Origin of the sequence: Saccharothrix coeruleofusca (assembly GCF_017876325.1) — a bacterium.
Lineage (GTDB): Bacteria > Actinomycetota > Actinomycetes > Mycobacteriales > Pseudonocardiaceae > Actinosynnema > Actinosynnema coeruleofuscum.
Genome location: NZ_JAGINV010000001.1, coordinates 4,967,620 through 5,023,326, shown reverse-complemented (window position 1 = coordinate 5,023,326; position 55,707 = coordinate 4,967,620). Strand labels below are relative to the sequence as shown.

The following is a 55,707-nucleotide window of genomic DNA, read 5'->3' as shown; positions in this document are numbered from 1 at the left end:
AGCGCCGCGGAGTACAGCTCGCGCAGCGCCGAGATGGTGAACTGCGGCGGGGCCAGCGCGAAGCCGAGGTTGGTGTAGGACAGCTTGGACGCCAGCCTGCCGCGGGCTTTGTGGATGATCGCCTGGTGGTCGAAGGCGGTGGCGGGCAGCGCGTCCACCGGGTGCCACGCGGTGTCCGAGGGCACCACCGGGTCGATGTCGGAGGGCACCAGGCCGAGGAAGGCGGTTGCCACCACGCGCATCCCCGGAACCCGGCCGGGCGCGCTGAACACCGCCAGCTGCTCCACGTGGGACAGCTGGCGCACGTCGACCTTCTCGGCCAGCTGGCGGCGGATCGACGCCTCCACGTCCTCTTCGGCCCCCAGCCCGCCGCCGGGCAGTGACCAGCGGTGAGCGTGCGGTTCCCGGGCGCGCTGCCACAGCATGACCTGGAGTGATCCCGCCCTCACCTGAAGCACTGCGGCCAACACCTCATGTCCCGCGAGGCCCATTGGCTGATACTATCGGCCACGTTTTCGACCCTTAGGCGAAAACTGGTGAGGACCTGAGGAGGACCACTGATGGTCGCTACCGCCTACCTGGAGCGAGCCTCGGACGGCGCGTACGACGGCATCGCGCCGGACGCGGACTGGCGCGACGAGGTGCTGGACCTGGCGCGGAAGCGGGACGCGGTGATCCTCGCGCACAACTACCAGTTGCCCGAGATCCAGGACATCGCGCACCACACCGGGGACTCGTTGGCGTTGAGCCGCATCGCGGCGGCCAGTGACGCCTCGACGATCGTGTTCTGCGGTGTGCACTTCATGGCCGAGACGGCGAAGATCCTGGCGCCGCACAAGACGGTGCTGATCCCGGACGAGCGCGCGGGGTGCTCGTTGGCCGATTCGATCACGGCCGCGCAGCTGCGCGAGTGGAAGGCCGAGCACCCCGGCGCGGTGGTGGTGTCCTACGTGAACACCACGGCGGAGGTGAAGGCGGAGACCGACATCTGCTGCACCTCGTCCAACGCGGTGGACGTGGTGGCCTCGATCCCGGCCGACCGGGAGGTGCTGTTCTGCCCGGACCAGTTCCTGGGCGCGCACGTCAAGCGCGAGACCGGGCGGGAGAACCTGCACATCTGGGCGGGGGAGTGCCACGTGCACGCGGGCATCAACGGCCCCGAGCTGGCGGAGCGCGCGGCGGCCGACCCGGAGGCGGACCTGTTCATCCACCCCGAGTGCGGGTGCGCGACCTCGGCGCTGTACCTGGCGGGCGAGGGCACCGTCCCGGCGGAGAAGGTCAAGATCCTGTCCACCGGTGACATGGTCGCGCAGGCCAGGGCGACCAAGGCGAAGTCGGTGCTGGTGGCCACCGAGGTCGGGATGCTGCACCAGCTGCGCAAGGCCGCGCCGGGCATCGACTTCCGCGCGGTCAACGACCGGGCGTCCTGCCGCTACATGAAGATGATCACCCCGGCCGCCCTGCTGCGCTGCCTGCGCGAGGGCAAGGACGAGGTGCACGTGGACCTGGAGACCGCCACGCGGGCGCAGGGCGCGGTGCAGCGCATGATCGAGATCGGCCAGCCCGGCGGCGGCGAGTGAGCACGCCCCTGTGGGAGGCCCGCGCCGACCTGGTGGTGGTCGGCACGGGCGTGGCGGGGCTGACGGCGGCGCTGCGCGCGCGGGAACTGGGCCTGCGGGTCCTGGTGGTGACCAAGGCCGCGATCGGCGACGGCAACACCCGGTGGGCGCAGGGCGGCGTCGCGGTGGTGCTGCCCGGCGAGCACGACGCGGGCGACTCGGTGGAGGCGCACGTCCGGGACACCCTCGTCGCGGGCGCGGGCCTGTGCGACGAGGACGCCGTGGCGGCGATCATCGCGGGTGGACCGGAGGCGGTGCGCAGGCTGCGCGAACGCGGCGCGGTGTTCGACCCGGCCCCCGGCGGTGGCCTGGCGCGCACCCGCGAAGGCGGGCACAGCGCGTTCCGCGTGGTGCACGCGGGCGGTGACGCGACCGGCGCCGAGGTCGAGCGGGCGCTGGTCACGGCCGCTTCGGACAGCCGCGTCCCGGTGCTGGAGGGGCACATCGCGGTCGACGCGGTGCGCACCCCGCTGGGCGCGGTGTGCGGCCTGCTGGTGCTGGACGGCAACGGCGTGCCGGGGGTGCTCGGCGCGTCCGCGGTGCTGCTGGCCAGCGGTGGCCTCGGGCAGCTCTACCAGGCCACGTCCAACCCGGAGGTGGCCACCGGCGACGGGCTGGCGCTGGCGCTGCGGGCGGGCGCGGCGGCGGCGGACGTGGAGTTCGTCCAGTTTCACCCCACCGTGCTCTACACCGGGCGCGGCGCGCGCGGCCGGTGCCCGCTGGTCACCGAGGCGGTGCGCGGCGAGGGCGCCGTGCTGGTCGACGCGACCGGCGCGCGGGTGATGCGCGGCGTGCACCCGCTGGAGGACCTGGCTCCTCGCGACGTGGTGTCGGCGGCCATCACCCGGCACCTGGCGGATGCCCCCGGCGGTGTCGACGACCACGTCTTCCTCGACGCCACCGGCATCCCCGACCTCGCCACGCGGTTCCCGACCGTGCACGCGGCCTGCCTCGCGGCGGGCGTTGACCCGTCGGCGCAGCCGATCCCGGTCGCCCCGGCGGCGCACTTCGCCTGCGGCGGCGTGGTGTCCGATGTGGACGGTCGTACCGGGGTGACCGGCCTGTACGCGGCGGGCGAGGTGGCCCGGACCGGGCTGCACGGCGCGAACCGGTTGGCGTCCAACAGCTTGCTCGAAGGGCTGGTGGTCGGCACCCGCACCGCCGAGGCGGTCGCGGCCGACCTGGCGATGGGCGTGCTGGCGCGCGGCGGCGGCTGCGCCTCCGCGGCGCTGCCGGTGGCCCCGGTGGCCGACCGCGACTCGCTGCAGCGGGTGATGAGCCGGTACGCGGCGATCGGCCGCGACGCCGAGGGCTTGGCCGTGGTCGGCTCGGTGCTCGACCTGTCCACCGCGGACCGCGTGCTGGACACCAGGCAGCTGGTGGAGGACGCGGCGCTCACGGTGGCCGCGCGGGCGCTGATCGCGGCGGCGGCCGAGCGCACCGAGTCGCGCGGCTGCCACGTGCGCACCGACTTCACCGAGCGGGACGACGCGAACTGGCGGCGCAGCCAGGTCGTCCGGCTCACCCCGACCGGCCAGCCGGTGCTGGCCGACCCGATCGCGGCGAGGGGAGCGGCATGAGCGGGCTGGACCTGGACGACGTGCGGCGGGTGGTCGCCACCGCGCTGGAGGAGGACCTGCGCTACGGGCCGGACGCGACCACCGAGGCGACCGTGCCCGCCGACGCGGTGGCCGTGGCGGAGCTGACACCCCGCGCGGCGGGCGTGCTGGCGGGCGTCCCGGTGGCGCTGGCGGTGTTCGAGGCGGTGCTGGACGAGTTCGAGGTGCTCGCCCGCCGCGAGGACGGCGACAAGGCGGTGCCCGGCGAACCCGCGCTGGTGCTGCGCGGGCCGGTGCGCGGCCTGCTCACCGCCGAGCGGACCGCGTTGAACCTGCTGTGCCACCTGTCCGGCGTGGCCACCACCACGGCGGCCTGGGTCGCCGAGGTGGCGGGCACCGGCGCGGCGGTGCGGGACTCCCGCAAGACCCTGCCCGGGCTGCGGCTGCTGGAGAAGTACGCGGTGCGCTGCGGCGGCGGCGTCAACCACCGGCTCGGTCTGGGCGACGCGGTGCTCATCAAGGACAACCACGTCCAGGCGGCGGGCTCGGTCCGCGCGGCCATGGCTGCGGTCCGGGCGCACGCGCCGCACCTGCCGTGCGAGGTCGAGGTGGACTCGCTGGAGCAGCTCGACGAGGCCGTCGCCGAGGGCGCGGAGCTGGTGCTGCTGGACAACTTCACCGTCGAGCAGTGCGCCGAGGCCGTGCGGCGGGCCGGTGGCGTGCGGCTGGAGGCATCCGGCGGGCTGCGGCTGGAGGTGGCGCGGGCCTACGCCGAGACCGGCGTGGACTACCTGGCCGTCGGCGGGCTGACCCACTCGTCCCCGGCCCTCGACCTGGGCATGGACCTGCGCTGAACCCGGCCCGGCGCGCGCGGGGTCAGAGACGGCGGTTGGCCAGGACGGGGAGGGCGCGGCGGACCTCGGCCACCGAGGCGGGGTCGAAGTCGACGTTCAGCACGCCCGGCTCGGCCCCGAGCCGGGCGTGCACCTCGCCCAGCGGCGTCACCACGGCGCTGCGGCCGATGCCCGTCGGCGCGCTGCCCAGGTCCTCGCCGGGGTCGGCCTGCGCGCACGCCAGCACCCACGAGGTGCTGTCCAGCGCCCGCGCCCGCACCAGCAGCTCCCACTGCTCCCGCTTGCCCGGCCCGGCGCCCCACGACGCGGCCAGCACCACGGCCGCCGCACCCCGGTCCGCCAGCGCCCGGAACAGCTCCGGGAACCGCACGTCGTAGCAGGTCGCCAGGCCCAGCGACACCCCGTCCACCTCGACCACCACGAGCTCGGCCCCCGGCGCGACGGTCCGCGACTCGGCGAAGCCGAAGGCGTCGAACAGGTGGATCTTGTCGTAGCCCACGTGCGTCCCGCCGCCGGTGACCAGCAGCGTGTTCGCCACCCGACCGTCCGGTGACGGCGTGAACATCCCCGCGACCACCACCACGCCGTGCTCGTCGGCCACCGCGCGCACCCCGGCCGCCCACGGCCCGTCCAGCGGCTCGGCGACCGGTTTCAGCGGCACCCCGAACCGGCACATCGTCGCCTCGGGGAACACCACCAGGCGCGCACCGCCCGCCGCCGCGGCGGCCACGTGCGAGCGCACCAGGTCGAGGTTGGCCGCCGGGTCGGTGGTCGAGCTGATCTGGCAGAGCGCGACACGCATGCGCACACTCTAGGTAGTGTCGGGTCCCGTGCGCTCCCTCCTGCCCCCGTTCGCCCTGGCCGCCCTGCTCGTCGCGGCGGGGTGCACCGGGTCGCCGCCCCCCAACGCCGAGGGCAACGCGGACGGCAGCTCGATCGTGCTGGCCGACGCCGAGGAACCGCGCACGCTGAACCCGCTGCTGGGCTACGGCCGCGACGGCTTCTCCAAGATCTACGACGGCCTGGTCGAGCACCGCGCGGACCGCTCACTGCAGCCCCGGCTGGCCACCGAGCTGCCCGAGCCCGCCCCGGACGGGCTGTCCTGGACCGTGCGGCTGCGCGACGACGTGAAGTTCACCGACGGCAGCGCCTTCGGCCCCGAGGACGTGGTGGCCACCTACCGGGCCCTGCTCGACCCGGCCAAGGGGGCCACCGAGCGCGCCGCCTTCGCCGGGCTGACCGGCGTGGAGCAGCTGGACACCCGCACCGTCCGCTTCACCCTGGACAAGCCGTGGGCGGCCTTCCCGCACCTGCTCGTGCTGGGCGTGCTGCCCAGCGAGGTGCTGGGCGCGTCGCTGGCCGAGGTGCCGCCGATCGGCACCGGCCCGTACAAGCTGCAGGACTGGCGCAAGGGCGAGCGGATGGTGCTGGAGGCCAACCCGGCCCACTTCGGCGGCGAGCCGAAGATCCGCAAGCTGACCGTGGTGTTCGTGCCCGACGACAACACCCGCGCGCAGCGGATGCAGGCGGGCGACTTCGACGGCGCGGTGCTGCCGCCCCGGCTGGCGCAGTCCTTCGCGGGCGCGGGCGGGATGCGCGTGATCACCCACCGCAGCGCCGACCTGCGCGCGGTCACCATGCCCGCGTCCGGCCAGGTGACCGGCGACCCGGCGATCCGGCTCGCGCTCAACCACGCGCTGGACCGCGCGGGCCTGGTGGAGAACCTGCTGGGCGGCAAGGGCAGCCCGGCCGGCACGCCGATCCCGGACGCGATGCCCGAGTTCGTCGACCCCGAGGCGTCGCTGCGCCACGACGAGGCGCACGCCGAGCACGTGCTGGAGCAGGCGGGCTGGACCCGAGGCGCGGACGGGACGCGCTCGCGCGACGGCGTGCCCGCCCGGTTCACCCTGATGTACCCGACCGGCGACGTGGTGCGCACCGACCTGGCCACCGCGTTCGTCGCCGAGGCCAAGGCGGTCGGGATCGACGTGCAACTGGCGGGGCTGAGCTGGGAGGCCATCGAGCCCAGGCTGGGCCAGGACGCGCTGCTGCACGGCGGCGGCACCCCGGTCGACCCGGACCTGAGCGCCTACCGGGCGCTGCACTCGGGCAACCCGTGGGGCTACTCCGACGCGGCCGTGGACGCGGCGCTGGACGCGGGCCGCACCCTGCTGGACCCGGCCCAGCGGGCGGCGGCGTACAAGCAGTTCCAGCGCGCCTACGCGGCCAACCCCGGCATGGTCGTGCTGGCCGCGGTGCAGCACACCTACGTGGTGCGGGACAACTGGAACGGCTACCAGGAGGTCGTCGACCCGCACGGGCACGGCGCCCTGTCGTGGGGGCCGTGGTGGAACCTGGAGAAGTGGACGCCGAAGTAGTGGAGGCGCGTTGATCGACCTGGACAAGGTGCGGGCGGACACCCCGGCGGCGGCTAGCGGCGTGTTCCTGGACTCGGCGGGCTCCTCGCTGCCGCCGAGGCAGGTGCTCGACGAGGTCGTCGGCCACCTGCGGCGCGAGGCCGAGATCGGCGGCTACCTCGCCGCCCGCGAGCGGGCCGAGGACCTGGAAGCCGGTTACGGCGTGTTCGCCGAGCTGCTGGGCGCCGAGCCGGACGAGATCGCGTTCACCGACAGCGCCACTCGCTCCTGGCTGGCCGCGTTCGACGCGGTGCCGCTGGGGCGCGGCGACCGCGTCCTGATCACCGAGGTCGAGTACGCGGGCAACGCGGTGCCCATCCTGCACCGCGCCCGTGAGGTCGGCGCGTCGGTGGAGGTCGTGCCGTCCGACGCGGCCGGGCAGGTGGACGTGGCCGCGCTGCGCGAGCTGCTCGACGAGCGGGTGCGGCTGGTCTCGCTGGTGCACGTGCCGACCAACAGCGGCCTGGTCAACCCGGTCCGAGAGGTGGTCGACGCCGCGCACGAGGCGGGCGCGCTGGTGCTGCTGGACGCCTGCCAGTCGATGGGCCAGCTGCCGGTGCGGGCCGACGAGCTGGGCGCGGACCTGATCTCCGGGACCGGCCGCAAGTGGCTGCGCGGTCCCCGAGGCACGGGGGTGCTGGTGGTGCGCCGGTCGGTGGCGCACCGGCTGCGCCCTCGGCTGGTGGACCTGCACAGCGGCTCGTGGGTGGGGCCGAACGAGATCGAGCTGCGCGAGGACGCGCGCGTGTTCGAGCTGTGGGAGACCAGCATCGCCGACCGGCTGGGGCTGATCGCCGCCGCCCGGTACGCGCTGGAGTTGGGCGTGGCGGCCATCGCCGCCGAGGTCGCCGACCGCGCCCGGCGGCTGCGCGAGGGGCTGTCGGCGCTGCCCGGCGTCACCGTCCGCGACATCGGCGAGCGGCAGTCGGGCATCGTCACCTTCACCGTCGACGGGCTGCCCGCCGACCTGGTGCGCGACCGGCTGGCCGCCGAGGGCGTCACGGTCACGTCCACCTACGCCTCGTCCGCCGTGCTGGACATGGCCCGGCGCGGGCTCGACGAGGTGGTGCGGGCCTCGCCGCACTACTTCATCGAGCCCGCGCAGGTGGAGCGGGCCGTGGAGGTCGTCAGCAGGTGCGGCCGATGATCCTGGGCGGGCAGTCGGAGTAGTTCAGGAACAGGTCGACCGCGGAGTCGTTGCGCGAGGTCTGCGCCGCGATGACGCTGTCACGCGGGTAGAAGCCGCTGGTGCCGCTGGCCGAGGCCGGGTACATCTCGAAGGTGTAGCTCCAGATCTTGTGCTGGCCCCACATCCAGTCGTCCACCGACCCGTCGGTGATGTAGAGGTCGCTGGCCTGCTGCGGGGTGTAGCCGTTGAGCGCGGCCATCTGCCTGCCCAGCGTGGAGAACACCTGCGCCTGCGTGGCGTCCAGACCCGGCGCGGTGTCGTTGTAGGTGTAGCCGTACGGCCACAGGATCAGCTCGGAGAAGGTGTGCCAGTCGATGTGCGTCTTGATCTGCTGGACGCCGCCGACCACGCGGGTGTTGACGAAGTCGCGCACCCTGGCGGTCTCCGGCGCGGAGAACGCCGCCGTGCCGCGGTAGGTCTCGCTGGACCCGCTGGAGCTGGAGCCGCCGCAGCAGCCCCACTGCCAGCCCCAGTTGCGGTTGGGGTCGGTGCCGGTGGAGGTGGAGTTGGGCTGCCGGTTCTTGCGCCACGCCCGGAACGAGCCGGTGGCGATGTCGTACTCCGAGCCGTCGGGGTTGACGCTGGGGATGATCCAGATCTCCCTGGAGTCGACCAGGTTCCTGATCGAGGAGTTGGTGGCGTAGCCGTCGGTGAACCGCTTGACGATGTGCAGGCACATCTCCACGGTCAGGTGCTCCCGCGCGTGCTGGTTGCAGGTGAACAGCACCTCGGGCTCGGCCTCGTCGGCGCCGGGGTTGTCGCTGACCTTGATCATCCACAGGTCGCGGTTCTGGTAGGACTTGCCGATGCTGGACAGCCGGACCAGGTTCGAGTGGTCGGTGACGGTCTGGTTGAGCTCGGCGACCATCTCCGCGTAGTTGTGGTAGCCGGTGTAGCCGGAGGGGAAGTCCTGCGCGCCGACCTCGGGGTCGGTGAAGTCGACCTCGCCCAGCGCGGCGAGCTGGGCGTCCGCGTCGCCCAGTGACCTCATCGGCAGCCCGGTGGCCCGCAGGGACCACTGCTGGCGCCGCTCGGCGATGACGGTGAGCTTGTCACCGGTCTGCCCGAGCACGTCGACGCCGGTCGCGGCCACCCTGGTCCGCTCGTGCGGGGTGGGCGCGGTGATCTCGAAGACCACCCGATCGGGAGCTGACTGGGGGTCCGGCCGCGCCGAACCGGTGTGCAGGGGGAGTGCCAGGGTCAGGCAGGCGCCGAGCGCGACGGCCACGAGGCCGCGTCGCTTGGTGGGCATGGTGCCTCCATCATCAGCAGGGTTTGCGACGGAGCGTTGCCTACGCAGCGTGGCCCGACGATCACCGATCGGGGTAGCCCCTTTGGTCGGCTTCCCGGATCGCGGGGTGGGCTGACAGTTGACGGAATTGCCGACGACCTATCCTTGAGCCATGCTCAACCGCGTCGACCTGCGAGGTCGAGTCCCGTCACCGGCCGAACTGCGCGCCGTGCTGCCGCGCGCCGAAGTCGACGTGGACGCGGTGCTGCATCACGTGCGCCCGATCGTGGAAGCCGTGCGGGAGCGCGGCGTGGCGGCCGCGTTCGAGGCCACCGAGCGGTTCGACGGCGTGCGCCCGGAGCGGGTCCGCGTGCCCGCGGCCGAGCTGGACCGGGCGCTGGCCGAGCTGGACCCGGCGGTCCGCGCGGCGCTGGAGGAGTCCATCGCCCGCGCCCGCAGGGTGCACGCCGACCAGCGGCGCTCCGACGTCACCACCCAGGTCGTGCCGGGCGGCACGGTGACCGAGCGGTGGGTGCCGGTGGCGCGGGTCGGCCTGTACGCGCCGGGCGGGCTGGCGGTCTACCCGTCCAGCGTGGTGATGAACGTGGTCCCGGCGCAGACCGCCGGGGTCGAGTCGCTGGTGGTGTGCTCGCCGCCGCAGGCGGAGTTCGGCGGACTGCCGCACCCGACGATCCTGGCCGCCGCGGCGCTGCTGGGCGTCACCGAGGTGTGGGCGGTCGGCGGCGCGCAGGCGGTCGCGCTGCTGGCCTACGGCGCGGTGGACACCGACGGCTCGGAGCTGGTCCCGGTCGACATGGTGACCGGGCCGGGCAACATCTACCTGACCGCGGCCAAGCGGCTGCTGCGCGGGCTGATCGGCATCGACTCGGAGGCCGGGCCGACCGAGATCGCGGTGCTGGCCGACCACACCGCCGACCCGGTGCACGTGGCCGCCGACCTGATCAGCCAGGCCGAGCACGACACGCTGGCGGCCAGCGTCCTGGTCACCACCTCCGAGGAGCTGGCCGACGCGGTGGACGCCGAGCTGGAGCGCCAGGTGGGCGCGACCAAGCACACCGAGCGCATCCGCACCGCGTTGGGCGGCAAGCAGTCCGGCGCCGTCCTGGTGTCCACTGTGGACGAAGGTCTGCGGGTGGTCGACGCGTACGCGGCCGAGCACCTGGAGATCCAGACCGAGCGCGCCCGCGAGGTCGCGGCGCGGGTCCGGGCCGCGGGCGCGGTCTTCGTCGGCGCGCACTCGCCGGTGTCGCTGGGCGACTACTGCGCGGGCTCCAACCACGTGCTGCCCACCGGCGGCTGCGCGCGGCACTCCTCGGGCCTGTCGGTGCAGACGTTCCTGCGCGGCATCCACGTGGTGGACTACAGCGAGGACGCCCTGCGCGAGGTGGCGGACCAGGTGGTGGCGCTGGCCAACGCCGAGGACCTGCCCGCGCACGGCCAGGCCGTGACGGCGAGGTTCCGCCGGTGAGGCCGCTGGGCGACCGGGTGGAGCTGGCCGACCTCCCGCTGCGCGAGGACCTGCGCGGGCGCACCCCCTACGGTGCCCCGCAGCTGGACGTGCCGGTCCGGCTCAACACCAACGAGAACCCGTACCCGCCCACCCCCGCGCTGGTCGCCGAGGTGGCGCGCGAGGTGGCGCTGGCGGCGGAGCAGTTGCACCGCTACCCCGACCGCGACGCGGTGGCGCTGCGCGAGGACCTGGCCGCCTACCTGGCCGACGCCACCGAGGTGCCGCTGACCGGGCGGAACCTGTGGGCCGCCAACGGGTCCAACGAGATCCTCCAGCAGGTGCTCCAGGCGTTCGGCGGTCCGGGCCGCACGGCGCTGGGCTTCGAGCCGTCGTACTCCATGCACCCGATCATCGCGGCGGGCACCCGCACCGAGTGGGCGCCCGCGCCCCGGCGCGCGGACTTCTCGCTGGACACCGGGCGCGCGGCGGCGGTGGTCGCCCAGCGGCGGCCCGACGTGGTGTTCGTGACCAGCCCGAACAACCCCACCGGGCAGAGCGTGCCGACCGAGGACCTGCGCCCGCTGATCGAGGCCGCGCCCGGCGTGGTGGTGGTGGACGAGGCGTACGCCGAGTTCTCCTCCCGCCCCAGCGCGGTCGGGCTGATCGGCGACTACCCGGAGAAGCTGATCGTCAGCCGCACCATGAGCAAGGCGTTCGCCTTCGCGGGCGGCAGGCTGGGCTACCTGGCCGCGGCGCCCGCCGTGGTGGACGCGCTGCTGCTGGTCCGGCTGCCCTACCACCTGTCGGTGCTCACCCAGGCCGCCGCGCGGGCCGCGCTGCGGCACGCCGACGAGACGCTGGCCTCGGTGGCGAAGCTGGCCGCCGAGCGCGACCGGGTGATGGCGGAGTTGGCGGGCCTCGGCTTCGACGTGGTGCCCAGCGACGCGAACTTCGTGCTGTTCGGCTGGTTCGAGGACGCGCGCGCGGCGTGGCGTTCGTACCTGGAGCGCGGGGTGCTGATCCGGGACGTCGGCATCACCGGGCACCTGCGGGTGACCATCGGGACGCCGGAGGAGAACGACGCGTTCCTCGCGGCGAGCAAGGAGGTAGGCCGGTGAGCCGGGTCGGCAGGGTGGAGCGGACCACCAAGGAGTCCTCGGTGCTGGTCGAGGTGGACCTCGACGGCACGGGCAAGGTCGAGATCGACACGGGGGTGCCGTTCTACAACCACATGCTCACCGCGTTCGGCGTGCACGGCTCGCTGGACCTGGTGGTGCGCGCGACCGGCGACGTCGACATCGACGCCCACCACACCGTGGAGGACGTGGCCATCGTGCTCGGCCAGGCGCTGCGGCAGGCGCTGGGCGACAAGGCGGGCATCCGCCGGTTCGGCGACTGCTGGATCCCCATGGACGAGACGCTGGCGCACGCGGCGGTCGACGTGTCCGGCAGGCCGTACTGCGTGCACGTGGGCGAGCCCGCCGAGTTCAACACCTTCACCATCGGCGGCAACTACCCGTTCGTGCTCAACCGGCACGTGTTCGACTCGCTGGCCTTCCACGCCGCCATCGCGCTGCACGTGCGGGTGGAGTACGGCCGCGACCCGCACCACATCGCCGAGGCCCAGTACAAGGCGATCGGGCGAGCGCTGCGCGCGGCGGTGGAGCCGGACCCGAGGGTCGGCGGCGTCCCGTCGACCAAGGGCGTCCTCTGATGCCCAAGGAGTACGTGGTCATCGGGCTGCTCGCGCTCGCGGGCTTCCTGATCGGCGGGGTCTACAGCACGTGGAGGACGGCCAGGGGGCTCTCGGTCGTCCTCGGCGTGCTGACCCTGCTGGCCATCGGCGGCGCGATCGCCTGGTTGCAGTAGTCCCAGCGCAGTAGACCCCTGCGTATCGTTGGGGCATGACGACCCGTGAACGCGCGGACGCGGCGCGCAACCGGGCGAAGGTGCTCGCCGCCGCGGAGGTGTTGTTCGCCAGGGGCAATGCGCTGGCGGTCACCATGGAGGACATCGCGCGGGAGGCGGGCGTGGGCCGGGCCACGCTCTACCGCCGCTACCCCGACACCACCTCCGTGGCGCAGGCGTTGCTGGACACCCACGAGGGCGAGCTGAAGGAGCGCATCCTGCGCGGCGCCCCGCCGCTGGGGCCCGGCGCCCCGCCGCCGGACCGGCTGGCGGCGTTCTACCGGGCGATGGTGGAGCTGCTGGAGCGGCACCTGCACCTGGTGCTGGGCGCGGAGACCGGGCGGACCCGGTTCCGCGCGGGCGGTTACGCCTTCTGGCGCAGGCACGTGGAGGTGCTGCTGGAGGCTTCGGGGGTGGCCGCGCCCTCGGCGGTGGTGGACCCGCTGATCGCGCCGCTGGCCCCGGAGGTCTACGAGTACCAGCGCAAGGTGCGCGGCCTGGCGGCGGAGGAGGTGGCGGGCGCCCTCACCTGGCTGGCGCACCGGGTCCTGGGCTGAGGGGCTTCACGTCCCCCCTTCGACGGCGGGTTTGAGCTTGGGCGCGCCGGGCCCGTCGGCGGCCTGCTGGTCGTCGAGGTTGTGCAGCAGGCAGCTGCGCAGCGACAGGCAGCCGCAGCCGATGCAGGAGGTGAGCCGGTCCCGCAACCTGTGCAGCGCGTCGATGCGCGCGTCCAGCTCGGCCTGCCAGCTCTGCGAGAGCCTGCTCCAGTCCGCCTTGGTGGGCGTGCGGTTGTCCGGCAGGGTGGCCAGCGCGGCGTGCACGTCCTCCAGGCTCAGGCCGACCCGCTGCGCGGTGCGGATGAACGCCAGCCTGCGCAGCACGTGCCGGGGGTAGCGGCGCTGGTTGCCCGCGGTCCGCTCGGAGGCGATGAGCCCGCGCTCCTCGTAGAACCGCAGGGCGGTGTGCGGCACCCCGCTGCGCTCGGCGACCTGTCCGATGGTCAACATCTCCGGCAGCTTGCTCACCCGGCCGAGCCTAGCGCTTGACCTCCAGTTAAGTCGAGGTTGTTTCGTGGTGCCATGGCGGTGAAGAGCGAACTGGGGTACGCGGACCTCCCCGCGCTGTTCCGGCGGATGGCCGGGGACGAGAAGCACGAGTGGGCGGCCGCGTCGACCCTGCAGGTGCTGTGGGTGCTCTACGACCGGGTGCTGGACGTGTCGCCGGACCGGGTGAGCGACCCGGACCGGGACCGGTTCCTGCTGTCCAAGGGGCACGGGCCGATGGCCTACTACGCGGTGCTGGCGGCGAAGGGGTTCTTCCCGCCGTCCACTTTGGACGGCTGGACGGGCTGGGACTCGCCCCTGGGGTGGCACCCGGACCGGGTGCTGGTGCCCGGTGTCGAGATCGGCAGCGGCTCGCTGGGGCACGGGATGCCGATCGGTGTCGGCGTGGCGATGGGGTTGCGCCTGCAGGGGCGCCACAAGCCCCGCGTGGTGGTGCTGGTGGGCGACGCGGAGCTGGACGAGGGCAGCAACCACGAGGCCATCGCGCTGGCGGGCAGGTTCGGGCTGGACAACTTCACGGTCGTGGTGGTGGACAACGAGTCCGGCACGCACGGCTGGCCCGGCGGCGTGGCGTCCCGCTTCGCCGTCGAGGGCTGGCAGACGTCCACAGTGGACGGACGGGATCAAGCGGCGCTGTACGAGGCGTTCACGACGCCGCATCCCGGCAAGCCGATGGCGGTGGTGGCGAAGGTGGTGGACCGATGACGATGCGGCAGGTGTTCGCGGACACCGTGCAGGACGTGATGCGGACGGACCCGCGGGTCGCGGTGGTGCTGGCGGAGATCTCCAGGGACGCCTTCGCCCCGTCCGACCGCGTGATCAACGTGGGCATCCGGGAGCAGGCGATGGTCGGCGTGGGCAGCGGCCTGGCGCTGAGCGGTCTGCGACCGGTGCTGCACACCTACGCGCCGTTCCTGGTGGAGCGGCCGTTCGAGCAGATCAAGCTCGACTTCGGCCACCAGGACGTGGGCGGCGTGCTGGTCAGCGTCGGCGCCTCCTACGACGACCCGGCGCTGGGCAGGACGCACCAGGCGCCCGGCGACGTGGCGCTGCTGGACACCCTGCCCGGATGGGTGGTCCACGTGCCGGGGCACCGCGACGAGGTCGGGCCGATCGTGCGCGCGGCGCTGGCCAGGCGGGACCGGACCTACATCCGGCTCTCGCTGCGCGAGAACGCCGGACCGCACCCGGTGGTCGAGGGGTTCACCGAGGTGCGGTCCGGCAGGCGCGGCGTCGTGCTGGCGGTCGGCCCGGTGCTGACCGCGGTGCTGGAGGCGACCGCCGGGATGGACCTGCGGGTGCTGTACGCGACCACGATCCGCCCGTTCGACGCGCGCGGCCTGCGGGCGGGCCTGGGCGACACCGGTGACGTGCTGCTGGTCGAGCCGTACCTGGAGGGCACCTCCAGCCACCTGGTCGCCGAGGCGCTGGTCGACCTCCCGCACCGGCTGCGCGCCCTGGGCGTGCGGCGCGAGGCCGAGCTGCGCGCCTACGGCACCGCGGAGGACCACGACTCCGCGCACGAGCTCGACGTCGTCGGCATCGCCACCGCCGCCCGCGGGCACTTCCGGCTCTGACGCCGCCCTCACCCGCCTCGCGCGTTCGCCCCGCGAGCGCGCGAGGCGAACCTCACAGGCGTCCCCCCGTCCGGTGCCTGGCCCGCCCCCGGTCCGGCGGCCCCCCGGTGTCCCAGGGCATGATGCGCCCGTGACCGTGCCCAGAACCCTGATCTGGACCTCAGCGCCCACCGCGGAGTTGCAGCTGGCCCTGCACCGGGCCCAGGCGGGTCCCGCCGCCCTGGTCCCGGTGACCTCGGGCACCGTCCTGCTGCCGCGCCGCGGCATCGCGTTCTCCGCCGCCACCCGCCTGGCCGAGCAGTGCAGGCAGGTCGGCGACGCGGCCGTCGTGCTGCGCTGGAACCACGCCGCCGAGCTGTGGACCGACGGCGAGCGCGCAGGCCGCCGCGGCCCGGCCCGGCGGCTGGCCCCGCTGACCACCTGGTGGCGGCTCAAGCCCGTCGAACGCCCCCACGAGCTGCCCCGCGACGCGTGCGAGGTGAAGGACCTGGTGGACGAGGGCCGGGCGGACACCTGGGTCGGCGCGCTGCCCAGGGGCACCGCTCACCCGATCAACACCGTGCTGCCCGTCGTCCCGGTGACGCAGGGCGGGGCTCCGTTGGCCTAACCTGGTGGGGTGGCACGAGTCGTCGTACTGGACTACGGATCAGGCAACCTCCGCTCCGCCGAACGCGCGCTCCAGCGGGTCGGCGCGGACGTGGAGGTGACCGCCGACCACCGTGCGGCGCTGGAGGCGGACGGCCTGCTGGTGCCCGGCGTGGGCGCCTACGCGGCCTGCATGGCGGGCCTGAACGAGGTCAAGGGCGGCCGGGTCATCGGCGAGCGCCTGGCGGGCGGGCGGCCGGTGCTGGGCATCTGCGTCGGGATGCAGATCCTGTTCGAGCGCGGCATCGAGCACGGCGTGCTCACCGAGGGCTGCGGCGAGTGGCCGGGCACGGTCGAGCGGCTGGACGCGCCGATCGTGCCGCACATGGGCTGGAACACCGTCCAGGTGCCCGAGGGGTCGAGGCTGTTCGCGGGCCTGCCCGCCGACACCCGGTTCTACTTCGTGCACTCCTACGGGGTGCGCCGGTGGGAGCTGGAGGAGTCCTCGCACATCCGGCCCCCGCTGGTCACCTGGTCCGAGCACGCGGGCGACCGGTTCGTCGCGGCGGTGGAGAACGGTCCCCTGTGGGCCACCCAGTTCCACCCGGAGAAGTCCGGCGACGCCGGTGCCCACCTGCTGGAGAACTGGCTCAAGAGCTTCTGACCCGCCACCCGCCCATGGGCCGGTCGCCCCGCGAGTCGCGCGTTCGGACACCACGAACCGAGCGTGCGCGCACCCCGACCCCGTGTTCGGCCACCTCGGGTAGTAGTTACCGGCCCTGTCGACCCCGTCGGGTAGTACTTGCCGACGCATTGTGGGGGCCGCGTCGGGTGGTGGTTACCGGTCTTCCCGGCCCCGTCCACTAGGCTGAAGGCGTGACTTTCACGCTGCTCCCGGCCGTTGACGTGGCCGATGGCAAGGCCGTCCGGCTCGTGCAGGGCGAGGCCGGTACCGAGACCTCCTACGGCGCCCCGCTGGACGCGGCGCTGGCCTGGCAGCGCGACGGCGCCGACTGGGTCCACCTGGTGGACCTGGACGCCGCTTTCGGTCGCGGCAGCAACCGCGAGCTGCTGGCCGAGGTGGTCGGGCGGCTGGACGTCCAGGTCGAGCTGTCCGGCGGCATCCGCGACGACGAGTCGCTGGCCGCCGCGCTGGCCACCGGCTGCGCGCGGGTCAACCTCGGCACCGCAGCGCTGGAGGACCCGGCGTGGTGCGCGAAGGTGGTGGCCGAGCACGGCGACAAGATCGCGGTCGGGCTGGACGTGCGGATCACCGAGCAGGGCCACCGGCTGGCCGCGCGCGGCTGGACGCAGGACGGCGGCGACCTGTGGGAGGTGCTGGAGCGGTTGGACCGCGACGGCTGCGCCCGCTACGTGGTCACCGACGTGAGCAAGGACGGCACGCTGCGGGGTCCGAACGTGGAGCTGCTGCGCGAGGTGTGCGCCCGCACCGACGCGCCGGTGATCGCCTCCGGCGGGGTGTCGAGCGTGGCCGACCTGGTGGCGCTGGCCGCGCTGGCGCGTGACGGCGTGGAGGGCGCGATCGTGGGCAAGGCCCTGTACGCGGGCGCTTTCACGCTCCCGGAAGCGCTGGCCGCGGTGCGCGGCTGATCGCCGCGGAGATCTCGGCCACGACGTGGGCCTCGGCGGCCGGGTGGGTGACGCCGGTGGCGGCCAGCACCCGAGCCGCGGTGCCCTCGCTCTCGGCCAGCAGGCCCAGCAGGACGTGCTCGGTGCCGACGAACCGGTGACCCAGCCGCAGCGCCTCGCGCACGGCCAGTTCCAGCGCCTTCTTGCAGTGCGCGCTGAACGGCTGGGGGTCGGGGCGCTGCTTGCTGGTGGTGTCCAGCTCGTGCAGCAGCGCCAGCCGGGTGGTGCCCTCGGCGGCTTCCAGCGCGGCGATCGTCCTGGCACCCAGGCCGCCGGACTCGTCGAGCACGCCGAGCAGCAGGTGCTCGGTGCCGATGCGCTCGCTGAATCGCGCGTGGTGGCGGGCCAGGACGACGACGCGGCGCGCGCGTTCGGTGTAGCGGTCCAGCGAAGGTTTCCCCAGATCGGGTGACTCGCGGGGGACGAACCGCTTCTGCGCGGCCTGCTTGGTCACGCCGATGCTCTCGCCGATGTCGGTCCACGACGCCCCGGCGCGGCGGGCTTCGTCGACGAAGTGGCCGATCAGGTGGTCGCCGAGCTCGCCGAGCTGCGCGCTCAGCTCCACCGCCGCGCTCAGCCTGCCCAGCACGTCGGGCCGCTCGACGGCGACGGTGACGATGAGGTCGGTGAGCTGGACCGGCGCGGTGACCATTCGTCAACCCTAGGTTGACGAATGACGGCGAGTCAACCCTGGGTTGACGGCACGATCTCGATGCCGATCGACCCGTTCCTGCCGCGGCGCAGCCTGCTGCCCAGCAGCGTCACCCGGCCCACGACGCCGTACTTGCTGGCGATCAGCCCGCGCACCCGGTCGCTGCCGGCCTCGTCGAGCAGTCGCGCCCGCGCGGGCACCTGCTCCCCGGTCGGGTTGCCCCGGAGGTCGCACGGCCCGACCAGCACCTCGCCGCTGCGCCGGATGCGCTTGACCTTGCCCGCCCCGGTGGCCGACCAGGCGTAGAGGGTTCCGCCCTCGGCGACCACCCACACCGGGGTGGGCACGGCGTCGCCGTTCTTGCGGAACGTGGTCAGCAGCAGGTACTTGCCCTCTCCCAAGCTCATGCCGGAACGCTAGCCGGAAAAGGCGAAGGGCCCCGCTCCGGGGAGCGGGGCCCTTCGACGACGAGGACGTGTCAGATGACCGACACGTTGGTGGCCTGCGGGCCCTTCTGGCCCTGGCCGATGTCGAAGCTCACGCGCTGGTTCTCCTCCAGGCTGCGGTAGCCGCCGCTCTGGATCTCCGAGTAGTGCACGAACACGTCCGCGCCGCCACCCTCGGGGGAGATGAAGCCGAAGCCCTTCTCCGAGTTGAACCACTTCACGGTGCCCTGAGCCATTTTTTCTCCTCTAACGGGTTCTGGTGGGAGCGGGTGCGCCCACTGCGGCCGGCCCAAGTCGGGGACTCCACCGGCGAACCTGGAGGAGAAACCACACGCTCGAAACACGTTTCGCGAGCGTGGATGACACGAACACAAAACCTAACGACCACGACTAGCTAACCACATCCGGCCGCGATCGCCAAACGGACCGGTCGGAGGTCGCCGAGAACCGCCTGCCGGAGGGCTTCTGCCAGCGGTTCCGTAGGCTTGGCCGCATGTCAGTAGCGGTGCGCGTGATCCCCTGCCTGGACGTGGACCGGGGCCGGGTGGTCAAGGGGGTCAACTTCACCAACCTGGTGGACGCGGGCGACCCGGTGGAGCTGGCCAAGCTCTACGACGCCGAGGGCGCCGACGAGCTGACCTTCCTGGACGTCACCGCTTCCTCCAGCGACCGCGAGACGACCTTCGACGTGGTCCGCCGCACCGCCGAGCAGGTGTTCATCCCGCTGACCGTGGGCGGCGGCGTGCGCACCGCGGAGGACGTGGACAAGCTGCTGCGCTCGGGCGCGGACAAGGTCAGCGTCAACACCGCCGCGATCGCCCGTCCGGAGCTGCTGGGCGAGCTGTCCCGGCGGTTCGGCGCGCAGTGCATCGTGCTGTCGGTGGACGCCCGCCGGGTTCCGGCGGGCGAGCGGCCCACGGCCAGCGGCTTCGAGGTGACCACGCACGGCGGGCGCAGGGGCACCGGCATCGACGCGGTCGAGTGGGCCGCCAGGGGCCAGGAGCTGGGCGTCGGCGAGATCCTGCTCAACTCGATGGACGCCGACGGCACCAAGGTCGGGTTCGACCTGGAGCTGATCCGCCGGGTCCGCGCGGTGGTGAACGTGCCGCTGATCGCCAGCGGCGGCGCGGGCGCGGTGGAGCACTTCCCGCCCGCGGTGGCCGAGGGCGCGGACGCGGTGCTGGCCGCCAGCGTGTTCCACTTCGGCACGCTGCGCATCGGCGAGGTCAAGAAGTGCCTGCGCGACGCGGGCGTGGAGGTCCGTTGAGGCCGCGCGCCAAGGACACCCCCGAGATCCACCTGGCCTGCCTGCTCGGGGCGCTGTGCGCGACGGGGTTCCTGCTGGTCGGCGTGGTGCAGTGGCAGGTCGAGTCGGACAGCTCGTGGATCCGGTTCCCGGCGCTGGTGGCGGTGCTGGAGCTGCTGGTGGTCGCGGGCCTGGCCACCGGTGTGCGCCAGGCCAGGCCCGCGGGCCTGGCGGTGTTCGCGCTGGGCGCGCTGGCCCACCTGCTGACCGTGCTGGGCCAGGGGCCGGTGTGGCTGCGCGTGGTGGCCGCGCTGCTGTCGGCCCTGCACGTCTTCGTGGTCGTGCTGCTCAACACCAAGCCCGCCCGCGAGCACTTCGGAGGACGATGATGAGCGACGCGCTGGACCCGGCGATCGCCGCCAAGCTCAAGCGCAACGCCGACGGGCTGGTGTGCGCGGTGGCGCAGCAGCGCGGCACCGGCGAGGTGCTGATGGTGGCCTGGATGGACGACGAGGCGCTGCACCGCACGCTGACCACCCGCCGCGCGACCTACTTCTCGCGCAGCAGGCAGCGGCTGTGGGTCAAGGGCGAGACCTCCGGGCACACCCAGTACGTGCACGAGGTGCGGCTGGACTGCGACGGCGACACGCTGCTGCTGGTGGTCGACCAGACCGGCGCCGCCTGCCACACCGGCGATCACACCTGCTTCGACGGCACCGTGCTGATGTCCCCGGTCAAGTAGCGCTGGAGGGTGGGGCCCACCGCGGCCACCAGGGTCTCCACCTCGGCGGAGACCAGCGGCTCGAACGAGACCACGTAGCGCACCATGCCCATGCCCACGATCTGGCTGGCGCACAGCGCGGCGCGCAGCTCGGGCCGGTCCACGTCCAGGGTGCCGACCACCCGCTTGAGCACCACCTGCAGGAACAGCTCCCGGAGCACCCGCGCCACCTGCTCGTGGGCGGTGACGCTGCGCACCAGGGCGGCGAAGCTGCCGCCGCCGCTGGTGTCCCACACCGTGAGGAACATCCGCGCGATCCGCTCGCCGAGCTGCTCGCGCGGCCCGTCCAGCACCCGCTCGACCAGCTCGCCGGGGTCGACCGGGAACTGCAGCACGGCCTTGGCGAACAGCCCCTCCTTGCCGCCGAACCAGTGGTTGACCATGGCCGCGTCCACGCCCGCGCGCGCGGCGATGACCCGCACGGTGGCGCCGTCGTAGCCGCGTTCGACGAACACCTCCCGCGCCGCCTCCAGCAGTGCCGCCTTGGTGTCCTCGCCGCCCGCGCGACGTCCTCGGCGCTTGGGTGCGGCTCGTTCGGTGCTGTGCTCCACCCCACCATGATGAGCACCACGCGAAAAAATTCCAACAGACGCTGAAAACCGGCGGTTGGGAGTCGCCGAGGGCAGCCGGGCACAATGGCCGCATGGTGAGCGTGATCGGTGCAGGTGCGGGGCTGGGCGAGGTCAGCCCGACGCGCGAGGAGTTCCGCGAACTCGCCGCGCAGCGGCGGGTGATCCCGGTGGTGCGCAGGCTGCTCGCGGACGAGGAGACGCCGGTCGGCCTGTACCGGAAGCTGGCCGCGGACCGGCCGGGCACGTTCCTGCTGGAGTCGGCCGAGAACGGCCGCTCCTGGTCGCGCTGGTCGTTCGTGGGCGTGCGGTGCGCGGGCTCGCTGACCGCCACCGGCGGCGAGGCGTACTGGACCGGCGCGCACCCGGTGGGCCTGCCCGAGGGCGGCGACCCGCTGGCGGCGCTGCGCGAGACCATCGAGGTGCTGCGCACCGACCCGCTGCCCGGCCTGCCCCCGCTCACCGGCGGCATGGTCGGCTACATCGGCTACGACGCGGTGCGCAGGCTGGAGCGGCTGCCCTCGCTGGCCGAGGACGACCTGGGCGTGCCCGAGCTGGTGATGATGCTGGCCGTGGACCTGGCCGCGCTGGACCACCACGAGGGCACCGTCACGCTGATCGCCAACGCGATCAACTGGGACGACTCGGCGGAGCGGGTGGACGCCGCCTACGACGACGCGGTGGCCAGGCTGGACCGGATGGCCGCGGACCTGGACAACCCGGCGCCGCCCACCGTGGCCGTGTTCTCCCGGCCCGAGCCGCGCTTCGTCCGCCGCCGCTCGCGGCAGGAGCACACCGCGGCGGTGGAGAAGGCCAAGGAGGCCATCCGCGCGGGCGAGGCGTTCCAGGTCGTGCTCTCGCAGCGGTTCGAGATGCCCAACGCCGCGGACCCGCTGGACATCTACCGCGTGCTGCGCACCTCCAACCCCAGCCCGTACATGTACCTGCTGCGGCTGGACGGCTTCGACATCGTCGGGTGCAGCCCCGAGTCGCTGGTGACCGTGCGGGACGGCAAGGCCACCACGCACCCGATCGCGGGCACCCGGTGGCGCGGCGTGGACGACGAGGAAGACGCCCTGCTGGAGAAGGACCTGCTGGCCGACCACAAGGAGCGCGCCGAGCACCTGATGCTGGTCGACCTGGGGCGCAACGACCTGGGCCGGGTCTGCAAGCCGGGCTCGGTGACCGTGGTCGACTTCTTCAAGGTCGAGCGGTACAGCCACGTGATGCACATCGTGTCCACGGTCAGCGGCGAGCTGGCCGAGGGCCGCACCGCGTTCGACGCGGTGGCCGCGTGCTTCCCGGCGGGCACGCTGTCCGGCGCGCCCAAACCGCGCGCGATGGAGCTGATCGAGGAGCTGGAGCCGACCCGGCGCGGCCTCTACGGCGGTGTGGTGGGCTACCTGGACTTCGCGGGCGACGCGGACACCGCCATCGCCATCCGCACCGCACTGGTGCGCGACGGCGTGGCCTACGTCCAGGCAGGCGGCGGCATCGTGGCCGACTCGGACCCGCTGGCCGAGGACAACGAGTGCCTGAACAAGGCGGGCGCGGTGCTCTCGGCGATCGCGACCGCGCAGACCATGGCCCCGGCCGCGCGTTCGGCAGCGGATTCGGCAGCGGATTCGGCAGTGGACTCGGGGGTGGGCTCGGCCCGTGTCTGACCGGGAACCCGAAGCTCGTCCCGAAGCCGAGTCCGCGCCCGCTCCGGTGCCACCGGACGTGCCCCCCGACGTGCCTGAGGACTCGCCTGCCGAGCGCGACCGGCGCGCGCGGCGGCGTCCGCTGTGGATCGTGGTCTGCCTGCTGCTCCTCGGGGCGGTCGCGCTGTGGGGCGCCTCCGCGATGACCTGGGTGCGCGGCGCGGACGGGCGGCCGTCGTCCACCGCCGCGCTGACCGGCGGGCAGGCGGTGCCCGCGCTGGTGCCGCTGGCGCTGCTGTGCGCCGCCGCCATCGCCGCCGTGGTGGCGCTGGGCGGCTGGGTCCGGCGGCTGCTGGGCGTGGTGGTGCTGGGCGCGGGCGCGGCCACCGCCGCGGTGACCCTCGGCGCCGAGGGCGCGCTCGCGGCGCGCGGCGTGGCGCTGCTGGGCGCGCTGCTCGTGCTCGGCGCGGGTGGGCTGCTGGTGGTCCGCGGCGCGGCCATGCCGAAGCTGGGCGGCGGCTACCAGACGCCCGGCGCGGCCAAGCGGTCCGCCGATCCCGACCGGGAGCTGTGGAACGCGCTGGAGCGCGGGGACGATCCCACGGAGGGGGACTGACGTGCCGCACGTTTGCGCACGTCGGCTCGAGAGGGCCCCGATCATCAGCGCGGACGCCACCACCCGGTGGCCGGGACGGGGTGCCTGCGGGGTTAGCATCCTCGTGGCGGGAAGGGGAGCATGACGTGCGGGAGCTTGCGACCGAACCAGGAAGGGCCGCGGACACGGGCGAGGTGTTCGGATGACCGTTCTCGAGTCGATCATCGAAGGCGTTCGTGAGGACCTCGCCGCGCGCGAGGCGCAGTTGCCTTTCGAGGCGCTCAGGGAGCGGGCGGCGAAGGTGCCCCCGCCGCAGGACGTGCTGTCGATCCTGCGCGGGCCGGGGGTCGGGGTGATCGCCGAGGTCAAGCGGCGCAGCCCGTCGAAGGGGCAGTTGGCGGACATCCCGGAGCCCGCGGAGCTGGCGGCGGCCTACGAGGCGGGCGGCGCGCGGGTGATCAGCGTGCTGACCGAGCAGCGCCGCTTCGGCGGGTCGCTGGCGGACTTCGACGCGGTGCGCGCGGCGGTGAGCGTCCCGCTGCTGCGCAAGGACTTCATCGTCAGCCCGTACCAGGTGCACGAGGCGCGCCTGCACGGCGCGGACATGGTGCTGCTGATCGTGGCGGCGCTGGAGCAGAACGCCCTGGTCTCGCTGCTGGACCGGGTCGAGTCGCTGGGCATGACGGCGCTGGTCGAGGTGCACACGGCCGAGGAGGCCGACCGGGCGCTGGAGGCCGGGGCGAGCGTCATCGGGGTGAACGCCCGCAACCTGCACACCCTGGAAGTGGACAAGGACGTGTTCGGCCGCATCGCGCCCGGACTGCCCTTCGACACCATCAAGATCGCCGAGTCCGGGGTGTCCGGGCCGGGCGACCTGATGGCGTACGCGGGGGCGGGTGCGGACGCGGTGCTGGTCGGCGAGAGCCTGGTCACGAGCGGCGACCCCAAGGTCGCGGTGAACAAGCTGGTGACGGCGGGGTCGCACCCCGCGTGCCCCCGGCCGAGTCGGTAAGGAGAGCGCCATGTCGCGCGGCCAGTTGGCTCCGACGCCCCACGACCCCGACGATCGGGGTCACTTCGGGCCGTGGGGTGGCCGGTTCATGCCGGAAGCGCTCATCGCCGCGGTGGACGAGCTGGCCGCCTTCTACGAGAAGGCGCGCGTCGACCCGGACTTCCTCGACGAGTTCTCCCGGCTGCTGCGCGACTACGCGGGCCGCCCGTCGCTGCTCACCGAGGCGAAGAAGTTCGCCGAGCACGCGGGCGGCGCGCGGGTGTTCCTCAAGCGCGAGGACCTCAACCACACCGGCTCGCACAAGATCAACAACGTGCTGGGCCAGGCGCTGCTGACCAAGCGGATGGGCAAGAAGCGGGTCATCGCCGAGACCGGCGCGGGCCAGCACGGCGTGGCCACGGCCACCGCGTGCGCGCTGATGGGCCTGGACTGCGTCATCTACATGGGCGAGGTCGACACCCAGCGGCAGGCGCTCAACGTGGCCCGGATGCGGCTGCTGGGCGCCGAGGTCATCCCGGTGACCACCGGGGCGCGCACGCTCAAGGACGCGATCAACGAGGCGCTGCGGGACTGGGTGGCCAACGTCGAGGACACCCACTACCTGCTGGGCACCGCGGCCGGGCCGCACCCGTTCCCGGTGCTGGTGCGCGACTTCCACCGGGTCATCGGGGTGGAGGCCCGGCAGCAGGTCCTGGAGCAGGCCGGGCGGCTGCCGGACGTGGTCGTCGCGTGCGTGGGCGGCGGGTCCAACGCCATCGGCATCTTCCACGGCTTCATCGACGACCCGTCGGTGCGCCTGGTGGGCATCGAGCCCGGCGGCGACGGCCTGGACAGCGGGCGCCACGGCGCGACGCTGACCGCGGGCACGCCCGGTTCGCTGCACGGCGCGATGTCCTACCTGCTGCAGGACGAGGACGGCCAGGTCACCGAGGCGCACTCCATCTCGGCGGGCCTGGACTACCCCGGCGTCGGCCCGGAGCACTCGCACCTGAAGGACACCGGCCGCGCCGAGTACTGGCCCGCCACCGACGCGGAGGCGATGGAGGCGTTCGCGCTGCTGTCGCGCACCGAGGGCATCATCCCGGCGATCGAGTCCTCGCACGCGCTCGCGGGCGCGCTCAAGATCGGGCGCGAGCTGGGGCCGGAGGGGCTGATCGTGGTCAACCTGTCCGGTCGCGGCGACAAGGACATGGACACCGCGATCAACTGGTTCGGGCTCGGCGTTCGGGAGGATCGGGCATGAGCAGGCTGGAAGGCGTGTTCGCGCGCTGCCGCGAGGAGTCGCGGGCGGCGCTGATCGGCTACCTGCCCGCCGGGTTCCCCACCGTGGAGGGCTCCAAGGACGTCCTGCGCACCATGGTCGAGGCGGGCTGCGACGTGGTGGAGGTCGGGCTGCCGTTCTCCGACCCGGTGATGGACGGGCCGACCATCCAGCGGGCCGCCGAGCGGGCGCTGCGCGGCGGGTTCCGGGTCCGGGACCTGTTCGGCGTGGTGGAGTCGGTGGCCGAGGCGGGCGGCAAGGCCGTGGTGATGACGTACTGGAACCCGGTGCTGCGCTACGGCGTGGACGCGTTCGCGCGCGACCTGGCCGCGGCGGGCGGGCTCGGGCTGATCACCCCGGACCTGGTGCCGGACGAGGCGCTGGAGTGGATCTCCGCATCCGAGGCGCACGATCTGGACCGGATCTTCCTGGTCGCGCCGTCCTCGACCGAGGAGCGGATCGACCTGACCGCGCGGTCCTCGCGCGGGTTCCTCTACGCGACCTCGGTGATGGGCGTGACCGGGGCGCGGGACGTGGTCTCCACCGCGGCCCCCGCGCTGGTGCGGCGGGTGCGCGAGCACACCGACATGCCGGTGGGCGTGGGGCTGGGCGTGCGCAACGGGGCGCAGGCGGCCGAGCTGGCCGCGTTCGCCGACGGGGTGATCGTCGGCTCGGCGTTCGTCTCGGCCGTCGACACCGACTCGGTGGCCGCGCTGACCGAGGAGCTGGCCCAGGGCGTCCGCGCCGTCCCCACCCCCGCCTGACCCACCCGCGAGTCGCCCCCCGGTCGACTCGATCAGGTGAACTGGTGGCCGCGGGGCCGCTCGAACCCCCGGAACTGTCAGTGGTGATCGCGAAGCTGGCCGCATGAACCAGCTCGTGCACGACATCATGACCAGGTACCGCTCGCAGCGGGTCGAGTGCGTCGACGGGACGCTCGTCGTGAGAGCCCTCGGCACCACCGGCCGCCAGCGACTGCTCCTGCGCTGCGCCGCGGCCCTGCGCGCCGCCTGCCCACCGGGTTGGGAGGCCCTGGTCGCGGTCGGCGTCCACCTCGCGCCCGGCAGGCTGGTCATCCCCGATTTCACCGTCAACCGCCTCGCCGGGGACGGCACCGCGCTCGCCGCGGAGGACGTGGTGCTGGCGGGCGAAGTGCTGTCCCCGGACACGCGGGTCGTCGACCGCACCCTCAAGCACCCGCTCTACGCCGCGGCCGGGGTGCCGTACCACCTGGTCGTCGACCCGTCCGAAGCCGAGGTCGCGGCGGCGCTGTTCGAGCTGGAGGCGGGCGAGTACGTCGAGATCGCGCGCGGCGAGGGTGGTGTCATCGAGCTCCCGCGACCCTTCCCGGTAACAATCGAGCTGTCGCCTTAGCCCGCTCCCGCCCACCCACTACGGTGGATGCCGTGGTGACGACTTACCTCGCGACGATCCCCAGTCCGGACCAGGGCGTGTGGCAGCTGGGCCCGGTCCCGCTGCGGGCCTACGCGCTGTGCATCATCGCGGGCATCATCGTGGCGATCTGGTGGGGCGAGCGCCGCTGGGTGGCGCGCGGCGGCGAGAAGGGGGCGGTCACCGACATCGCCGTCTTCGCGGTGCCGTTCGGCCTGGTCGGCGGCAGGCTCTACCACGTGGCCACGGACTACGACAAGTACTTCGGGGCCGGGCGCGACCCGCTGGACGCGCTGGCCATCTGGAACGGCGGCCTCGGCATCTGGGGCGCCATCGCGCTGGGTGGCGTGGGCGCGTGGATCGGCTGCCGCCGCCGCGGCATCCCGCTGCCCGCGATGGCCGACGCGCTGGCGCCGGGCATCGTCACCGCGCAGGCCATCGGCCGCCTGGGCAACTACTTCAACCAGGAGCTCTACGGCGGTCCCACCACGCTGCCGTGGGGCCTGGAGATCTACGAGCGGGTCGACCCGGCCACCGGCCTCAAGGACGACCTGGCGGGCGTGGCGCTGGACCACACGCCGATCGCGATCGTGCACCCCACGTTCCTCTACGAGCTGCTGTGGAACCTGGGCGTGGCGCTGCTGATCGTCTGGGCCGACCGGAAGTTCCGGCTCGGGCACGGACGGGTCTTCGCGCTCTACGTCGCCGGGTACACCGCGGGCCGGTTCTGGATCGAGCTGATGCGCACCGACCCGGCCACCCAGGTGTTCGGGCTGCGGATCAACGTCATCACCTCGGTAGTGGTCTTCCTCGGCGCGGTCGTGTACTTCGTGCTGGCCGCGCGCCGGGGCGAGCGGGAGGTCATCGAGCCGCCCGCGAAGCCGGAGTCGGAGTCGGACGCGGAGTCGGAAGGGGAGTCGGCGGGGGCCGAGCGGGACACCACCACCGTCCCGGCGGCCGAGGTGAAGGCCGAGCGGACCGGCACCGAGGTCGGCGACAAGCCGGACGAGTGAGCCCGCCGTGCGCATCCTCGTCGTCGAAGATGACGACCGGGTGGCGCGTGGTCTGCTCATCGCCCTCCGGCACGCGGGCTACGAGGTCCACCGGGTCGGCACGGCCGCTGCCGCGCTGACCGCCCCGGCCGCCGACGTCGTGCTGCTGGACCTGGGCCTGCCCGACAAGGACGGCTTGGACGTGCTGCGCGAGCTGCGCCACCGGCCGGGCACCGCGGTGATCGCGGTGACCGCGCGGGGCGAGGAGCGGGAGCGGGTGCTGGGCCTGCGCGCGGGCGCGGACGACTACGTGGTCAAGCCGTTCGGCACCGCGGAGCTGCTGGCCCGCATCGAGGCCGTGCTGCGGCGCACCCGCAACGCCCGCGCGGGCACCGGCGCGGGGGAGACCCTGTCGCTGGGGCCGCTGGAGCTGGACGAGGCCACCCGCGAAGCGCGCGTCGACGGCGTCCCGGTGGCGCTGACCCGCAAGGAGTTCGACCTGCTCGCCCTGCTGGTGCGGCGGGCGGGCGCGGTGGTCAGCCGTGACCTGATCGTGGACCAGGTGTGGCAGGCGCACTGGGAGGCGCCGTCGCGCACCCTGGACACCCACATCGCCGCGCTGCGCGGCAAGCTCGGCGACGCGGTGCGGATCGAGACCATCCGCGGCGTGGGCTACCGGGTGGCGGCCGGGGCCTGACGCGGATCGGCTCACCGGGGGTGGGGCACGCCCGCCACGGGGCGACCTGCCGGAACGTCCGGCAACCGGTCACCTCGACCCGTCCGGTCCGGGGCGCTCCCGCGTGTCATCATCGTCGAACCCCTGTCCGCGCGGGTCCGGTCCGCGCAGTGGGAACACGCCCCACCCCGGCGAGGTTGCCGTGCTCCGCAGACTGCTGGTCCTGTTCGTGCCGCTGCTGGTGACGCTGGTGGCGGCGCTGGGCGTGCCGCTGGCGTTCGCGGTGGTGCAGCGGGAGAGCCAGCAGACCTACCTGGACCGGCTGGGCGACGCGGCCCGGTTCGCCTCGCTGGCGGAGAACGCGCTGGCCTCGGGCAGGCTGACCGCGCTGGCCGACGAGCTGGTGCGCTACGACCGGCTCTACGGCATCGCCGCCGCGCTGATCGGCACCGACGGGCGGGTGGTGGCCGGGTCGCGGCAGGAGTTCGAGCTGGGCGAGGACGCGGTGCGGCGGGGCCTGGACGCGGCGTTCGGCGGCTACCGGGGCGACCACACGCCCGCGGTGTGGCCGTGGGAGGACGTCGACATGGTGGTGGTCGAGCCGGTGGGGCGGGACAGCGAGGTGGTGGCCGCGGTGGTCACCATCTCGCCGACCGAGCGGCTGCGCGCGGAGGTGGTGCGGCAGTGGGGCGTGCTGGCGCTGCTGGGCCTGGTGCCGCTGCTGGGCGTGGTGGCCGTGGCCTGGCCGATGTCGCGCTGGGTGCTGCGGCCGGTGCGCACCCTTGACGAGGCGACCGCGGCGGTCGCGCAGGGCGAGCTGGACGCGCGGGCCGACGAGGTGGGCGGTCCGCCGGAGCTGCGCAGGTTGGCCGCGTCGTTCAACGCCATGGTGGACGTGGTGGGCCGGGCGCTGCGCAGGCAGCGGGAGTTCGTCGCGGACGCCTCCCACCAGCTGCGCAACCCGCTGGCCAGCCTGCGGCTGGCGGTGGACAACCTGGCCCCGCACGTGTCCGGCGAGCTGGGCCGGGAGGCGCAGCGGATCGCCGCGGACGAGGCCGAGGAGATGGGCCGGGTGCTCGACGCGCTGCTGGCCGCGACCCGGTTGGACAGCGCGTCGGCGGCCGAGCCGGTGGAGCTGGACGGCCTGCTGGCCGCGCACGCGCCCGGCTGGCGGGCGCTGGCGGGCGGGATCGCGCTGGAGGTCGAGGTGCCGCCGGGGCTGCGCGTGCTGGAGCCGCCGGGCGGGCTGGGCAGCGTGCTCGACGAGCTGGTGGGCAACGCGGTCCGGTTGTCCGGGGCGACCCGCGTGCGGGTGTGGGGGCGCGCCGGGGAGGGCGGTGTGGTGGAGCTGCACGTGACCGACGACGGCGTGGGGCTGGACGAGCACGAGCGGGTGGAGGCGCTGCGCCGGTTCTGGCGGTCCCCCCGGCACCAGAACACCCCCGGCACCGGGCTGGGCCTGGCCATCTGCGCCGAGCTGATCGCCTCGGCGGGCGGGGAGCTGGAGCTGCGCCCGGCGCGGCCGCACGGCGTGGACGCGGTGGTCCGCCTGACACCTGACGCGGGCACCTGATTCCGGCGCTTCCGAGCTCAGCGCTTCACCGAGCGGAACCAGCGCTCGGCGCCCTTGTGCAGGGGCACCTGACCGGTGGCGATGCCGGTGCGCACGTTGATCCGGCTGGCCTCCTGGTGCCGCGCGGCGATGCGGGCGGACTCGGTGAACACCGTCCTGGTCACCACCTCCACCACGGCCGGGTCCAGCGCGGAGCGGGCCAGCAGCAGGTTGGGCACGGCGAAGGTGCGGCACGGGGGCAGCGGCCGGTAGGTGGTGGCCGGGATGGTCGCGGGCACGTACAGGCCGGGGTAGGCGTCGGCCAGCGCCTCGGCCTCCTGGGGCAGGTCGACCAGCCGGGGCGGGGTCGGCCCGAGCAGGTCGCTGACCGCCGGGGTGGGGATGCCGGTCAGCGCCAGCAGTGCGTCGATCGAGCCCGCCGCGAGCTGCCGGGCGGCCTCCGCGTGCGCCATGCGCAGCGCCTGGACCCGCACGCCCAGCAGGTCCAGCAGCCGGGTGGCGGTGAACTCGGTGCCGGACTCCACCGGCCCGAGCGACACCCGCAGCCCGGCCAGGTCGGCCAGCCGCCGCACCGGCGACCCGGACGGGACCACCACGTGCAGGAAGCTGTCGTAGAGCCTGCCGACGGCGCTGATGCCGCCGGGGTCCTCGGCGCTGAGCAGCGCGCCCGCCAGCGGGTCCAGCGAGGACAGTCCCAAGTGGACCTGCCCTTCCTGCAGCAGCCTGGCGTTCTCCACCGAGGCTCCGGTCTGCCTGGTCACCACGCGGGTCTCGGGCAGCTGGTCGGCCAGCGCCGAGGCCAGCGCCGCGCCGATCTCCCGGAACACCGCGCCGTCGGGCCCGGTGGCCAGCACCAGCTCCGCGGGGGCGGGCGGGTCGCCGCCGGTGCAGCCGGGTACCCCCGCCGCGAGCGCGGCGAGCAGCACCGCACGCCTGCTCAGGTCCACCAGCGCAGGGTAATCCGGTGAACCCGGCCGAGCGGGCGGGGTGACCCGCCCGTGAACGCGGCGTTACGTCAGAGGGATCTGAAGTTTCCGCCGCCCGGCTTGTCCGGGACGCGCGCCGTGCTCAAGCTCACCCCGGCAACCCCACCGTCGCGGCCCCTAGGAGGAGACGTGGTCACCGCGGAAACGCGTGTGCGCAAACCGATCTACAAGCACCTCTACTTCTGGGTGCTGGTGTCGATCGTGCTCGGCGTCGTGGTGGGCTACGTGTTCCCGGCGCAGGCGTCGGGGATGAAGTGGCTCGCCGACCTGTTCGTGAACCTGGTCAAGGTGGTCATCGCGCCGACCATCTTCTGCACCGTCGTGGTCGGCATCGCGGGCCTGGGCAACCTCGCCAAGGCGGGCGGCCTGGCGCTGCGGACCATCCTGTACTTCACCGCGATGACCACGTTGGCGCTGGCCATCGGCCTGATCGTGGTCAACCTGGTGCAGCCGGGCCACCAGGGCCCGAGCATCCCGATCAACGACGACGCCGCGGAGAAGACGCTGGCCGACGCCAAGACGGCGGAGACCGGCGTCACCGGCTTCATCCTGAGCCTGGTGCCCAAGTCCTTCCTCAGCGCCTTCACCGACGGGCAGCTGATCCAGGTGCTCGTGGTGGCCATCCTGGTCGCGGTGGCCGTGGCGGGCATGGGCAAGCGCGGCGAGCGCGTGGTGTCCGCGCTGGACACCGTGGCCAAGGTGATGTTCGGCGTCATCAAGATCGTCATGTACGCGGCGCCGATCGGCGCGTTCGGCGGCATCGCCTACACCATCGGCAAGTTCGGCGGCTCGATCCTGGGCAAGCTGGCCTGGCTGATGGGCTCGTTCTACGCGACCTGCCTGCTGTTCGTCTTCGTGGTGCTGGGCGGCGTGGCGCTCTACGCCGGGTTCAACATCCTGAAGTTCCTGCGCTACATCAAGGACGAGCTGCTGATCGTGCTGGGCACCTCCTCCAGCGAGTCGGTGCTGCCCAGGATGCTGGTCAAGCTGGAGGCCGCGGGCGCGGGCAAGTCGGTGGTGGGCCTGACCATCCCGACCGGCTACTCGTTCAACCTCGACGGCACCTGCATCTACCTGACCATGGGCGCGATCTTCATCGCCCAGGCCACCGGCCACGACGTCAGCCTGGCCACCCAGGTGGGGCTGCTGCTGTTCATGCTGCTGGCCAGCAAGGGCGCGGCGGGCGTGACCGGCGCCGGCCTGGTCACCCTGGCCGCCTCGCTGCAGGCGTTCGAGGCCAACAGCGCCATCCCGGCGGTCGGCATCGCGCTGATCGTGGGCATCGACCGGTTCATGTCCGAGGCGCGGGCCATCACCAACGTCATCGGCAACGGCGTCGGCTCGCTGGTGGTGGCCCGCTGGCAGGGCCAGCTGGACCGGGAGCGGCTGCGGGAGGTCCTGGACGACCCGGACAGCGTCGACGTCGACCACCTGCTGGACCGCCAGCACGGTGACGACCCGGAGGACGTCGAGCGGGAAGCCGTGGGGGCGGGCGCTCGCTAAAAATTCACCCGTACGGGTACCTCAGTCAGGGTGACCGACGCTGGGCCCCGCTCCCCGCCGCACACCGCGGTCGGGGGCGGGGCCCAGCCGTGTGACCTGCGACGCAGCCCGTGCCTGTGGCTGTAGCCAAGCTCTCACCGGAGCGCGCAACGGCCGTCGCCCAGTTATGCTTAACAACGCGTAACAACGTCAGGCGCAATGTCGCTCCAGCTCCCCCAATCGTTACGCTTCCATGACCTGGATCACCCATTGGATGGTGTCTCCTGGTTTCGCGACTGTTAAAGTCGCGTCAACACGCGGGCCACCGTCGTCCCGTGCCCAGAAGCCGGAAACTCAGCACTGAGCACGAGGACTCGTTCTCTCGGAGGACGACGAAGGAGGTCTGCGCAGTGATCTTCTCCGCCATCCCGTCCCCGCAGGGGCTCTACGACCCGCGTGCGGAGCGCGATGCCTGCGGTGTGGCGATGGTCGCCGACATCCAGGGCCGCCGCTCCCACTCGATCGTGGTGGACGCGCTGACCGCGTTGGCGAACTTGGAACACCGCGGCGCCGCCGGTGCGGAGCCGACCAGCGGCGATGGCGCCGGAATCCTGCTGCAGCTGCCCGACGAGTTCCTCCGGGGCGTCGTCGGGTTCGACCTGCCGGAGCGCGACGGGTACGCGGCGGGCATCGCCTTCCTGCCCGCCGAGCCGCAGGAGCGCGCCAAGGCCGTCGAGCTGGCCGAGCGCGTGGCCGCCGAGGAGGGCCTGCGGGTGCTGGGCTGGCGCGACGTGCCGGTCGACCCCGACGGCGCGGACATCGGCCCCACCGCCCGCTCGGTCATGCCGCACTTCGCCATGCTGTTCGTCGCGGGCGAGCGCGGCGAGACCGGCCTCGACCTGGACCGCGTGGTGTTCTGCCTGCGCAAGCGGGTCGAGCGGGAGAGCACGGCCGCGGGCGCGGGCACGTACTTCCCGTCGCTGTCCGCGCGCACCCTGGTCTACAAGGGGATGCTGACCACCGGCCAGCTGCCCGCGTTCTTCCCCGACCTGCGCGACCAGCGGTTGGCCAGCGCCATCGCCCTGGTGCACTCCCGGTTCTCCACCAACACCTTCCCGTCGTGGCCGCTGGCGCACCCGTTCCGGTTCGTCGCGCACAACGGCGAGATCAACACCGTGCGCGGCAACCGCAACCGGATGCGCGCCCGCGAGGCGCTGCTGGCCTCGAAGGTCATCCCCGGCGACCTGACCCGGCTGTTCCCCATCTGCGACCCGGACGGCTCGGACTCGGCCTCCTTCGACGAGGTGCTGGAGCTGCTGCACCTGGGCGGGCGCAGCCTGCCGCACGCGGTGCTGATGATGATCCCCGAGGCGTGGGAGAACCACGCCTCGATGGACCCCAAGCGCCGCGCGTTCTACGAGTTCCACGCCAGCCTGATGGAGCCGTGGGACGGCCCGGCCTGCGTCACCTTCACCGACGGCTCCCTGGTCGGCGCGGTGCTGGACCGCAACGGCCTGCGCCCGGCCCGCTGGTGGCAGACCGCCGACGGCCGCGTGGTGCTGGCCAGCGAGACCGGCGTGCTGGACGTGCCGCCGGACCAGGTGGTGGCCAAGGGCCGCCTCACGCCGGGCCGGATGTTCCTGGTCGACACCGCCGAGGGGCGGATCATCGACGACGAGGAGATCAAGTCCCAGCTCGCGGGCGAGCTGCCCTACGACGAGTGGCTGCACGCGGGCCTGCTGGAGCTGGCCGACCTGGCCGACCGCGAGCACGTGGTGCAGAGCCACGCCTCGGTGGTGCGCCGCCAGCTCACCTTCGGCTACACCGAGGAGGAGCTGCGCGTCCTGCTCGGGCCGATGGCGGTCAACGGCGCGGAGCCGCTGGGCTCCATGGGCACCGACACCCCGGTGGCCGCGCTGTCGCAGCGCTCCCGGCTGCTCTACGACTACTTCGCGCAGACCTTCGCGCAGGTGACCAACCCGCCGCTGGACGCGATCCGCGAGGAGATCGTCACCTCCGTCTCGCGCGTGATGGGGCCGGAGCAGAACCTGCTGGAGCCCGGTGCCGCCTCGTGCAGGCACATCAAGCTGACCTACCCGGTCATCGACAACGACGAGCTGGCCAAGCTCATCCACATCAACGACGACGGCGACCTGCCCGGCTTCGCCTGCACCGTCCTGAGTGGACTGTACGAGGTGGACGGTGGCGGCGCGGCGCTGGCCGAGGCGATCGAGCGGGTGCGCCGCGAGGCCTCCGAGGCCATCGCCGCGGGCGCGCGCACGCTGGTGCTCTCCGACCGCGACTCCGACCACCGCATGGCGCCGATCCCGTCGCTGCTGCTGGTCTCCGCGGTGCACCACCACCTGGTGCGCACCAAGGAGCGGCTGCGCGTGGCGCTGGTGGTGGAGACCGGCGACGCCCGCGAGGTGCACCACGTGGCCGCGCTGCTGAGCTACGGCGCCGCCGCGGTGAACCCCTACCTGGCCTTCGAGACCATCGAGGACCTGATCAGCCAGGGCGCGATCACCGGCATCGAGCCGCGCAAGGCGATCCGCAACTACGTCACCGCCCTGGTCAAGGGCGTGCTGAAGATCATGTCCAAGATGGGCATCTCCACGGTCGGCGCCTACACCGCCGCCCAGGTCTTCGAGGCCGTCGGCCTGTCCAAGGAGCTGCTGGACGAGTACTTCACCGGCACCGTGTCCAAGCTCGGCGGCGCCGGGCTGGACGTGCTGGCCGAGGAGGTCGCGCTGCGGCACCGCCGCGCGCACCCGGACAACCCGACCGACCGCGTGCACCGGCGGCTGGAGGTCGGCGGCGAGTACGCCTACCGCCGCGAGGGCGAGCTGCACCTGTTCACGCCGGAGACGGTGTTCCTGCTCCAGCACGCCTCCCGCACCCGCAAGGCCGAGGTCTACAAGCGCTACACCGACGAGGTGGAGCGGCTGGCCAGGCAGGGCGGCACGCTGCGCGGCCTGTTCTCCTTCCGCACCGAGGGCCGCGCGCCGATCCCGGTGGAGGAGGTCGAGCCGGTCAGCTCGATCGTCAAGCGGTTCAACACCGGCGCCATGTCCTACGGCTCGATCTCGGCCGAGGCGCACGAGACCCTGGCCATCGCGATGAACCGGCTGGGCGGCCGGTCCAACAGCGGCGAGGGCGGCGAGGACCCCGAGCGCCTGTACGACCCGCAGCGCCGCTCCGCGGTCAAGCAGGTCGCCTCCGGCCGGTTCGGCGTCACCAGCGAGTACCTGGTCAACGCCAGCGACATCCAGATCAAGATGGCGCAGGGCGCCAAGCCCGGCGAGGGCGGCCAGCTGCCCGGCTACAAGGTCTACCCGTGGATCGCGCGCACCCGGCACTCCACGCCGGGCGTCGGCCTGATCTCGCCGCCGCCGCACCACGACATCTACTCGATCGAGGACCTGGCGCAGCTCATCCACGACCTGAAGAACGCCAACGAGCAGGCCCGCGTGCACGTCAAGCTGGTCAGCGAGGTCGGCGTCGGCACGGTCGCGGCGGGCGTGGCCAAGGCGCACGCGGACGTGGTGCTGATCTCCGGCCACGACGGCGGCACCGGCGCCTCCCCGCTCAACTCGCTCAAGCACGCGGGCACGCCGTGGGAGATCGGCCTGGCCGAGACCCAGCAGACGCTGCTGCTCAACGGGTTGCGCGACCGCATCACCGTGCAGGTCGACGGCGCGCTGCGCACCGGCCGCGACGTGGTGGTGGCCGCGCTGCTGGGCGCGGAGGAGTTCGGCTTCGCCACCGCGCCGCTGATCGTCGCGGGCTGCGTGATGATGCGGGTCTGCCACCTGGACACCTGCCCGGTGGGCGTGGCCACGCAGAACCCGGAGCTGCGCAAGCGCTACACCGGCCAGGCCGAGCACGTGGTGAACTTCTTCGAGTTCGTCGCGCAGGAGGTCCGGGAGCTGCTGGCGCAGCTGGGTTTCCGCTCCATCGACGAGGCCGTCGGGCACGCGGAGCTGCTGGAGACCGACACCGCGATCGAGCACTGGAAGGCGGGCGGGCTGGACCTGACGCCGGTGTTCACCGTGCCCGAGACGCCCTACCCCACGGCCAAGCGCAAGGTCCGCGACCAGGAGCACGGCCTGGAGCAGGCCCTGGACCGCACGCTCATCCAGCTCGCCGAGGCGGCGCTGGAGGACGCCCACCCGCTGCGGCTGGAACTGCCGGTGCGCAACGTCAACCGCACCGTGGGCACGCTGCTGGGCGCGGAGGTCACCCGCCGCTTCGGCGGCGACGGCCTGCCCGACGACACCATCCACGTGACGCTGACCGGCTCGGCCGGGCAGTCGCTGGGCGCGTTCGTGCCCCGCGGCATCACGCTGGAGATGATCGGCGACGCCAACGACTACGTCGGCAAGGGACTGTCCGGCGGCCGGATCGTGGTGCGCCCGCACCCCGACGCGCCGTTCGCGGCCGAGCGGCAGGTCATCGCGGGCAACGTCATCGGCTACGGCGCGACCGGCGGGGAGATCTTCCTGCGCGGCCGGGTCGGCGAGCGGTTCTGCGTGCGCAACTCCGGCGCGCTGGCGGTGGCCGAGGGCGTCGGCGACCACGCCTTCGAGTACATGACCGGCGGTCGGGCCGTGGTGCTCGGGCCGACCGGCCGCAACCTCGCCGCGGGCATGTCCGGCGGCATCGCGTACGTGCTCGACCTGGACCCGTCCTCGGTCAACCAGGACATGGTCCAGCTGCAGCGCCCCGGCGCGGAAGACCTGCGCTGGCTGCGCGAGGTGGTGGAGCGCCACCACCAGCTCACCGGATCGGCGGTGGCCGCGTCGCTGCTCGGCGACTGGCCCCGGCGTTCCGCCGCGTTCACCAAGGTCATGCCCGGTGACTACCAGCGCGTGCTCGAAGCGATGAGGCTCGCCCGCGCGGAAGGCAGGGACGTCGACCAGGCGATCATGGAGGCTTCTCGTGGCTGACCCGTACGGTTTCCTCAAGCACACCCGCGCCGAGGCCAAGAAGCGCCCGGTCGCCGAGCGGGTCGCCGACTGGAACGAGGTCTACCTCGACCTCGACCAGCAGACCCGCGACAGCGAGGTGCGCACCCAGGCCACCCGCTGCATGGACTGCGGCATCCCGTTCTGCCACTCCGGTTCCGCCGGTTGCCCGCTGGGCAACCTGATCCCGGAGTGGAACGACCTGGTGCGCCGCGGCGACTGGGAGCTGGCCAGCGAGCGCTTGCACGCGACCAACAACTTCCCCGAGTTCACCGGCAGGCTGTGCCCCGCGCCGTGCGAGGCGGCGTGCGTGCTGGCCATCACGCCGGACGCCGGGGGCGCGGTCGCGATCAAGCGGGTCGAGCAGACCATCGCGGACGTGTCCTGGGAGCAGGGGCTCGTGCGGCCCACCCAGGCGCAGGTGTCCTCGGGCCGCAAGGTCGCCGTGGTCGGCTCCGGCCCGGCGGGCCTGGCGGCGGCGCAGCAGCTGACCCGCGCGGGCCACGAGGTCACGGTGTTCGAGCGCGACGACCGCCTCGGCGGGCTGCTGCGCTACGGCATCCCCGAGTTCAAGATGGAGAAGAAGGTCCTGGACCGGCGGCTGGCGCAGCTCCGCAAGGAGGGCACCAAGTTCGTCACCGGCTGTGAGGTCGGCGTGGACCTGACCGTCGAGCAGCTGCGCGAGCGGTTCGACGCGGTGGTGCTGGCGGTCGGCGCGCTGCGCGGCCGGGACGACACCACCACGCCGGGGCGGTCGCTGGAGGGCGTCCACCTGGCGATGGAGCACCTGGTCCCCGCCAACCGCGCCTGCGAGGGCGACGGCCCCGCCGGGATCGACGCGGCGGGCAAGCACGTGGTCATCATCGGCGGCGGCGACACCGGCGCGGACTGCTACGGCACCGCCGCCCGCCAGGGCGCGGCGTCGATCGTGCAGCTCGACCAGTACCCGCAGCCGCCGTCGCAGCGCGACGACGCGCGGTCCCCGTGGCCGGTGTGGCCGTGGGTGCTGCGCACCTACCCGGCCCACGAGGAGGCGGGCGAGCGCCGCTTCGCCGTGGCGGTGGAGGAGTTCGTCGGCGACGAGGACGGGCACGTGCGGCAGATCAAGCTGCGCAAGGTGCGCGTGGAGAAGGACGCCTCGGGCCGCCGCAAGGTGGTGCCCATGTCCGAGGAGGTCGAGCTGCTGCCCGCGGACCTGGTGCTGCTGGCGATCGGCTTCGAGGGCGTGGAGCACATGCCGCTGCTCGACGGCCTGGGCATCCCGCTGACCTCGCGCGGCACCATCTCGTGCGGTTCGGACTGGCAGACCACCGCGCCCGGCGTGTTCGTCTGCGGCGACGCCCACCGCGGCGCGTCGCTGGTGGTGTGGGCCATCGCGGAGGGCCGCTCGGTGGCCAACGCCGTGGACACCTACCTCACCGGCTCGTCGGACCTGCCCTCGCCGGTCATCCCCAACCAGCTGCCGCTCGCGGTGGTCTGACCGGTTCCCCTGACCAGGCCGCCCCCGCCAACGACGCCGGGGGCGGCTTTCTCGTGCTCACAGGTAGCGAACGCCGGTCAGCTCCTCGGCCGCCGCCCACAGCCGCCTGCCGACGGCCGGGTCGGCCGCCTCCCGGCTGAGCCGGGCCTCGGTGACCCGGCCGCGCATCTCCCCGAGCCCGGCGGGCCCGAAGAACTGGCCGCCCCGCACGTCCGGATCGGTCGCGGCGCGCAGCTGCGGCAGCGCGCCCCGCTCCACCGGCTGCGTGACCAGCAGCCCGAACCACGAGATCACCCGCCCCCACCGGCCGAGGTGCTCCCAGGCTCGCGGGGTCAGGTTGGTGCGGGTCATGCCGGGATGGGCCAGCACGCTGGTGACCGGCGACCCGGCGGCGCGCAGGCGGCGGTCCAGCTCCACGCCGAAGACCGTGGCGGCGAGCTTGGACCGGCCGTAGGCGGTGGAGCCCCGGTAGCCGCGCTCGAACATCAGGTCGTCGAAGTCCAGGTGCGCCGTCTTGTGCGTGATCGAGCTGAGGCTGACCACGCGGGCCGCCCGCGCCGCCGCCAGGTTGTCCAGCAACAGGCCGGTCAGTGCGAAGTGCCCCAGCACGTTGGTGGCGAGCTGCAGCTCGAAGCCGTCGGCGGAGGTGCGGCGCGGGCCGAGCAGGACCGCACCCGCGTTGTTGACCAGCAGGTCGATCGCCGGGTGGTCGGCGGCCAGCTTCGCGGCGAACGCGCGCACCGAGTCGAGGTGGGCCAGGTCCAGCTCGCGCACCTCGACGTCCCCGCCGATCCGGCGGGCGGCCTCCTCGCCCGCGGCGGTGTCGCGGACGGCGAGCACGACGCGGGCCCCGCGGCGGGCCAGCTCGGTGGCGGTGATCAGGCCGAGGCCCGAGTTCGCGCCGGTCACCACGGCGACCCGACCGCGCTGGTCGGGGATGCGGTCGGCGGTCCATCCGGTCATCTGCTGCTCCTGTGGGGTCGGTACGTCGCAGCCGACGCTAAGAGCGATCGAGCCCCGCTCGGTCGTCCCCGCCTACCCGGGTCTGCGAAACCCACCCCCTAAGCTGCGCCTGCAAGTACTACCCGGCGCCTCCACGTGGGCCGGTGACTACTACCCGGCAGGTCGGGGGCTGATCATGAAACTCGTCGACGTCGTTCGCCGCGCCAAAGAGGGAACGGTGACGCAGCGCGAGGTGGACGCGGTGGCGCGGATGCTGCCCGACGAACGCGGCCAGCGCGCCTACGACTGGCTCTACGTCATCGCCAGGGCATCGGCCACGCAGTACGAGCAGCTCGTCGCGAGCTACCTGGACCACGAGGAAGACCCGATGCTGGCCAGGCTGGCGTTGCAGACCCTCTGCACGTTCTGGGGTTTCGCGGATCGGTACACCGACCAGTTGGAGCGCTTCCTGGGCGAGGTCGAGTGGGACCACCTGGGGGACGTGCGGCTGATCGCCATCTCGGCCAGCGGGGAGTACCTGCGCGGGAACGTCCACAGTGGACTACTCCGGCGCTTGCTGGAACTCGCCGACCACAACGGTGACTCGACAATGCAGCCGAGGTTCGCGCTGGAGGCGGTCGCCCGCGCGCTCGACGACCCGACCCTGGCGGAGGTCAAGGGTCGGGAGAACCGGTACGCCGCCGTGCGCGAACGGGGTTGGGCCAGACTTGTCGCGGAGGAGGAGAGCCGTGGACGCGACCGGTGACGGATTCCGCGTCGTGTCAGAGGTGGGCGAGACGGTGGCGATGAGCCGTCTCCTCGACGCGTGGGACGGCGTGGTGGGCACCGTCGAGGACGGCTACTGGCTCGGCATCGACGAGTACCGGCACGACATCGCTGTTCGGGGCGTGATCGAACGACGTCTGGCGGAGTCGGACGTGCCCGCCTGGTGCGTGGAGCGTCTGGCGGAGATCGACCGCCGGTTCCGGCGGCTGCTGCTGCCGGAACCGGCGCGCGCGGGCGTGCCCTGGTGGGAAGCGCACGTGCGGACATCGTGAATTTCGGGTTCACGCACCCTGAATTGAGCGTTCGGGTATCGGGTGGGTGCCCGAACGCTCAGTTCGTGGTGTCTGAACGCGGAATTCGCGATGGGGGCTAGTCGGCGGGGACGAGTTGGGCGGCTTCGGTGCACTTCTCCAGCAGGTTGTGCAGCGCTTCCGAGGTGAGCACCAGGTCGAGGCCGTCCGTTCGGCCGCCCAGGCGCAACTGGGTCTCGGTGCCCACGACCTGGACCGCGATCGGGCACCCGCCCTCGATCTTCGCCCACGACTCCAGGTGCACGCCGTTACTCATGACTTCCTCCTCTGAATTGGGATGGCGAGGACGGTAGCCGGATAATCGGAGACACACATTTCCCTGATCGAGTGATGTAATGGCGAGTGTTCCGGCGGTAGCGTTGCGCCCATGGCGAAGATCACGCCCACGACCAAGAAGCTTTTGCTGGGCAAGGAAATCGCGCACTTGCGCGAGCGGGCCGGGATGTCCCAGGCGCAGGCCGCCGCGATCGTCGAGAAGAGCCAGAGCCGCATGGCCGACCTGGAGGCCGGGCAGTCCAGCATCACGCCGGGCGACCTCATCCTGCTGCTCAAGGGCTTCGGCGTCGCCGACGAGGACCACGTGCAAGCGCTGCTCGAACTGCGCCGCAACAACCACCAGCGCGGCAGGTGGAACGGCGTCCGGGCCAAGTACAGCGAGCAGTTCCGCACGATGGTCGACCTGGAGGAGAACTGCGACCTGATCCGCACGGTCGAGTCCGAGGTGCCGCCCGGACTGCTCCAGTGCGAGTCCTTCGTCCGAGCCCTGTACACCGGCTTCTACGAGGGCGACGACCTCGAAGCCCGGATCAAGGCCCGGTTGGCGCGGCAGGAGATCTTCGTCAAGCCCGATCCGCCGCAGGTCGCCTTCGTGATCTCGGAGTCGTCGCTGCGCCGCCAGTACGGCCCGCCGGAGGTCATGCGCGAGCAGGTCAACCACATGGTCAAGCTGTCGAAGCTGCCGAACGTCCGCTTGCAGGTGCTGCCCTTCAAGACCAGGTCGCAGGACACCTCGATCCGCGCGGGCTTCGTGCTGCTGCGCATCCCGTCACCGGGGGTGGCGGGGCCGCTGGAGTTCGCCTACACGGAGAACGCCGCCGAGGTCCGGTACATGGACGACAAGCACGTCGTGTCGGGTCTCGACCGCGCCTGGGCCCGGCTGAGCGGTGTGGCGCTGGACTTCGAGGAGACCCGCCGGTTCCTGCGTAAGGTTGCCAAGGAGTACGGCTAGCAACCGGAGGCGGCGATGTTCCGCAGGTCGAGCTACAGCGGTCAAGAGGGCAACAACTGCGTCGAGGTGGCGCGCACCCGTGCCGGGGTGGCGGTGCGCGACAGCAAGGCACCGGAGTGCCGGTTCGGCGTGACGCCCGCCGGGTTCGGCCGGTTCGTCGCCGCTGCTCGGCGGGGGCGCTTCGACCTGCCGTGACGGCGCTGTCGGGGGTGCCGCCTAAGCTGCCCGGCCATGGAGTTCAAGGGCTTCGGTGAGTACGCGATCGACTTCTACGACGGCCTCGTCGTGGACAACACCAAGGCCTACTGGGAAGACCACAAGCAGACCTACCTCGACGACGTGCGCGCCCCGATGGAGGCGCTGCTGGCCGTGCTCGAACCCGAGTTCGGCCGGGGCAAGGTGTTCCGCCCCTACCGCGACGTCCGCTTCAGCAAGGACAAGCGGCCCTACAAGGACCACTGCGGGGGCGTGGTGGAGCTGGGCCGCGGTGGTGGCGGGTACTACGTGCAGGTCGGCCCCGAGGGCCTGATGGTGGCGGGCGGGTCGTTCGCCATGGCGTCGGACCAGCTCGCCCGCTACCGCGAGTCGGTCGCCGACGACCGGCGCGGCGGTGAGCTGGCCAGGATCATCGCCAAGCTGGCCCGCAAGGGCTGGGAGATCCGCGGCGAGCAGCTCAAGCGCCCGCCGCGCGGCGTCGACCCCGACCACCCCCGGCTGGACCTGCTGCGCCGCAAGGCGATCTACGCGGCGAAGGTGTGGGAGCCCGACGACACCCTGCACGAGCCCGGCTGTCTGGACCGGGTGCGCCAGGGGTGGCGCGATCTGGTCGCCCTCAACGAGTGGTGCGCCGACCACGTCGGCATCACCGAGAAGGGCTTCCGCTGAACACCAGCCGGTGCGCCAGCCAGCCCAGCGCGATCCCGACGACGTCGGTGAGCCCGTCCACCGGGTCGCCGCTGCGACCCAGCACGGTCAGCAACTCCTGCACCACTTCCGAGGCGACGGCGTAACCCACAAGAGTGAGCAGCAGTGGGGTGCGGGGGAGTCGGGCGTACAGGCCGGTGCCCGCCAGCAGGGCGAACAGCAGGCAGTGGACGACCTTGTCCGTGCCGGGCGGTGAGCTGGGGACACCCGACTCGGGCGTGAACAGCACGATAACGCTGAGCAACGCCGCGGTCACGAAAGGAAAGAATCTGGCGGTCACAGGAGCGATTTTGCCTGTTTCCCCTAGATTACCCCCGGGTACATCCTGATCGGTCCAGTGAAGAGGACTACTCTGTCCGAACGTGAGTCGACGCGCGAAGATCGTCTGTACCCTGGGCCCCGCCACCGCCACCGCTGACAAGATCAACGAGCTGGTCGCGGCGGGGATGGACGTGGCGAGGATGAACTTCAGCCACGGCAGCCACGCGGACCACAAGCAGGTCTACGACCTCGTCCGCGCCGCCGCGGACGCGTCGGGCCGCGCGGTGGGCGTCCTGGCCGACCTGCAGGGCCCCAAGATCCGCCTCGGCCGGTTCGCCCACGGCCCCGTCGAGTGGCGCACCGGCGACATCGTCCGGGTCACCGTGGAGGACGTCGAGGGCACCCACGACCGGGTCTCCACCACCTACAAGGAGCTGGCCAAGGACGCCAAGGTCGGCGACCGGCTGCTGGTGGACGACGGCAAGGTCGGCCTGGTGGTCACCGACATCGAGGGCCCGGACGTGGTCTGCGAGGTCACCGAGGGCGGCCCGGTCAGCAACAACAAGGGCCTGTCGCTGCCCGGCATGGACGTGTCCGTGCCCGCGCTGTCCGAGAAGGACATCGAGGACTTGGAGTTCGCCCTCAGCCTGGGCGTGGACTTCATCGCGCTGTCCTTCGTGCGCTCGCCCGCCGACATCGACCTGGTGCACCAGGTGATGGACCGCAGCGGTCGCGGACGGCTGCCGGTGATCGCCAAGATCGAGAAGCCCGAGGCGGTCGACAACCTCGAAGCCATCGTGCTGGCCTTCGACGGCGTCATGGTCGCCCGCGGCGACCTGGGCGTGGAGCTGCCGCTGGAGCACGTGCCGCTGGTGCAGAAGCGGGCCATCCAGATCGCCCGCGAGAACGCCAAGCCGGTGATCGTGGCCACCCAGATGCTCGACTCGATGATCACCAACTCGCGCCCGACCCGCGCGGAGACCTCCGACGTGGCCAACGCCGTGCTCGACGGCGCGGACGCGCTGATGCTCTCCGGCGAGACCAGCGTGGGCCGCTACGCGATCGAGTCGGTCAAGACCATGGGCCGCATCATCGAGGCGGTGGAGACCGAGTCGGTGGTGGTGCCGCCGCTGACCCACGTCCCGCGCACCAAGCGCGGCGTGATCTCCTACGCGGCCCGCGACATCGGCGAGCGGCTCAACGCCAAGGCGCTGGTGGCGTTCACCCAGTCCGGTGACACGGTGCGGCGGCTGGCCCGCCTGCACACCCACCTGCCGCTGCTGGCGTTCACCCCGGAGCCCAGCGTGCGCAGTCAGCTTGCTCTCACCTGGGGCACCGAGACGTTCCTGGTGCCTAAGGTGGACTCCACCGACGAGATGGTCCGCCAGGTGGACGCCTCCATGCTGTCGATCGGCCGCTACCAGCCGGGAGACCTCATGGTCGTCGTCGCGGGCTCCCCGCCCGGCACCGTCGGCTCGACCAACCTCATCCGGGTCCACCGGCTCGGGGAGGAAGACCACGCCTAGGAGATGACGTGACAGAGGCTGCCCGTGCCGCGGCGACCGCCCCGCTCCAGGACGTTCCGCTGGACAGCGACGGTGTTCCGCACGGGCAGCCCGTGCTCGACCGGCTTGTGGCGCTGCTGGACCTGGAGCGCATCGAGGAGAACATCTTCCGAGGGGTGTCCCCCGCCGAGTCGCCCGTGCGGGTGTTCGGCGGGCAGGTAGCGGGGCAGGCGCTGGTGGCGGCGGGGCGGACCGTCCCGCCGGAGCGCCGGGTCCACTCGCTGCACTCGTACTTCATCCGCGGCGGCGACCCGACGATCCCGATCGTCTACGAGGTCGACCGCATCCGCGACGGCCGCTCGTTCACCACCCGCCGCGTGGTGGCCGTCCAGCGCGGCAAGGCGATCTTCTCGCTGTCCGCGTCGTTCCAGCTCGACGAGCCGGGCCTGGACCACCAGGAGCCGATGCCCGCCGTGCCCGAGCCGGAGTCGCTGCCCACCTACGCCCAGGCCGCCGCGGGCTACCTGGACAAGGTCGGCATGACGCGACTGCCCAGGCCGATCGACGTGCGCTACGTGACCGAGCCGCCGTGGCGGGCCCGCGAGGGCGGGCCCGCCGAGGCGCGCAGCCAGGTGTGGATGCGCGCCGACGGCAAGCTCCCCGACGACGACCTGCTGCACGTGTGCGTGCTGGCCTACGCCTCGGACATGACGCTGCTGGACTCGGTGCTGGTGCGGCACGGCGTCTACTGGGGCACCGACAAGGTGCTGGGGGCCAGCCTGGACCACGCGATGTGGTTCCACCGCCGGTTCCGCGCCGACGAGTGGTTCCTCTACGACTGCGCCTCGCCCTCGGCGTCGGGGGCGCGCGGCCTGGCGACCGGCCGGTTCTTCTCGGCCGACGGCCAGTTGGTGGCCACGGTGGTCCAGGAGGGACTGCTCCGGGTGCTGGACTGACCCCGCTACGCTGTGGCGCCCTGGTGACCGCTGGTGGAAGGTGATGATCGCAGTGCCGGAGCGCTTGCTCACCCTTGGGGAGTGGGACGCGCTCCCGAAGGGCGGATCGCACCGCTGTGAGCTGGTCGGCGGGGTTCCGCTGGTCGTTCCACGCCCCGCGCCGATCCACCAGCGGGTGGCGTACCGGCTCACCGGGCTCTTGGAGGCCCACCTCCCGGAGGAGTTCGCCGCTTTCGGTGATGTCGAGGTCGTGGTCAACCCGGTCCACCCCGCGACGCTGCGCGCTCCCGACGTCGTGGTGGTGCCGAGCAGGCCGACCGACGAGTACCCCGCTCGCTTCTCCGCGGACGAGGTGCTCCTGGCGGTCGAGATCGTGTCGCCCGGCACCGGGCGGACCGATCGCGTCACCAAGCCCGCCGAGTACGCCGACGCGGGCATCCCGCACTACTGGCTGGTCGACCTCGACGCGCCCGCCTCGCTGGACGCCTTCACGCTCGTCGACGGCGACTACGAGCACGTGGCCGGTGGCAGCGGGAAGGTGCGGGTCCTGAGCCCTTTCACGATCACCGTCGACCTCGCCGAGCTGATCCGCAACTGACCTCAGCCGAGGGCGTTGAAGACCTCTTCGGCGCGGTCGCGCTTGGTGTACAGCTCCCAGGCCGCGTCGGCGATGCCGTCGGGGTCGAGCGTGTGCGCGCTCAGGTCGCCCAGCAGTTCCGGCTGCGCCGTCATCATGCGGTGGATGTCCCCGCGCTCGATCAGCCCGCCGATGGTCAGGGCGCCCGCGTAGACGCCCGTGCCTGCCAGCGCCGCGTTCAGGGTCAGCGCGTAGTTGCGCAGCGCGGCCGACGAGACCGCCAGGTTGCCCAGCGGGGGCATCGGGACCACGGAGCTCAGGCCGCCCGCGAACAGCAGCCCGCCCGACCCGCGCTCGACCATGCCGGGCAGGACCGCGCCCACCGCGTCGACCGCCGGGAGGACCCAGCTCATCGCCTCGCGCACGTCGTCGGAGGAGGTCTCGGTGATCGGGACCGGGCTGATGCCCGCGCTCGCGGGGCCGTAGTAGAGCACGTCGACCCGCCCGATCTCGTCCAGCGCGGCGCGCAGGCTGCCCGCGTCGCGCACGTCGGCGGTGTGGGAGCCGGCCTGGACCCCGGCGGCGGCCAGGGCGGCGAGGTAGTCGGGGTGCCTGCTCGCGCTGCGCGAGACCAGGACCACCCGGTAGCCCTCGCGGCCGAAGCGGTGGGCGATGGACATGCCGAGGCCGGGGCCGACGCCGAGGACAACAGCGGTTCCGCTCATGGGTTCCTCCGGGAGAAGTAAGTCGAGGTATGCCTCAACTTCTTCGAAGCTAGCATTGGTCGAGGACGCCCTCAAGTTCCGATCGGGGAGCCATGCCCAAGCCACTGCGCGCCGACGCCGCGCGCAACCGCGACAAGCTGCTGGACGCCGCCACGCGGGTGTTCGGCGAACGCGGGCTGGACGCGCCGCTGGAGGAGATCGCCCGCCGTGCCGGGGTCAGCATCGGCACCCTCTACAACCACTTCCCGACCCGCGAGGCGCTCATCGACGCGATCTTCCCGGCGCGCGTGGCGGTGCTGGAGCGGATCGGCGCGCAGGCGCTGGCCGACGACGACGCGTGGCGCGGGTTCACCCGGTTCGTCGAGGGCGTGTTCGCCCTGCAGGCCGAGGACTTCGGGCTCAACGACGCGCTGAGCGGGCGCTTCTCGACAGCCGCCGGGCTGGCGGAGGCCTGCCGGGGCGGGTTGGAGGTCGCGCGGCGGCTCATCGCGCGCGCCAAGGACAGCGGGCAGCTGCGCGCGGACTTCGAGGAGCGGGACTTCGTCACGCTGATCTGGGCGATGTCCAAGGTGATCAGGGAATCGGCGGACGAGGCGCCCCTGGCGTGGCGGCGCTGCCTGGCGTTCTTCCTCGACGGCCTGCGCGCCGAGGCCGCCCGGCCGATCCCCTCCTGAGCCCGGCCGCCGCTACACCGCCGCGCGCAGGGCGTCCCACAGGGCGCGCACGTGCCGCTCCCGCGTGCCCTCCGCGCCGATGGCCACGCGGATGGCGAAGCGGCCGTTCACCGAGGTGTGCGTGACGAACGCCGACCCGCTGGCGTTGACCACCTCCATGGCCCGCCGGGTGGCTTCCTCGTCGTCCCGCACGGCGATGGTGACCAGCGACAGCGACCTGGGCACCACCAGCTCCCAGCGCGGGTCCTCGGCCACCCAGCCCTCCAGCGCCTCGGCCAGCGCGATGTGGCCGCGCAGGTGCTCGCGCAGCCCGGACAGGCCGTACCAGCGCAGCACCGACCACAGCTTCAGCGCCCGGAACCGCCTGCCCAGCGGGATCTGCCAGTCGCGGTAGTCCACCACCGCGCCGGACTCCGACGCCGCGTTGCGCAGGTACTCCGGCAGGATCGTCAGCGCGTCCACCAGCACGTCCGGGTGCGCGGTCCAGAACAGCGACAGGTCGAACGCGGTCAGCAGCCACTTGTGCGCGTTGGCCCCGAACGAGTCGGCCAGCTCCACGCCGTCGAACAGCGCCCGGTGCTCCTCGCACAGCGCCACCGGACCCGCCCAGGCGGCGTCCACGTGCAGCCAGATACCGTGCTCGCGGCAGATCGCGGCGATCTCGCGCACCGGGTCAACCGCGCCCGTGCCAGTGGTGCCGATCGTCGCGCACACCAGCACCGGGCGGCGGCCCGCGGCCAGGTCGGCCCGGACCCGCGCGGCCAGGTCGTCGGCGGACATGGCCTGGGCCGCGTCCACCGCGACCGACCGCACCGCCGACCCGCCCAGCCCGGCCAGCCGCGCCGCCTTGGCCAGCGAGGAGTGCGTCTGCGAGGAGACGTAGACGGTCTCCGACCCGTCCACCCCGGAGTCGCGCCACTTGCCGCCGGACGCGCGCTGCAGCGCCGCGGTCATCGCCACCAGGGCGGCCGACGAGGCGGTGTCCTGGATGACGCCACCGCCCCGGAACGACTCCGGCAGGCCCATCGCCGTGGCCAGCTGGTCCATCAGCGCCTGCTCCAGCTCGGTGGCGGCGGGCGAGGTGGCCCACAGCATCCCCTGCACGCCCAGGCCGGTGGACAGCAGGTCGCCCAGCACCGAGGGCAGCGAGGCGTTGGACGGGAAGTAGCCGAAGAACGACGGGTGCTGCCAGTGCGTGGTGCCCGGCAGCACCACCCGGTCCACGTCGGCCAGCAGCGCGTCGAAGTCCGATGGCCGCTCCGGCAGCTCCTCCGGCAGCTGCGCGCGGACCCAGCCCGGCTCCACCGGGGACAGCACCGGGAAGTCCTCGATGCGCGAGCGGTAGTCGGCGACCCAGTCCACCACCTGGTGGCCGATCCGGCGGAACTCCTCTGGCGTCATGCGGGCAATGTAGCCGCGCGGGCGGACCGGACGGCGGGCCGGTAGCCCCTGGTCACGACGGGTGGGCGGGCACGCGCCGTGGGTGCCCGCCTGCGATGCCTCGACGTGCCCGCTCCAGTCCGCGCTCGCCGATGCCGAGGTTCTCGTTATCGTGCGGGCCTTCGAACCGTCTCCGGTGGGGAAGCCCAACACGGCCGAGAGGATCGGGATGCGGACACCGCGGGAGCCGGGCGCCGCCACGGTGCTCGCCGCGCAGCGCGGCGAGCAGTCAGCGCTGGACGAGCTGGTGGCGGGGTACCTGCCGCTGGTCTACAACGTCGTCGGGCACGCGCTCGGCGGCCACTCCGACACCGACGACGTGGTCCAGGAGACCATGCTGCGCGCCCTGGACGGGCTGGGCGGCCTGCGCGACCCGGCCGCGTTCCGGTCGTGGCTGCTGGTCATCGCCATGAACCAGGTCCGCGAGCGGCACCGGCGCAAGCTGCCGCTGCCGGTGGACGAGCGGGACCTGGTCGACCTGGCCGACCCCGGCGCGGACTTCGTCGACCTGGCCATCACCCGGCTGCACCTGACCGGGCAGCGCCGCGAGGTCGTCGCGGCCACCCGGTGGCTGGGCGACGAGGAGCGCGAGCTGCTGTCGCTGTGGTGGATGGAGACCGCGGGGCAGGTGACCCGCGCCGAGGTCGCCGAGGCGGTCGGGCTCAGCCCCCAGCACACCGCGGTGCGCGTGCAGCGGATGAAGGCCCAGCTGGACGCGGCCCGCGTGGTGGTCCGGGTGCTGGCGGCCACGCCCCGCTGCGGCGAGCTGGCCGCCGTGGTGCGGGACTGGGACGGCAGGCCCAGCGCGTTGTGGCGCAAGCGGATCGTCCGGCACGCGCGCGAGTGCTCGTGGTGCGGTCGCGGGTTCGAAGACCTGGCCGCCGTGGACGGGCTGGTGGCGCGGCTGCCGCTGGTGCCGCTGCCCGCCGGTCTGCTCACCCTGCCCGAGCCCACCGCGGCGCTGCCGGACCGGACCGGTGCGGCCGAGAACGCCGTGGAGAACGCGGCCGTGAAGAACGCCGCTGTGGAGAACGCCGCTGTGAAGCAGGCCGTGGTCAAGAAGGGGATCTGGGCGCACGCGGCGGCCAAACCGCTCGTCGCCGCGGCCGCCGTCGCCGCGGTGGCGGGCACCGTGGCGGGCGTGGTGGTGTTCCTGCCGCAGGACCGGTCCCCCGAGCCCGTGCCGATCGCGGCGGCGGCCACCACCACGACGACCACGGCCCCGCCCACCAGCAGCGCCACGGCCACGACGACGAGCACGACCACCACGACGACCGCGGTCCCGACGACGACCACCACCACAGCGGTCCAGACCACGCAGCAGCAAGCCGCCGCACCCCGGCCGCCCGCCGCGCGGTCGAAGAAGAAGGGCGTCAGCACCTGGCACTTCGACGGCGTGGACCGCGCGCTGTCCGACGTCGGCGCGGGCTGGTTCTACAACTGGGCCGCCACCCGCGAGAACGTCCAGGCGCCGCCCGGCGTCGAGTACGTGCCGATGATCTGGGGGGCCAAGTCGGTCACCCCGGAGAACCTGCGGGCGGTCAAGGGGCAGGGCACCACCCTGCTCGGCTTCAACGAGCCGGACCTGGCCGAGCAGTCGAACATGACCGTGGAGCAGGCGCTGGAGCTGTGGCCCCAGCTCCAGGCGACGGGGATGCGCCTTGGCAGTCCGGCGGTCGCGCACAGCGGGGACAAGCCGGGCGGCTGGCTCGACCGCTTCCTGTCCGGCGCGCGGGCGCGCGGCCTGCGGGTCGACTTCATCACCCTGCACTGGTACGGCTCGGACTTCGGCCCGGCTGCGGTGGGGCACCTGAAGAACTACCTGGACGCGGTGCACGCCCGGTACGGGCTGCCGATCTGGGTCACCGAGTACTCGCTGATGGACTTCTCCGGCGGCGGCGTCCGCTACCCCAGCGCCGCGGAGCTGGCGGACTTCGCGGGCAAGTCGTCGCGGATGCTCGAAGGTCTGTCCTACGTGGAGCGCTACGCCTGGTTCGCGCTGCCCGCCGACAAGCCGGGGACCGGGCTCTACCTGCCGGGTGGAACGCCCAACCAGGCCGGGCAGGCTTACAAGGCAACGGGATGAGCGCGACCGGGGCCCCGCGCGGGGCCCCGGTCGTCCGGGCTCAGGCCACGTCCCACTTCTGGTTGGCCGCGCCGGTGCAGGTCCAGATCTGCAACCGCGTCCCGTCGGCGCTGTTGTGGTCGGTGACGTCGAGGCACTTGTCCGCCGCCGGGTTCACCAGGTCGCGCCCGGCGGTGCGGGTCCACTGCTGGTTGGCGGTGCCGCCGCAGGTCCACAGCTGCAGCTGCGCGCCGTCGCCGGTGGCCCGGTCCTTGACGTCCAGGCACTTGCCCAGCGCCCGCAGCGTGCCGTCGCCCGGCCGGGTCCACCGCTGGGCGGCGCTGCCGTTGCAGGTGTGGAGCTGGACGGGGGTGCCGTCGGCGCTGCTGCCGCCCGCCACGTCGACGCACTTGCCCGCCAGACCGGTGATCGCGCCGCCGGTCGGGGTGCCGGGGTTGCCCGCCCAGCTGAACGTCGCCGTGGTGCGCGCGGGCAGGGTGTAGGTGAAGGACTGCCCGCCCCAGACGACCTTGACCGACTGCGCCGAGGTGCCGCCGTTGTGGGCGATCAGCGCCTTGGAGCCGTCCGGGTTGCGGTAGGCCACGTTCTGCACGGTGCCGTTGGCGGTCGAGTCGATCCGGTGCGCGCCCGGCTTGACGAACTTGGTCAGGTGACCGGTGGTGTAGTACTCGACGGTGTAGTCGACCTGGCCCGCCCTCGGACCGCCCTCCTGCACGGTGATCAGCCCGGTGCACGTGCCGCAGCCGCCGTTGTGCGGGCCCATGTGCTGGTTCAGCGCCAGGCTCCACTTGACCAGGCTGCCGCTCCAGTTGCGGGCGTAGTTGACGATGTCGGCCATGTCCTCGTTGTGCTGGTTGGAGATCCACGTGCCGCCGGAGTGCTCGGTGCTGAACTGCGGCACGTTCGGGTAGGCGGCGCGCACCTGGGTGCCCACCGCCGGGTCGCCGAAGTAGCCGTGCCAGGCGATGCCGCCGAACAGTGGGTCCTCGCGCACGCCAGGGTCGGCCAGCACCGCCGCGCCGAAGTTGGCGTAGTCGCCGTAGTTCCAGTCGTGGACGAGCACCTTGGTGGTGATGCCCGCCGCGCGGAAGGCGGGGTAGACGTGGTTCTTGGTGAACTCCACCAGCCCGGACGGGTTCCAGCTCATGCCGGGGTAGTCCATCGCGGTGGGGTTGGCCGCCTGGCAGCAGTTGGGCTCGTTCTGCACCGAGAGGTAGTCGATCGGCACGCCCGCCGCCTGGTAGCTCTGCACGTACTTGACCAGGTACTGCGCGTAGGTGGGGTAGTGCTCCCACTTCAGCCAGCCCATCTGGTCCATCCGGCCGTTGTCCTTCATCCAGCCCGGCGCGCTCCACGGCACGCCCTTGACCCGCAGCGCCGGGTTGAGCCGCTTGGCCTGCTGGGTCAGCAGCCGCACGTCGGTGTCGTAGCCGTTGGCGCCGAAGTCGCCGAGGTCGCAGCAGGTGTCGTCCAGTGACACGTGGCCCGGCCGCGACAGGTCGGACGCGCCGATGGGGTTGCGCACGAACGACAGGCCGATGCCCTCGGTGGGGGAGAACAGCCCGCGCATCACCGCGTCGCGGGTGGCGGCGGAGACCGGGCCGCCGCGCAGCAGGTAGGCGGTGGTGTCGGTGATCGACGCGCCGCCGCCCTCGAACCGCTGGTAGGTGGTGCCCTCGTCGACGGTGATGGTGTGGGTGGCGTTGCCGGAACCGGTGCCGAAGGCCACCGGCGTCTGCTGCTGCAGCCCCCTGGTGACGGTGCGGCCACCGGGGTCGGACGTGGTGGTGAGCCAGACGTTCACGGTCTCACCCGCGGCGGTGGCGGTGGGCGGGGGCAGCGCGGTCGCCGCCGCGGCGACGCACGCCGCGACCAGGCCCGCGCTGATCAAGGTCCGACGGTGGGCAGAGGACACCTCGGACTCCTCTCACGACGGTGTGGACAGGGACGGGCGTCCTGAAACAAATGAAACATTTCTGGAACGAACCCGCAGAAGAGAGGAAACAATGCGCCCAGGTGACTGTCAAGAGCCGCGCTGATGCGGGAAACGCGCTGAAAAGCCGTGGAACACCGCAGTTCAGGCGGGTCCGGTCGACTCCCGCACCACCAGTTCGGTGGCCAGCTCCACGTGCAGCGCCTCCAGCTCGTGCCGCTCCAGCAGCCGCACCAGCAGGGTGACCGCCATCCGACCCATCTCCTGCAGCGGCTGGCGGACCGTGGTCAGCTCCGGCCGCGTCGCCCGGCTCAGGTCCAGGTCGTCGAACCCCGCCACGGACACGTCCCCCGGCACCTCCAGGCCCAGTTCGCGCGCCGCGCGCAGGGCCCCGACCGCCATCTTGTCGTTGAACGCCACCAGCGCAGTCGGCCGGTCTTCCAGCGCCAGCAGCTCGCGCGCGGCGCGGTGGCCCAGCTCGGTGGTCGGCTCGTCGACGTGGCGCAGCAGCTCCGGCGCGGGCAGCACCCCCGCGTCCGACAGCGCCGCCGCGTACCCGGCCATCCTGCCGTCGCTGGCCAGCCAGTCGCCCGGCCCGCCGATCACGCCCACCCGCCGGTGGCCCAGCTCCACCAGGTGCGCCATCAGCCTGCGCGCGCCCGCGAAGTGCGCCGCGGACACCGAGGCCACGTCGCGCGGCAGCTCGGTGCGCGGGTCGACCACCACGAACGGGAACCCGCTGTCGCGCAGCCGGACCAGCTCCTCGGCGGGCTCCGGCGGCAGGATCAGCACCGCCCCGTCCAGATCGGCCTGGCCGGGCAGGCCCGGCAGCGCGGGCACCCGCTGGGCGGCCGTGCCCGCGTCCAGCACCACCCGCCTGCCGTGCCGCGCCAGTGTTTCCACCACCGAGGACACGATCAGCCCGAAGTAGTCGGTGAGCAGGTAGGGACAGCGCACGTAGACCGAGCCCTCGGCGCGACGGGTCCGCCCGCCGCGCGGCCTCGGCGCCTGCGCGCCCAGCCGGTCGACCGCCCGCAGCACCACCTCCCTGGTGTGCGCGGCGACGTTGGCCTGCCCGTTGAGCACCCGCGAGACGGTGGCGATCGACAGCCCGGTCTCCGCCGCCACGTCCCGGACCGTCGCCCGCCCCGCCCTGGTCATGCGCCCCCACCGTTCCACTCGTTGTTTCATGATGTTACAGGTCGGGGAGTGTGATCAAGAATGGTAAAAAACAGGGGCGCGCATACGTGCGCGCGGACGCGGAAAGGGGCACGCTGGAAAAATGACCACCTCCGAGGCACCCGCGCGGATCGCCGTCACCGGGCTCGCCGTCATGGGCAGCAACCTGGCGCGCAACCTCGCCCGGCACGGCTACCGCGTCGCCGTGCACAACCGCAGTTCCGCCCGCACCAAAGCGCTGATCGAGGAGCACGGCCACGAAGGCGACTTCGTGCCCGCCGAGACGCTGGAAGAGCTCGTCGCGAGCCTGCAGACACCACGCCAGATCATCATCATGGTCAAGGCGGGCGCCCCCACCGACGCCGTGATCGACGAGCTGGTGCCGCTGCTGGAGCCCGGCGACATGGTGATCGACGGCGGCAACGCCCACTACGCCGACACCCGCCGCCGCGAGGCCGCGCTGCGCGAAGCGGGCCTGCACTTCGTCGGCGCGGGCATCTCCGGCGGCGAGGAGGGCGCGCTCAACGGGCCCAGCATCATGCCCGGCGGCTCCAAGGAGTCCTACCAGCACCTCGGGCCGGTGCTGGAGTCCATCGCCGCCCAGGTCGACGGCGTGCCGTGCTGCGTGCACGTCGGCCCCGACGGCGCGGGCCACTTCGTGAAGATGGTCCACAACGGCATCGAGTACGCCGACATGCAGCTCATCGCCGAGGCCTACGACCTGCTCAACCGCGTCGGCGGGATGACCCCGACGCAGATCGCCGAGGTCTTCCGCGGCTGGAACAGCGGCGACCTGGAGTCCTACCTGGTCGAGATCACCGCCGAGGTGCTGGGCCACTTCGACCCCGAGACCGGCGTGCCGCTGGTGGACGTGATCGCCGACGAGGCCGAGCAGAAGGGCACCGGCCGCTGGACCGTGCAGGAGGCGCTGGAGCTGGGCGTGCCGGTCACCGGCATCGCCGAGGCGGTGTTCGCCCGGTCGCTGTCCGGCCGCGTCGAGCAGCGCAAGGCCGCGCGCGAGGCGTTCGGCTCGCCCGAGGTGCTGGCCTCCGAGCGGATCGCCGACCAGCTCGTCGAGGACGTGCGGCAGGCGCTGTACGCCTCCAAGGTCGTGGCGTACGCGCAGGGCTTCGACCAGATGCGCGCGGCCAGCGCCGAGTACGGCTGGGACCTCGACCTCGGCGCGATGGCGACGATCTGGCGCGGCGGCTGCATCATCCGCGCCCGCTTCCTCGACCGCATCCGCGAGGCCTACGACAAGGACCCGAACCTGGCCTCCCTGCTCGTGGACGAGTACTTCCGC

Annotated in this window: 57 protein-coding genes (2 of these 57 cut by a window edge); 41 read left to right on the top strand and 16 right to left on the bottom strand. The window is 72.9% G+C overall.

Annotation, left to right across the window (positions count from 1 at the left end):
* Positions 1-491, bottom strand: the 5' portion of a protein-coding gene (locus tag JOF41_RS22430; RefSeq protein ID WP_189223050.1) for an NUDIX hydrolase. Its footprint begins 199 nt before the window's first position; only the first 491 of its 690 coding nucleotides appear in the window; its start codon is at positions 489-491; its stop codon lies off the left edge, out of view.
* Between the two features lie 69 nt (positions 492-560).
* On the opposite strand from JOF41_RS22430, the gene nadA reads away from it, so the two are divergent.
* From nadA to nadC, 3 genes are read left to right on the top strand one after another with little or no spacing between them, the layout of a single operon-like run.
* A complete protein-coding gene (nadA, locus tag JOF41_RS22425) occupies positions 561-1,580 on the top strand; it encodes a quinolinate synthase NadA (protein ID WP_189223051.1) in 1,020 nt (339 codons plus the stop codon).
* Entirely contained in the window at positions 1,577-3,199 is a 1,623-nt protein-coding gene (locus tag JOF41_RS22420; RefSeq protein WP_209621762.1) for an L-aspartate oxidase, read from the top strand. The genes nadA and JOF41_RS22420 overlap by 4 nt, the downstream gene beginning before the upstream one ends.
* The gene (gene nadC, locus JOF41_RS22415; RefSeq protein ID WP_189223053.1) at positions 3,196-4,032 is read left to right on the top strand and encodes a carboxylating nicotinate-nucleotide diphosphorylase; all 837 of its coding nucleotides are present in this window, start codon (positions 3,196-3,198) and stop codon (positions 4,030-4,032) included. Before JOF41_RS22420 ends, nadC begins: the two co-directional genes overlap by 4 nt.
* Before the next feature lie 22 nt (positions 4,033-4,054).
* Here nadC and JOF41_RS22410 read toward each other — a convergent pair whose 3' ends face one another.
* Positions 4,055-4,834, bottom strand: coding sequence for a carbon-nitrogen hydrolase family protein (locus JOF41_RS22410; protein WP_209621760.1), 780 nt, complete (start codon positions 4,832-4,834; stop codon positions 4,055-4,057).
* A gap of 28 nt (positions 4,835-4,862) precedes the next feature.
* On the opposite strand from JOF41_RS22410, the gene JOF41_RS22405 reads away from it, so the two are divergent.
* Both JOF41_RS22405 and JOF41_RS22400 read left to right on the top strand, forming a co-directional pair.
* Entirely contained in the window at positions 4,863-6,410 is a 1,548-nt protein-coding gene (locus JOF41_RS22405) for an ABC transporter substrate-binding protein (RefSeq protein ID WP_307867498.1), read from the top strand.
* A gap of 10 nt (positions 6,411-6,420) precedes the next feature.
* Entirely contained in the window at positions 6,421-7,596 is a 1,176-nt protein-coding gene (locus JOF41_RS22400) for an aminotransferase class V-fold PLP-dependent enzyme (RefSeq protein WP_244989657.1), read from the top strand.
* Here JOF41_RS22400 and JOF41_RS22395 read toward each other — a convergent pair.
* Positions 7,577-8,890, bottom strand: coding sequence for a M14 family metallopeptidase (locus JOF41_RS22395; protein WP_189223057.1), 1,314 nt, complete (start codon positions 8,888-8,890; stop codon positions 7,577-7,579). The two genes, JOF41_RS22400 and JOF41_RS22395, sit on opposite strands and share 20 nt — an antisense overlap.
* Before the next feature lie 151 nt (positions 8,891-9,041).
* Here JOF41_RS22395 and hisD point away from each other — a divergent pair, with 151 nt between their 5' ends.
* From hisD to JOF41_RS22370, 5 genes are read left to right on the top strand one after another with little or no spacing between them, the layout of a single operon-like run.
* Positions 9,042-10,358: a histidinol dehydrogenase gene (hisD, locus tag JOF41_RS22390; protein ID WP_189223058.1), complete on the top strand. Its 1,317-nt coding sequence runs from the start codon at positions 9,042-9,044 to the stop codon at positions 10,356-10,358.
* Positions 10,355-11,458 carry a histidinol-phosphate transaminase gene (locus tag JOF41_RS22385; RefSeq protein WP_209621753.1) on the top strand — a complete coding sequence of 368 codons (1,104 nt, stop codon included), beginning with the start codon at positions 10,355-10,357 and terminating at the stop codon, positions 11,456-11,458. Before hisD ends, JOF41_RS22385 begins: the two co-directional genes overlap by 4 nt.
* A complete protein-coding gene (gene hisB, locus JOF41_RS22380) occupies positions 11,455-12,054 on the top strand; it encodes an imidazoleglycerol-phosphate dehydratase HisB (RefSeq protein ID WP_209621750.1) in 600 nt (199 codons plus the stop codon). The genes JOF41_RS22385 and hisB overlap by 4 nt, the downstream gene beginning before the upstream one ends.
* A complete protein-coding gene (locus JOF41_RS22375) occupies positions 12,054-12,209 on the top strand; it encodes a CG2302 family histidine operon protein (RefSeq protein ID WP_189223061.1) in 156 nt (51 codons plus the stop codon). Before hisB ends, JOF41_RS22375 begins: the two co-directional genes overlap by 1 nt.
* Before the next feature lie 35 nt (positions 12,210-12,244).
* A complete protein-coding gene (locus JOF41_RS22370) occupies positions 12,245-12,805 on the top strand; it encodes a TetR/AcrR family transcriptional regulator (RefSeq protein ID WP_189223062.1) in 561 nt (186 codons plus the stop codon).
* A gap of 6 nt (positions 12,806-12,811) precedes the next feature.
* On the opposite strand, the gene soxR is transcribed toward JOF41_RS22370, so the two are convergent.
* Positions 12,812-13,255, bottom strand: a complete 444-nt coding sequence (gene soxR / locus JOF41_RS22365; protein ID WP_244991775.1) for a redox-sensitive transcriptional activator SoxR — start codon at positions 13,253-13,255, stop codon at positions 12,812-12,814.
* A gap of 72 nt (positions 13,256-13,327) precedes the next feature.
* Between soxR and JOF41_RS22360 the strand changes: the two genes are divergently transcribed.
* The 5 genes from JOF41_RS22360 (at position 13,328) to priA (ending at position 17,085) form a co-directional block, all read left to right on the top strand.
* Positions 13,328-14,017: a thiamine pyrophosphate-binding protein gene (locus JOF41_RS22360; protein WP_189223064.1), complete on the top strand. Its 690-nt coding sequence runs from the start codon at positions 13,328-13,330 to the stop codon at positions 14,015-14,017.
* Positions 14,014-14,889: a transketolase family protein gene (locus JOF41_RS22355; RefSeq protein WP_209621747.1), complete on the top strand. Its 876-nt coding sequence runs from the start codon at positions 14,014-14,016 to the stop codon at positions 14,887-14,889. Before JOF41_RS22360 ends, JOF41_RS22355 begins: the two co-directional genes overlap by 4 nt.
* A 130-nt stretch (positions 14,890-15,019) precedes the next feature.
* Positions 15,020-15,496 (top strand): hypothetical protein, encoded by a 477-nt coding sequence (locus JOF41_RS22350; protein WP_189223065.1) that lies wholly within the window; start codon positions 15,020-15,022, stop codon positions 15,494-15,496.
* Between the two features lie 9 nt (positions 15,497-15,505).
* Positions 15,506-16,138: an imidazole glycerol phosphate synthase subunit HisH gene (hisH, locus tag JOF41_RS22345; RefSeq protein ID WP_189223066.1), complete on the top strand. Its 633-nt coding sequence runs from the start codon at positions 15,506-15,508 to the stop codon at positions 16,136-16,138.
* Positions 16,139-16,350: 212 nt separating this feature from the next.
* Complete coding sequence (priA, locus tag JOF41_RS22340) at positions 16,351-17,085, top strand: bifunctional 1-(5-phosphoribosyl)-5-((5-phosphoribosylamino)methylideneamino)imidazole-4-carboxamide isomerase/phosphoribosylanthranilate isomerase PriA (protein ID WP_189223067.1); 735 nt, start codon at positions 16,351-16,353, stop codon at positions 17,083-17,085.
* On the opposite strand, the gene JOF41_RS22335 is transcribed toward priA, so the two are convergent.
* The 3 genes from JOF41_RS22335 to JOF41_RS22325 form a co-directional block, all read right to left on the bottom strand.
* The gene (locus JOF41_RS22335; RefSeq protein ID WP_189223068.1) at positions 17,048-17,776 is read right to left on the bottom strand and encodes a Clp protease N-terminal domain-containing protein; all 729 of its coding nucleotides are present in this window, start codon (positions 17,774-17,776) and stop codon (positions 17,048-17,050) included. The two genes, priA and JOF41_RS22335, sit on opposite strands and share 38 nt — an antisense overlap.
* Positions 17,777-17,808: 32 nt before the next feature.
* Entirely contained in the window at positions 17,809-18,183 is a 375-nt protein-coding gene (locus JOF41_RS22330) for a PPOX class F420-dependent oxidoreductase (protein ID WP_209621743.1), read from the bottom strand.
* Between the two features lie 71 nt (positions 18,184-18,254).
* Complete coding sequence (locus tag JOF41_RS22325; protein WP_189223070.1) at positions 18,255-18,458, bottom strand: cold-shock protein; 204 nt, start codon at positions 18,456-18,458, stop codon at positions 18,255-18,257.
* Between the two features lie 257 nt (positions 18,459-18,715).
* Here JOF41_RS22325 and hisF point away from each other — a divergent pair, with 257 nt between their 5' ends.
* The 3 genes from hisF to hisI are packed head-to-tail and all read left to right on the top strand — an operon-like array spanning position 18,716 to position 20,210.
* Positions 18,716-19,489: an imidazole glycerol phosphate synthase subunit HisF gene (hisF, locus tag JOF41_RS22320; RefSeq protein ID WP_209621741.1), complete on the top strand. Its 774-nt coding sequence runs from the start codon at positions 18,716-18,718 to the stop codon at positions 19,487-19,489.
* Positions 19,486-19,857 (top strand): hypothetical protein, encoded by a 372-nt coding sequence (locus JOF41_RS22315; protein ID WP_189223072.1) that lies wholly within the window; start codon positions 19,486-19,488, stop codon positions 19,855-19,857. Before hisF ends, JOF41_RS22315 begins: the two co-directional genes overlap by 4 nt.
* Positions 19,857-20,210: a phosphoribosyl-AMP cyclohydrolase gene (gene hisI / locus JOF41_RS22310; protein WP_209621739.1), complete on the top strand. Its 354-nt coding sequence runs from the start codon at positions 19,857-19,859 to the stop codon at positions 20,208-20,210. The genes JOF41_RS22315 and hisI overlap by 1 nt, the downstream gene beginning before the upstream one ends.
* Here hisI and JOF41_RS22305 read toward each other — a convergent pair.
* Positions 20,165-20,800 (bottom strand): TetR/AcrR family transcriptional regulator, encoded by a 636-nt coding sequence (locus tag JOF41_RS22305; RefSeq protein WP_189223074.1) that lies wholly within the window; start codon positions 20,798-20,800, stop codon positions 20,165-20,167. The genes hisI and JOF41_RS22305 overlap by 46 nt on opposite strands.
* Positions 20,801-20,892: 92 nt before the next feature.
* Here JOF41_RS22305 and JOF41_RS22300 point away from each other — a divergent pair, with 92 nt between their 5' ends.
* From JOF41_RS22300 to JOF41_RS22260, 9 genes are all read left to right on the top strand, one after another.
* Positions 20,893-22,482 (top strand): anthranilate synthase component I, encoded by a 1,590-nt coding sequence (locus JOF41_RS22300; protein WP_189223075.1) that lies wholly within the window; start codon positions 20,893-20,895, stop codon positions 22,480-22,482.
* A complete protein-coding gene (locus JOF41_RS22295; protein WP_307867497.1) occupies positions 22,475-23,077 on the top strand; it encodes a Trp biosynthesis-associated membrane protein in 603 nt (200 codons plus the stop codon). The genes JOF41_RS22300 and JOF41_RS22295 overlap by 8 nt, the downstream gene beginning before the upstream one ends.
* A 181-nt stretch (positions 23,078-23,258) precedes the next feature.
* The gene (gene trpC, locus JOF41_RS22290; RefSeq protein WP_189223076.1) at positions 23,259-24,068 is read left to right on the top strand and encodes an indole-3-glycerol phosphate synthase TrpC; all 810 of its coding nucleotides are present in this window, start codon (positions 23,259-23,261) and stop codon (positions 24,066-24,068) included.
* Between the two features lie 10 nt (positions 24,069-24,078).
* Complete coding sequence (trpB, locus tag JOF41_RS22285; protein WP_209621737.1) at positions 24,079-25,311, top strand: tryptophan synthase subunit beta; 1,233 nt, start codon at positions 24,079-24,081, stop codon at positions 25,309-25,311.
* A complete protein-coding gene (trpA, locus tag JOF41_RS22280; protein WP_189223078.1) occupies positions 25,308-26,093 on the top strand; it encodes a tryptophan synthase subunit alpha in 786 nt (261 codons plus the stop codon). Before trpB ends, trpA begins: the two co-directional genes overlap by 4 nt.
* Before the next feature lie 103 nt (positions 26,094-26,196).
* Positions 26,197-26,703, top strand: a complete 507-nt coding sequence (locus tag JOF41_RS22275) for a Uma2 family endonuclease (RefSeq protein WP_209621735.1) — start codon at positions 26,197-26,199, stop codon at positions 26,701-26,703.
* Positions 26,704-26,738: 35 nt separating this feature from the next.
* Positions 26,739-27,734: a prolipoprotein diacylglyceryl transferase gene (gene lgt, locus JOF41_RS22270; RefSeq protein WP_189223080.1), complete on the top strand. Its 996-nt coding sequence runs from the start codon at positions 26,739-26,741 to the stop codon at positions 27,732-27,734.
* 7 nt (positions 27,735-27,741) lie between these two features.
* Positions 27,742-28,410 (top strand): response regulator transcription factor, encoded by a 669-nt coding sequence (locus tag JOF41_RS22265; RefSeq protein ID WP_189223081.1) that lies wholly within the window; start codon positions 27,742-27,744, stop codon positions 28,408-28,410.
* Positions 28,411-28,591: 181 nt separating this feature from the next.
* Positions 28,592-29,962: a sensor histidine kinase gene (locus tag JOF41_RS22260; RefSeq protein ID WP_209621734.1), complete on the top strand. Its 1,371-nt coding sequence runs from the start codon at positions 28,592-28,594 to the stop codon at positions 29,960-29,962.
* A 17-nt stretch (positions 29,963-29,979) separates the two neighbouring features.
* Here the strand turns inward: JOF41_RS22260 and JOF41_RS22255 are convergent, their stop codons facing one another.
* A complete protein-coding gene (locus JOF41_RS22255) occupies positions 29,980-30,909 on the bottom strand; it encodes a TAXI family TRAP transporter solute-binding subunit (RefSeq protein WP_229795413.1) in 930 nt (309 codons plus the stop codon).
* Positions 30,910-31,098: 189 nt separating this feature from the next.
* On the opposite strand from JOF41_RS22255, the gene dctA reads away from it, so the two are divergent.
* The 3 genes from dctA to JOF41_RS22240 all read left to right on the top strand — a co-directional run bounded on the left by dctA (position 31,099) and on the right by JOF41_RS22240 (position 38,877).
* Complete coding sequence (dctA, locus tag JOF41_RS22250) at positions 31,099-32,451, top strand: C4-dicarboxylate transporter DctA (protein ID WP_189223083.1); 1,353 nt, start codon at positions 31,099-31,101, stop codon at positions 32,449-32,451.
* Between the two features lie 389 nt (positions 32,452-32,840).
* On the top strand, positions 32,841-37,379 hold the full coding sequence (gene gltB / locus JOF41_RS22245) for a glutamate synthase large subunit (protein WP_209621732.1): 4,539 nt from the start codon (positions 32,841-32,843) through the stop codon (positions 37,377-37,379).
* Positions 37,372-38,877: a glutamate synthase subunit beta gene (locus tag JOF41_RS22240; protein WP_209621729.1), complete on the top strand. Its 1,506-nt coding sequence runs from the start codon at positions 37,372-37,374 to the stop codon at positions 38,875-38,877. The genes gltB and JOF41_RS22240 overlap by 8 nt, the downstream gene beginning before the upstream one ends.
* A gap of 57 nt (positions 38,878-38,934) precedes the next feature.
* Here JOF41_RS22240 and JOF41_RS22235 read toward each other — a convergent pair whose 3' ends face one another.
* Positions 38,935-39,840: an oxidoreductase gene (locus tag JOF41_RS22235; protein ID WP_209621726.1), complete on the bottom strand. Its 906-nt coding sequence runs from the start codon at positions 39,838-39,840 to the stop codon at positions 38,935-38,937.
* A 217-nt stretch (positions 39,841-40,057) separates the two neighbouring features.
* Here JOF41_RS22235 and JOF41_RS22230 point away from each other — a divergent pair, with 217 nt between their 5' ends.
* Complete coding sequence (locus JOF41_RS22230; protein WP_209621723.1) at positions 40,058-40,585, top strand: hypothetical protein; 528 nt, start codon at positions 40,058-40,060, stop codon at positions 40,583-40,585.
* Entirely contained in the window at positions 40,569-40,877 is a 309-nt protein-coding gene (locus tag JOF41_RS22225; RefSeq protein ID WP_209621720.1) for a hypothetical protein, read from the top strand. Before JOF41_RS22230 ends, JOF41_RS22225 begins: the two co-directional genes overlap by 17 nt.
* A gap of 97 nt (positions 40,878-40,974) precedes the next feature.
* On the opposite strand, the gene JOF41_RS22220 is transcribed toward JOF41_RS22225, so the two are convergent.
* Positions 40,975-41,172: a hypothetical protein gene (locus JOF41_RS22220; protein WP_209621717.1), complete on the bottom strand. Its 198-nt coding sequence runs from the start codon at positions 41,170-41,172 to the stop codon at positions 40,975-40,977.
* Positions 41,173-41,283: 111 nt separating this feature from the next.
* Between JOF41_RS22220 and JOF41_RS22215 the strand changes: the two genes are divergently transcribed.
* The 3 genes from JOF41_RS22215 to JOF41_RS22205 are packed head-to-tail and all read left to right on the top strand — an operon-like array spanning position 41,284 to position 43,029.
* Positions 41,284-42,144 carry a helix-turn-helix domain-containing protein gene (locus JOF41_RS22215; RefSeq protein WP_209621714.1) on the top strand — a complete coding sequence of 287 codons (861 nt, stop codon included), beginning with the start codon at positions 41,284-41,286 and terminating at the stop codon, positions 42,142-42,144.
* Between the two features lie 15 nt (positions 42,145-42,159).
* Positions 42,160-42,339 carry a DUF397 domain-containing protein gene (locus tag JOF41_RS22210; RefSeq protein WP_209621710.1) on the top strand — a complete coding sequence of 60 codons (180 nt, stop codon included), beginning with the start codon at positions 42,160-42,162 and terminating at the stop codon, positions 42,337-42,339.
* Positions 42,340-42,375: 36 nt separating this feature from the next.
* Complete coding sequence (locus JOF41_RS22205; RefSeq protein WP_209621707.1) at positions 42,376-43,029, top strand: DUF2461 domain-containing protein; 654 nt, start codon at positions 42,376-42,378, stop codon at positions 43,027-43,029.
* On the opposite strand, the gene JOF41_RS22200 is transcribed toward JOF41_RS22205, so the two are convergent.
* The gene (locus JOF41_RS22200) at positions 43,007-43,348 is read right to left on the bottom strand and encodes a VanZ family protein (protein WP_189223093.1); all 342 of its coding nucleotides are present in this window, start codon (positions 43,346-43,348) and stop codon (positions 43,007-43,009) included. The genes JOF41_RS22205 and JOF41_RS22200 overlap by 23 nt on opposite strands.
* 82 nt (positions 43,349-43,430) lie before the next feature.
* Between JOF41_RS22200 and pyk the strand changes: the two genes are divergently transcribed.
* Genes pyk through JOF41_RS22185 form a run of 3 tightly spaced genes read left to right on the top strand, consistent with a single transcriptional unit; the run spans position 43,431 to position 46,388 of the window.
* Entirely contained in the window at positions 43,431-44,855 is a 1,425-nt protein-coding gene (pyk, locus tag JOF41_RS22195) for a pyruvate kinase (protein WP_189223094.1), read from the top strand.
* 8 nt (positions 44,856-44,863) lie between these two features.
* Positions 44,864-45,790 carry an acyl-CoA thioesterase II gene (gene tesB, locus JOF41_RS22190; RefSeq protein ID WP_209621704.1) on the top strand — a complete coding sequence of 309 codons (927 nt, stop codon included), beginning with the start codon at positions 44,864-44,866 and terminating at the stop codon, positions 45,788-45,790.
* A gap of 43 nt (positions 45,791-45,833) precedes the next feature.
* The gene (locus JOF41_RS22185) at positions 45,834-46,388 is read left to right on the top strand and encodes a Uma2 family endonuclease (RefSeq protein WP_189223096.1); all 555 of its coding nucleotides are present in this window, start codon (positions 45,834-45,836) and stop codon (positions 46,386-46,388) included.
* Between the two features lie 2 nt (positions 46,389-46,390).
* On the opposite strand, the gene JOF41_RS22180 is transcribed toward JOF41_RS22185, so the two are convergent.
* Positions 46,391-47,092, bottom strand: a complete 702-nt coding sequence (locus tag JOF41_RS22180) for an SDR family NAD(P)-dependent oxidoreductase (protein WP_209621701.1) — start codon at positions 47,090-47,092, stop codon at positions 46,391-46,393.
* A gap of 92 nt (positions 47,093-47,184) precedes the next feature.
* On the opposite strand from JOF41_RS22180, the gene JOF41_RS22175 reads away from it, so the two are divergent.
* A complete protein-coding gene (locus JOF41_RS22175) occupies positions 47,185-47,766 on the top strand; it encodes a TetR/AcrR family transcriptional regulator (protein ID WP_244989656.1) in 582 nt (193 codons plus the stop codon).
* Between the two features lie 12 nt (positions 47,767-47,778).
* Here the strand turns inward: JOF41_RS22175 and JOF41_RS22170 are convergent, their stop codons facing one another.
* Complete coding sequence (locus JOF41_RS22170; protein WP_209621698.1) at positions 47,779-49,167, bottom strand: aminotransferase class V-fold PLP-dependent enzyme; 1,389 nt, start codon at positions 49,165-49,167, stop codon at positions 47,779-47,781.
* 208 nt (positions 49,168-49,375) lie between these two features.
* Between JOF41_RS22170 and JOF41_RS22165 the strand changes: the two genes are divergently transcribed.
* Positions 49,376-51,292, top strand: a complete 1,917-nt coding sequence (locus tag JOF41_RS22165; RefSeq protein ID WP_209621695.1) for a sigma-70 family RNA polymerase sigma factor — start codon at positions 49,376-49,378, stop codon at positions 51,290-51,292.
* A gap of 40 nt (positions 51,293-51,332) precedes the next feature.
* Here JOF41_RS22165 and JOF41_RS22160 read toward each other — a convergent pair whose 3' ends face one another.
* Positions 51,333-53,207, bottom strand: coding sequence for a ricin-type beta-trefoil lectin domain protein (locus tag JOF41_RS22160; RefSeq protein WP_307867496.1), 1,875 nt, complete (start codon positions 53,205-53,207; stop codon positions 51,333-51,335).
* Positions 53,208-53,369: 162 nt separating this feature from the next.
* On the bottom strand, positions 53,370-54,386 hold the full coding sequence (locus JOF41_RS22155) for a LacI family DNA-binding transcriptional regulator (protein ID WP_209621692.1): 1,017 nt from the start codon (positions 54,384-54,386) through the stop codon (positions 53,370-53,372).
* A gap of 121 nt (positions 54,387-54,507) precedes the next feature.
* Between JOF41_RS22155 and gnd the strand changes: the two genes are divergently transcribed.
* Positions 54,508-55,707: the 5' portion of an NADP-dependent phosphogluconate dehydrogenase gene (gnd, locus tag JOF41_RS22150; RefSeq protein WP_189223103.1), read on the top strand. 246 nt of this gene lie beyond the right edge of the window; the window shows 1,200 of its 1,446 coding nt (coding positions 1-1,200); its start codon is at positions 54,508-54,510; its stop codon lies off the right edge, out of view.

Coding starts and splice junctions, on each gene's coding strand:
- soxR (WP_244991775.1), bottom strand. CDS start 13,255: ATGTTGACCATCGGACAGGTCGCCGAGCGCAGCGGGGTGCCGCACACC.
- hisI (WP_209621739.1), top strand. CDS start 19,857: ATGAGCGACGCGCTGGACCCGGCGATCGCCGCCAAGCTCAAGCGCAAC.
- trpC (WP_189223076.1), top strand. CDS start 23,259: ATGACCGTTCTCGAGTCGATCATCGAAGGCGTTCGTGAGGACCTCGCC.
- JOF41_RS22375 (WP_189223061.1), top strand. CDS start 12,054: ATGCCCAAGGAGTACGTGGTCATCGGGCTGCTCGCGCTCGCGGGCTTC.
- JOF41_RS22220 (WP_209621717.1), bottom strand. CDS start 41,172: ATGAGTAACGGCGTGCACCTGGAGTCGTGGGCGAAGATCGAGGGCGGG.
- nadA (WP_189223051.1), top strand. CDS start 561: ATGGTCGCTACCGCCTACCTGGAGCGAGCCTCGGACGGCGCGTACGAC.
- nadC (WP_189223053.1), top strand. CDS start 3,196: ATGAGCGGGCTGGACCTGGACGACGTGCGGCGGGTGGTCGCCACCGCG.
- JOF41_RS22175 (WP_244989656.1), top strand. CDS start 47,185: ATGCCCAAGCCACTGCGCGCCGACGCCGCGCGCAACCGCGACAAGCTG.
- JOF41_RS22360 (WP_189223064.1), top strand. CDS start 13,328: ATGGCGGTGAAGAGCGAACTGGGGTACGCGGACCTCCCCGCGCTGTTC.
- JOF41_RS22370 (WP_189223062.1), top strand. CDS start 12,245: ATGACGACCCGTGAACGCGCGGACGCGGCGCGCAACCGGGCGAAGGTG.
- JOF41_RS22170 (WP_209621698.1), bottom strand. CDS start 49,167: ATGACGCCAGAGGAGTTCCGCCGGATCGGCCACCAGGTGGTGGACTGG.
- JOF41_RS22180 (WP_209621701.1), bottom strand. CDS start 47,092: ATGAGCGGAACCGCTGTTGTCCTCGGCGTCGGCCCCGGCCTCGGCATG.
- hisD (WP_189223058.1), top strand. CDS start 9,042: ATGCTCAACCGCGTCGACCTGCGAGGTCGAGTCCCGTCACCGGCCGAA.
- JOF41_RS22410 (WP_209621760.1), bottom strand. CDS start 4,834: ATGCGTGTCGCGCTCTGCCAGATCAGCTCGACCACCGACCCGGCGGCC.
- JOF41_RS22355 (WP_209621747.1), top strand. CDS start 14,014: ATGACGATGCGGCAGGTGTTCGCGGACACCGTGCAGGACGTGATGCGG.
- trpB (WP_209621737.1), top strand. CDS start 24,079: ATGTCGCGCGGCCAGTTGGCTCCGACGCCCCACGACCCCGACGATCGG.
- JOF41_RS22300 (WP_189223075.1), top strand. CDS start 20,893: ATGGTGAGCGTGATCGGTGCAGGTGCGGGGCTGGGCGAGGTCAGCCCG.
- hisF (WP_209621741.1), top strand. CDS start 18,716: ATGTCAGTAGCGGTGCGCGTGATCCCCTGCCTGGACGTGGACCGGGGC.
- JOF41_RS22155 (WP_209621692.1), bottom strand. CDS start 54,386: ATGACCAGGGCGGGGCGGGCGACGGTCCGGGACGTGGCGGCGGAGACC.
- JOF41_RS22330 (WP_209621743.1), bottom strand. CDS start 18,183: ATGAGCTTGGGAGAGGGCAAGTACCTGCTGCTGACCACGTTCCGCAAG.
- JOF41_RS22325 (WP_189223070.1), bottom strand. CDS start 18,458: ATGGCTCAGGGCACCGTGAAGTGGTTCAACTCGGAGAAGGGCTTCGGC.
- JOF41_RS22395 (WP_189223057.1), bottom strand. CDS start 8,890: ATGCCCACCAAGCGACGCGGCCTCGTGGCCGTCGCGCTCGGCGCCTGC.
- JOF41_RS22335 (WP_189223068.1), bottom strand. CDS start 17,776: ATGGTCACCGCGCCGGTCCAGCTCACCGACCTCATCGTCACCGTCGCC.
- JOF41_RS22210 (WP_209621710.1), top strand. CDS start 42,160: ATGTTCCGCAGGTCGAGCTACAGCGGTCAAGAGGGCAACAACTGCGTC.
- JOF41_RS22275 (WP_209621735.1), top strand. CDS start 26,197: ATGAACCAGCTCGTGCACGACATCATGACCAGGTACCGCTCGCAGCGG.
- trpA (WP_189223078.1), top strand. CDS start 25,308: ATGAGCAGGCTGGAAGGCGTGTTCGCGCGCTGCCGCGAGGAGTCGCGG.
- JOF41_RS22185 (WP_189223096.1), top strand. CDS start 45,834: ATGATCGCAGTGCCGGAGCGCTTGCTCACCCTTGGGGAGTGGGACGCG.
- JOF41_RS22215 (WP_209621714.1), top strand. CDS start 41,284: ATGGCGAAGATCACGCCCACGACCAAGAAGCTTTTGCTGGGCAAGGAA.
- JOF41_RS22165 (WP_209621695.1), top strand. CDS start 49,376: ATGCGGACACCGCGGGAGCCGGGCGCCGCCACGGTGCTCGCCGCGCAG.
- JOF41_RS22205 (WP_209621707.1), top strand. CDS start 42,376: ATGGAGTTCAAGGGCTTCGGTGAGTACGCGATCGACTTCTACGACGGC.
- JOF41_RS22235 (WP_209621726.1), bottom strand. CDS start 39,840: ATGACCGGATGGACCGCCGACCGCATCCCCGACCAGCGCGGTCGGGTC.